At 66.2% G+C, this 55614-nt stretch carries 55 protein-coding genes and 2 tRNA genes (1 of these 57 only partly in view); 28 read left to right on the forward strand and 29 right to left on the reverse strand.

Going from position 1 to position 55614, the window contains the following annotated elements; all coding sequences use genetic code 11:
- Positions 1 to 590 precede the first annotated feature (590 nt).
- Complete coding sequence (locus AC1DYL_RS19260) at positions 591 to 1544, reverse strand: DnaJ C-terminal domain-containing protein (protein WP_477174405.1); 954 nt, start codon at positions 1542 to 1544, stop codon at positions 591 to 593.
- Between the two features lie 109 nt (positions 1545 to 1653).
- Between AC1DYL_RS19260 and pdxH the strand changes: the two genes are divergently transcribed.
- The 4 genes from pdxH (at position 1654) to AC1DYL_RS19280 (ending at position 5589) form a co-directional block, all read left to right on the forward strand.
- The gene (gene pdxH / locus AC1DYL_RS19265; protein WP_477151738.1) at positions 1654 to 2289 is read left to right on the forward strand and encodes a pyridoxamine 5'-phosphate oxidase; all 636 of its coding nucleotides are present in this window, start codon (positions 1654 to 1656) and stop codon (positions 2287 to 2289) included.
- Between the two features lie 75 nt (positions 2290 to 2364).
- Positions 2365 to 3567 carry a DUF898 family protein gene (locus AC1DYL_RS19270; RefSeq protein WP_477174406.1) on the forward strand — a complete coding sequence of 401 codons (1203 nt, stop codon included), beginning with the start codon at positions 2365 to 2367 and terminating at the stop codon, positions 3565 to 3567.
- Complete coding sequence (locus tag AC1DYL_RS19275) at positions 3567 to 4694, forward strand: M48 family metallopeptidase (protein WP_477174407.1); 1128 nt, start codon at positions 3567 to 3569, stop codon at positions 4692 to 4694. The genes AC1DYL_RS19270 and AC1DYL_RS19275 overlap by 1 nt, the downstream gene beginning before the upstream one ends.
- 79 nt (positions 4695 to 4773) lie before the next feature.
- Positions 4774 to 5589 carry a DUF1499 domain-containing protein gene (locus tag AC1DYL_RS19280; RefSeq protein ID WP_477174408.1) on the forward strand — a complete coding sequence of 272 codons (816 nt, stop codon included), beginning with the start codon at positions 4774 to 4776 and terminating at the stop codon, positions 5587 to 5589.
- Positions 5590 to 5595: 6 nt separating this feature from the next.
- On the opposite strand, the gene AC1DYL_RS19285 is transcribed toward AC1DYL_RS19280, so the two are convergent.
- Entirely contained in the window at positions 5596 to 6519 is a 924-nt protein-coding gene (locus tag AC1DYL_RS19285) for an MBL fold metallo-hydrolase (RefSeq protein ID WP_477174409.1), read from the reverse strand.
- Between the two features lie 65 nt (positions 6520 to 6584).
- On the opposite strand from AC1DYL_RS19285, the gene AC1DYL_RS19290 reads away from it, so the two are divergent.
- A complete protein-coding gene (locus AC1DYL_RS19290) occupies positions 6585 to 7223 on the forward strand; it encodes a biotin transporter BioY (RefSeq protein WP_477174410.1) in 639 nt (212 codons plus the stop codon).
- Positions 7224 to 7340: 117 nt separating this feature from the next.
- Here AC1DYL_RS19290 and AC1DYL_RS19295 read toward each other — a convergent pair whose 3' ends face one another.
- Entirely contained in the window at positions 7341 to 7883 is a 543-nt protein-coding gene (locus tag AC1DYL_RS19295) for a hypothetical protein (RefSeq protein WP_477174411.1), read from the reverse strand.
- Between the two features lie 70 nt (positions 7884 to 7953).
- Between AC1DYL_RS19295 and AC1DYL_RS19300 the strand changes: the two genes are divergently transcribed.
- The 6 genes from AC1DYL_RS19300 to AC1DYL_RS19325 all read left to right on the forward strand — a co-directional run bounded on the left by AC1DYL_RS19300 (position 7954) and on the right by AC1DYL_RS19325 (position 13479).
- Complete coding sequence (locus AC1DYL_RS19300) at positions 7954 to 8484, forward strand: PepSY domain-containing protein (RefSeq protein ID WP_477174412.1); 531 nt, start codon at positions 7954 to 7956, stop codon at positions 8482 to 8484.
- A 7-nt stretch (positions 8485 to 8491) separates the two neighbouring features.
- Complete coding sequence (locus AC1DYL_RS19305) at positions 8492 to 9157, forward strand: response regulator transcription factor (RefSeq protein WP_477151746.1); 666 nt, start codon at positions 8492 to 8494, stop codon at positions 9155 to 9157.
- Positions 9154 to 10524 (forward strand): sensor histidine kinase, encoded by a 1371-nt coding sequence (locus tag AC1DYL_RS19310; RefSeq protein ID WP_477174413.1) that lies wholly within the window; start codon positions 9154 to 9156, stop codon positions 10522 to 10524. Before AC1DYL_RS19305 ends, AC1DYL_RS19310 begins: the two co-directional genes overlap by 4 nt.
- 123 nt (positions 10525 to 10647) lie before the next feature.
- Complete coding sequence (gene cpaB / locus AC1DYL_RS19315; RefSeq protein WP_477174414.1) at positions 10648 to 11730, forward strand: Flp pilus assembly protein CpaB; 1083 nt, start codon at positions 10648 to 10650, stop codon at positions 11728 to 11730.
- A gap of 103 nt (positions 11731 to 11833) precedes the next feature.
- Positions 11834 to 13249 (forward strand): type II and III secretion system protein family protein, encoded by a 1416-nt coding sequence (locus AC1DYL_RS19320; protein ID WP_477174415.1) that lies wholly within the window; start codon positions 11834 to 11836, stop codon positions 13247 to 13249.
- 11 nt (positions 13250 to 13260) lie between these two features.
- Positions 13261 to 13479, forward strand: a complete 219-nt coding sequence (locus tag AC1DYL_RS19325; RefSeq protein WP_477157459.1) for a hypothetical protein — start codon at positions 13261 to 13263, stop codon at positions 13477 to 13479.
- A gap of 68 nt (positions 13480 to 13547) precedes the next feature.
- Here AC1DYL_RS19325 and AC1DYL_RS19330 read toward each other — a convergent pair whose 3' ends face one another.
- Positions 13548 to 14027 carry a tetratricopeptide repeat protein gene (locus AC1DYL_RS19330; protein WP_477151751.1) on the reverse strand — a complete coding sequence of 160 codons (480 nt, stop codon included), beginning with the start codon at positions 14025 to 14027 and terminating at the stop codon, positions 13548 to 13550.
- Between the two features lie 257 nt (positions 14028 to 14284).
- Here AC1DYL_RS19330 and AC1DYL_RS19335 point away from each other — a divergent pair, with 257 nt between their 5' ends.
- A complete protein-coding gene (locus AC1DYL_RS19335; protein WP_477174416.1) occupies positions 14285 to 15634 on the forward strand; it encodes an MFS transporter in 1350 nt (449 codons plus the stop codon).
- A gap of 43 nt (positions 15635 to 15677) precedes the next feature.
- Here the strand turns inward: AC1DYL_RS19335 and AC1DYL_RS19340 are convergent, their stop codons facing one another.
- From AC1DYL_RS19340 to AC1DYL_RS19355, 4 genes are all read right to left on the reverse strand, one after another.
- The gene (locus AC1DYL_RS19340) at positions 15678 to 16562 is read right to left on the reverse strand and encodes an aldo/keto reductase (protein WP_477174417.1); all 885 of its coding nucleotides are present in this window, start codon (positions 16560 to 16562) and stop codon (positions 15678 to 15680) included.
- A 134-nt stretch (positions 16563 to 16696) separates the two neighbouring features.
- Complete coding sequence (arsK, locus tag AC1DYL_RS19345) at positions 16697 to 17923, reverse strand: arsenite efflux MFS transporter ArsK (protein ID WP_477174418.1); 1227 nt, start codon at positions 17921 to 17923, stop codon at positions 16697 to 16699.
- A 5-nt stretch (positions 17924 to 17928) separates the two neighbouring features.
- On the reverse strand, positions 17929 to 19338 hold the full coding sequence (locus AC1DYL_RS19350) for an NAD(P)-binding domain-containing protein (protein ID WP_477174419.1): 1410 nt from the start codon (positions 19336 to 19338) through the stop codon (positions 17929 to 17931).
- Positions 19339 to 19386: 48 nt separating this feature from the next.
- Entirely contained in the window at positions 19387 to 19710 is a 324-nt protein-coding gene (locus AC1DYL_RS19355; protein WP_477151755.1) for an ArsR/SmtB family transcription factor, read from the reverse strand.
- Positions 19711 to 19823: 113 nt separating this feature from the next.
- Here AC1DYL_RS19355 and AC1DYL_RS19360 point away from each other — a divergent pair, with 113 nt between their 5' ends.
- From AC1DYL_RS19360 to arsC, 4 genes are read left to right on the forward strand one after another with little or no spacing between them, the layout of a single operon-like run.
- Positions 19824 to 20183, forward strand: a complete 360-nt coding sequence (locus AC1DYL_RS19360) for an ArsR/SmtB family transcription factor (RefSeq protein ID WP_477151756.1) — start codon at positions 19824 to 19826, stop codon at positions 20181 to 20183.
- Entirely contained in the window at positions 20173 to 20703 is a 531-nt protein-coding gene (locus AC1DYL_RS19365; protein WP_477174420.1) for an arsenate reductase ArsC, read from the forward strand. The genes AC1DYL_RS19360 and AC1DYL_RS19365 overlap by 11 nt, the downstream gene beginning before the upstream one ends.
- On the forward strand, positions 20700 to 21368 hold the full coding sequence (locus tag AC1DYL_RS19370; protein WP_477174421.1) for an aquaporin: 669 nt from the start codon (positions 20700 to 20702) through the stop codon (positions 21366 to 21368). The genes AC1DYL_RS19365 and AC1DYL_RS19370 overlap by 4 nt, the downstream gene beginning before the upstream one ends.
- A complete protein-coding gene (gene arsC, locus AC1DYL_RS19375; RefSeq protein ID WP_477174422.1) occupies positions 21365 to 21769 on the forward strand; it encodes an arsenate reductase (glutaredoxin) in 405 nt (134 codons plus the stop codon). The genes AC1DYL_RS19370 and arsC overlap by 4 nt, the downstream gene beginning before the upstream one ends.
- A 42-nt stretch (positions 21770 to 21811) precedes the next feature.
- Here arsC and AC1DYL_RS19380 read toward each other — a convergent pair.
- Positions 21812 to 21886: transfer RNA gene (locus AC1DYL_RS19380), tRNA-Gln, on the reverse strand.
- Positions 21887 to 22051: 165 nt separating this feature from the next.
- On the opposite strand from AC1DYL_RS19380, the gene AC1DYL_RS19385 reads away from it, so the two are divergent.
- Positions 22052 to 22128, forward strand: a tRNA-Pro gene (locus AC1DYL_RS19385).
- A gap of 51 nt (positions 22129 to 22179) precedes the next feature.
- On the opposite strand, the gene AC1DYL_RS19390 is transcribed toward AC1DYL_RS19385, so the two are convergent.
- The 6 genes from AC1DYL_RS19390 to kdpF are packed head-to-tail and all read right to left on the reverse strand — an operon-like array spanning position 22180 to position 30013.
- Entirely contained in the window at positions 22180 to 22875 is a 696-nt protein-coding gene (locus AC1DYL_RS19390; RefSeq protein WP_477174423.1) for a response regulator, read from the reverse strand.
- The gene (locus AC1DYL_RS19395) at positions 22872 to 25559 is read right to left on the reverse strand and encodes an ATP-binding protein (protein WP_477174424.1); all 2688 of its coding nucleotides are present in this window, start codon (positions 25557 to 25559) and stop codon (positions 22872 to 22874) included. Before AC1DYL_RS19395 ends, AC1DYL_RS19390 begins: the two co-directional genes overlap by 4 nt.
- On the reverse strand, positions 25559 to 26137 hold the full coding sequence (kdpC, locus tag AC1DYL_RS19400; protein WP_477174425.1) for a potassium-transporting ATPase subunit KdpC: 579 nt from the start codon (positions 26135 to 26137) through the stop codon (positions 25559 to 25561). Before kdpC ends, AC1DYL_RS19395 begins: the two co-directional genes overlap by 1 nt.
- 8 nt (positions 26138 to 26145) lie before the next feature.
- The gene (kdpB, locus tag AC1DYL_RS19405) at positions 26146 to 28194 is read right to left on the reverse strand and encodes a potassium-transporting ATPase subunit KdpB (protein ID WP_477174426.1); all 2049 of its coding nucleotides are present in this window, start codon (positions 28192 to 28194) and stop codon (positions 26146 to 26148) included.
- 10 nt (positions 28195 to 28204) lie between these two features.
- Positions 28205 to 29914 (reverse strand): potassium-transporting ATPase subunit KdpA, encoded by a 1710-nt coding sequence (gene kdpA / locus AC1DYL_RS19410; RefSeq protein WP_477174427.1) that lies wholly within the window; start codon positions 29912 to 29914, stop codon positions 28205 to 28207.
- 12 nt (positions 29915 to 29926) lie between these two features.
- A complete protein-coding gene (kdpF, locus tag AC1DYL_RS19415) occupies positions 29927 to 30013 on the reverse strand; it encodes a K(+)-transporting ATPase subunit F (protein ID WP_477151859.1) in 87 nt (28 codons plus the stop codon).
- 166 nt (positions 30014 to 30179) lie between these two features.
- Here kdpF and AC1DYL_RS19420 point away from each other — a divergent pair, with 166 nt between their 5' ends.
- A complete protein-coding gene (locus AC1DYL_RS19420) occupies positions 30180 to 30401 on the forward strand; it encodes a hypothetical protein (protein WP_477174428.1) in 222 nt (73 codons plus the stop codon).
- A gap of 70 nt (positions 30402 to 30471) precedes the next feature.
- Here the strand turns inward: AC1DYL_RS19420 and AC1DYL_RS19425 are convergent, their stop codons facing one another.
- From AC1DYL_RS19425 to AC1DYL_RS19460, 8 genes are all read right to left on the reverse strand, one after another.
- Positions 30472 to 31716: a glycoside hydrolase family 27 protein gene (locus AC1DYL_RS19425; RefSeq protein ID WP_477174429.1), complete on the reverse strand. Its 1245-nt coding sequence runs from the start codon at positions 31714 to 31716 to the stop codon at positions 30472 to 30474.
- A gap of 113 nt (positions 31717 to 31829) precedes the next feature.
- On the reverse strand, positions 31830 to 32759 hold the full coding sequence (gene rbsK / locus AC1DYL_RS19430; protein ID WP_477151767.1) for a ribokinase: 930 nt from the start codon (positions 32757 to 32759) through the stop codon (positions 31830 to 31832).
- Positions 32760 to 32787: 28 nt separating this feature from the next.
- On the reverse strand, positions 32788 to 33381 hold the full coding sequence (locus tag AC1DYL_RS19435) for an AAA family ATPase (protein WP_477151768.1): 594 nt from the start codon (positions 33379 to 33381) through the stop codon (positions 32788 to 32790).
- Positions 33378 to 34127 (reverse strand): glutamine amidotransferase, encoded by a 750-nt coding sequence (locus tag AC1DYL_RS19440; RefSeq protein WP_477151769.1) that lies wholly within the window; start codon positions 34125 to 34127, stop codon positions 33378 to 33380. Before AC1DYL_RS19440 ends, AC1DYL_RS19435 begins: the two co-directional genes overlap by 4 nt.
- Complete coding sequence (locus AC1DYL_RS19445; RefSeq protein WP_477174430.1) at positions 34124 to 35140, reverse strand: LacI family DNA-binding transcriptional regulator; 1017 nt, start codon at positions 35138 to 35140, stop codon at positions 34124 to 34126. The genes AC1DYL_RS19440 and AC1DYL_RS19445 overlap by 4 nt, the downstream gene beginning before the upstream one ends.
- 80 nt (positions 35141 to 35220) lie before the next feature.
- On the reverse strand, positions 35221 to 37086 hold the full coding sequence (locus AC1DYL_RS19450; protein WP_477174431.1) for an adenine deaminase: 1866 nt from the start codon (positions 37084 to 37086) through the stop codon (positions 35221 to 35223).
- On the reverse strand, positions 37086 to 37817 hold the full coding sequence (locus AC1DYL_RS19455; RefSeq protein WP_477174432.1) for a creatininase family protein: 732 nt from the start codon (positions 37815 to 37817) through the stop codon (positions 37086 to 37088). The genes AC1DYL_RS19450 and AC1DYL_RS19455 overlap by 1 nt, the downstream gene beginning before the upstream one ends.
- Entirely contained in the window at positions 37817 to 38773 is a 957-nt protein-coding gene (locus AC1DYL_RS19460; RefSeq protein WP_477174433.1) for a hypothetical protein, read from the reverse strand. Before AC1DYL_RS19460 ends, AC1DYL_RS19455 begins: the two co-directional genes overlap by 1 nt.
- Positions 38774 to 38907: 134 nt before the next feature.
- Between AC1DYL_RS19460 and AC1DYL_RS19465 the strand changes: the two genes are divergently transcribed.
- The 6 genes from AC1DYL_RS19465 to AC1DYL_RS19490 all read left to right on the forward strand — a co-directional run bounded on the left by AC1DYL_RS19465 (position 38908) and on the right by AC1DYL_RS19490 (position 45927).
- Entirely contained in the window at positions 38908 to 40230 is a 1323-nt protein-coding gene (locus tag AC1DYL_RS19465; protein WP_477174434.1) for an amidohydrolase family protein, read from the forward strand.
- Positions 40227 to 41180 carry a nucleoside hydrolase gene (locus tag AC1DYL_RS19470; protein ID WP_477174435.1) on the forward strand — a complete coding sequence of 318 codons (954 nt, stop codon included), beginning with the start codon at positions 40227 to 40229 and terminating at the stop codon, positions 41178 to 41180. The genes AC1DYL_RS19465 and AC1DYL_RS19470 overlap by 4 nt, the downstream gene beginning before the upstream one ends.
- A 23-nt stretch (positions 41181 to 41203) precedes the next feature.
- On the forward strand, positions 41204 to 42253 hold the full coding sequence (locus tag AC1DYL_RS19475; RefSeq protein ID WP_477157438.1) for a BMP family lipoprotein: 1050 nt from the start codon (positions 41204 to 41206) through the stop codon (positions 42251 to 42253).
- A gap of 64 nt (positions 42254 to 42317) precedes the next feature.
- Entirely contained in the window at positions 42318 to 43862 is a 1545-nt protein-coding gene (locus tag AC1DYL_RS19480) for an ABC transporter ATP-binding protein (protein ID WP_477174436.1), read from the forward strand.
- Positions 43859 to 44986 carry an ABC transporter permease gene (locus tag AC1DYL_RS19485; RefSeq protein WP_477151778.1) on the forward strand — a complete coding sequence of 376 codons (1128 nt, stop codon included), beginning with the start codon at positions 43859 to 43861 and terminating at the stop codon, positions 44984 to 44986. The genes AC1DYL_RS19480 and AC1DYL_RS19485 overlap by 4 nt, the downstream gene beginning before the upstream one ends.
- Positions 44983 to 45927 (forward strand): ABC transporter permease, encoded by a 945-nt coding sequence (locus AC1DYL_RS19490; RefSeq protein ID WP_477151779.1) that lies wholly within the window; start codon positions 44983 to 44985, stop codon positions 45925 to 45927. The genes AC1DYL_RS19485 and AC1DYL_RS19490 overlap by 4 nt, the downstream gene beginning before the upstream one ends.
- Positions 45928 to 46077: 150 nt before the next feature.
- Here AC1DYL_RS19490 and AC1DYL_RS19495 read toward each other — a convergent pair whose 3' ends face one another.
- Genes AC1DYL_RS19495 through AC1DYL_RS19505 form a run of 3 tightly spaced genes read right to left on the reverse strand, consistent with a single transcriptional unit; the run spans position 46078 to position 49894 of the window.
- Complete coding sequence (locus AC1DYL_RS19495; protein ID WP_477174437.1) at positions 46078 to 46650, reverse strand: nucleoside 2-deoxyribosyltransferase; 573 nt, start codon at positions 46648 to 46650, stop codon at positions 46078 to 46080.
- A gap of 56 nt (positions 46651 to 46706) precedes the next feature.
- Positions 46707 to 48038 (reverse strand): guanine deaminase, encoded by a 1332-nt coding sequence (guaD, locus tag AC1DYL_RS19500; protein WP_477174438.1) that lies wholly within the window; start codon positions 48036 to 48038, stop codon positions 46707 to 46709.
- A complete protein-coding gene (locus tag AC1DYL_RS19505; protein WP_477174439.1) occupies positions 48035 to 49894 on the reverse strand; it encodes an adenine deaminase in 1860 nt (619 codons plus the stop codon). Before AC1DYL_RS19505 ends, guaD begins: the two co-directional genes overlap by 4 nt.
- Positions 49895 to 50113: 219 nt before the next feature.
- On the opposite strand from AC1DYL_RS19505, the gene AC1DYL_RS19510 reads away from it, so the two are divergent.
- The 3 genes from AC1DYL_RS19510 to AC1DYL_RS19520 all read left to right on the forward strand — a co-directional run bounded on the left by AC1DYL_RS19510 (position 50114) and on the right by AC1DYL_RS19520 (position 52435).
- Positions 50114 to 51088: a ribose-phosphate diphosphokinase gene (locus tag AC1DYL_RS19510; protein ID WP_477174440.1), complete on the forward strand. Its 975-nt coding sequence runs from the start codon at positions 50114 to 50116 to the stop codon at positions 51086 to 51088.
- Positions 51089 to 51194: 106 nt separating this feature from the next.
- Entirely contained in the window at positions 51195 to 51953 is a 759-nt protein-coding gene (locus tag AC1DYL_RS19515; RefSeq protein ID WP_477174441.1) for an SDR family oxidoreductase, read from the forward strand.
- Entirely contained in the window at positions 51953 to 52435 is a 483-nt protein-coding gene (locus AC1DYL_RS19520) for an RrF2 family transcriptional regulator (protein ID WP_477174442.1), read from the forward strand. Before AC1DYL_RS19515 ends, AC1DYL_RS19520 begins: the two co-directional genes overlap by 1 nt.
- Here the strand turns inward: AC1DYL_RS19520 and hemW are convergent.
- Genes hemW through rph form a run of 3 tightly spaced genes read right to left on the reverse strand, consistent with a single transcriptional unit; the run spans position 52424 to position 54982 of the window.
- On the reverse strand, positions 52424 to 53611 hold the full coding sequence (gene hemW, locus AC1DYL_RS19525) for a radical SAM family heme chaperone HemW (RefSeq protein ID WP_477157430.1): 1188 nt from the start codon (positions 53609 to 53611) through the stop codon (positions 52424 to 52426). The genes AC1DYL_RS19520 and hemW overlap by 12 nt on opposite strands.
- Positions 53601 to 54269 carry a non-canonical purine NTP pyrophosphatase gene (locus AC1DYL_RS19530; protein ID WP_477174443.1) on the reverse strand — a complete coding sequence of 223 codons (669 nt, stop codon included), beginning with the start codon at positions 54267 to 54269 and terminating at the stop codon, positions 53601 to 53603. Before AC1DYL_RS19530 ends, hemW begins: the two co-directional genes overlap by 11 nt.
- Positions 54269 to 54982: a ribonuclease PH gene (gene rph, locus AC1DYL_RS19535; RefSeq protein ID WP_477174444.1), complete on the reverse strand. Its 714-nt coding sequence runs from the start codon at positions 54980 to 54982 to the stop codon at positions 54269 to 54271. The genes AC1DYL_RS19530 and rph overlap by 1 nt, the downstream gene beginning before the upstream one ends.
- Before the next feature lie 105 nt (positions 54983 to 55087).
- Here rph and hrcA point away from each other — a divergent pair, with 105 nt between their 5' ends.
- Positions 55088 to 55614, forward strand: partial view of a heat-inducible transcriptional repressor HrcA gene (hrcA, locus tag AC1DYL_RS19540; protein ID WP_477174445.1) — the 5' end (the start) only. 568 nt of this gene lie beyond the right edge of the window; 527 of the gene's 1095 nt are visible here — the first part of the coding sequence; the start codon lies at positions 55088 to 55090; its stop codon lies beyond the right edge, outside the window.

The following is a 55614-nucleotide window of genomic DNA, read 5'->3' on the forward strand; positions in this document are numbered from 1 at the left end:
CCCCTCTGACGGGGGGATGGATGGGGGTGAGCGGAGCCACAATCGTGAGGCCGGGCAAGGCGTTGCGAGAATCTTGCGCCGATCTATCCCCCCGCTCCCCACCCATGCGATTCTCCCCCCATCCGCTGCACCGAAGCGAGATCATGACGAGTGGTTGGTGCGGGGGAGACCGGGTGGGCTGCGGGTCGCTGCAGTTCAGGCGGAAACCATCACGGCAAGGACCGGTTCGCCGGTCAAGCCGCTATCACGCGAGGGTTGCTCGATGCGGAGCTGCCCAAGGGACGAAGCCTGGCACGCATGAGCCGGGCGGGAGCAACGAAGGCGGTGCTGGCATTCCGGCCGCCTTCAGCGTTTCCCATCGTTCTCGCGATGCGGCAGGGGATGCGCCCCGGCCCTGGTGGCATAGGCCCAAAACCCCGGCCGGCCGGCGAGGCGTGAGCCTCATTCATCTGCGGACTACCGCTACGGGGCAAACGCCTCGCCGGTCCCGCTTCGTTCTGTCCGAGAGGGCAGAGTTCTTTGAAACCTCCGAAGCCGGTGGGCTGTCGGACCTGTTGGTGTGCCCTGGATGAGCACCACGCCCTCGAGGCCTAGTTGTCCCGCACCTTGTACGGTTTCTGGTCGCGCCAGAAGCGCATCAGGCTTTCGAGGTCGGGGTCGCCCTGCTCGGGCAGGACGATCCGCAGCGTGACGTACAGGTCGCCCGCGCCGTGGAGGCCCTTGCCCTTCAGCCGCAGCGCCTTGGCGGTATTGACCGAAGCCGGCAGGTTCAGTTCGGCAGAACCGTCGAGGGTCGGGACCCGGACCTTGCCGCCGAGCACCGCCTCGTAGAGCGTGATCGGCACGTCGACGCGCAGGTCCGCGCCATCGCGGCGGAACTGCTTGTGGCGCTCGAACTTCACCGTGACGATGGCGTCGCCGGGCGGGCCGCCCAGCGGCGAGGGATGGCCCTGGCCCTTGAGCCGGATCTGCTGGCCTTCCTCGACCTTTTCGGGGAGCTTGACGTTCAGCACCTTGCCGGTCGGCATGCGCAACGGCACGCTCCCTGCGGCATTGGCCTCCTCCAGCGTCACCGTTGCGGTGGCGTTGATGTCTTCGCCGCCCATGCCGGTGGTGCGGCCGGTATTGAAGCCGCCGCTCGAGGCGCCGGTGAAGGGGTCCCAGCTCTGGCTGCCGCCGGCGCCACGGGTCGGCCCGCGCTGCTGGCCACCGAAGCCCGACATGAATTCCTTGAGGATGTCCTCGGCTGAGAACCCGCTCGCTCCAGCACCGGCGCCGGGGCGGGCACCGCCACCGGTGCGGCCAAAGCCGCCAAAGCGCGGGTTGCCGTCAGCGTCGATCTCGCCGCGGTCATAGCTGGCGCGCTTGTCCTTGTCGGACAGGAAATCATAGGCGGACGAGACCTCGGCGAATTTCGCGTGGGCCTTGGGGTCGTCCTGGTTCTGATCGGGGTGATGCGCCTTGGCGAGCTTGCGATAGGCCGCCTTGAGGTCCTTCTCGGTGACGGACTTGGGCACCCCGAGCACGGTATACGGGTCGCGCATGGGTTCTTTCAATTCGAGCGGGTCGGGGATTTGCTTTCGCGCCCCGCGCCATCCTATATGGCCATGCGCTCCGGGCTTGTCCAGACTGGCGCGCGACGAGGGTAAAGCCATGCCTGCAACGACACTTACCGAGCGCCTGTTCGACGATTCCGATACCGCGCCGATCGACCCCTGCTCGCTGTTCGAGGAGTGGTTCGCGGCGGCGCAGGAGAGCGAACCGAACGATCCGCACGCCATGGCGCTGGCCAGCGTCGACGCGGACGGCATGCCGGACGTGCGCATGGTGCTGCTCAACCAGCGGGACGCGCGGGGCTTCTGCTTCTTCACCAATTTCGAAAGCGACAAGGGCCGCGAACTGCTGGCGCATCCGAAGGCCGCGTTCGTGATGCACTGGAAGACGCTGCGCCGGCAGATCCGGGTGCGCGGGCCGGTGGAGGTGGTGGCCGACAAGGAGGCCGACGCCTATTTCGCCACCCGAGCTCGGGTGAGTCAGATCGGCGCCCACGCGTCCAAGCAGTCTCGGCCGCTGGCCAACCGCTACGCGCTGCTGGAACGGGTCGAAACGCTGAACAAGAGCTTTCGCGAGGACGAGCCGGTGAACCGGCCGGCCCATTGGTCCGGCTTCCGGGTGATCCCGCAGGTGATGGAGTTCTGGAAGGACGGCGCCAACCGGCTGCACGACCGGGTGCGCTTTACCCGCGCCCTGCCCGACGGAGCCTGGAGCCGCCAGCGGCTCTATCCGTAACAATCGTTTACCGACGGATTGCCAGTTCTGCCGCGGCCTGCAAGATATCGGCGGGGCTCGGAGGCGCGGACGGGGATGCTGACTGATGGGACACTGGGCGAGGACGCCCAGCCCAGCCACGACGCCGTGGCTTTCACCGGCACCCGCTCGGAACTGTTCGGCAGGCTGCTGCGCGGCTACCTGCTGATGCTGCCGACGCTCGGCGTCTATCGGTTTTGGGTCACCACCACGAAGCGCCGCTTCTACTGGCAGAACACCGTCGTCGCCGGTGAGCCGCTCGAATATACCGGCAATGCGCGGCAGCTGCTGATCGGCTTCCTGTTCGCCGTCGCCTTCTTCCTCCCGATCTACGTCGCCTTCTTCGTATTCTCGACCCAGTCGGGCACCTTTGCACTGGTCGGCTACGGATGCGTTGCGGCGCTGCTCTGGTTGCTCACCGGCTATGCGCAATATCGCGGCCGCGATTTCCGGCTGTCACGCACGCTGTGGCGCGGCATCCGCTTCGACCAGAAGGGCAGCGCCTGGGGCTATGCCTGGCGGCGCTTCGGTTGGTCGCTGCTGGTGCTGGTCACACTTGGGCTGACCTACCCGCTGATGGTCGGCAACCTCTGGCGCTACCGCTACAACAACACCTGGTACGGCAATCGGCAGGTCACTTTCGCAGGCAGCTGGAGGACGATAGCCGGCCCGTTCTACCGCGCCTACGGCGTAGTGGCCGTGACCGTGGCGGCGGCGATCGGGCTCAATATCGCGGCACGCGGCGGCGGCGGATGGATCGGGATCAGCCTGCTCGCCGTTTTGCTGGTCGCCGGTCTCGTCTTCCCGTACTGGCGGTCGCGCGAGGCGAGCCGCATGCTCTCGGCCATCCGGCTCGGCGACGTCGCGGTCAGCGTCCACGTGCGGGCCCGCACATTGGTCGGGCAGTATACCGTATTCGGCGTCGCGCTATTCGGCGTGCTGGTTGCGCTGATGCTGGTTGGCACGATGCTGTTCATGCAGCTTTACCTCACCCACCAGATCGATCCGGTCGGCGACTTCCGCCAGCTGGCAATGTCGGGCTGGGCCGGGGCGACGCTGGTGATCGGCGGCTATCTCGTGGGCTTTGCCAGCTTCAGCCTCCTCGCCGAGACGATCCTCGATTTCGGCTACTGGAAGGCCGTGGCATCACGCGCCACGCTCAGCAATGTCGAGAGCCTCGCCGCGATCCGCGCCATCGACGAGGACCAGGCGCTGGTCGGCGAAGGCCTCGCCGATGCGCTCAATGTGGGGTCGTTCTGATGGAGCCCGTTGCCACCTATCACGACGGCCTCGTCGCCGCGACGCGCATCGTCACCTTCGCCATAACCCGGGCGCCCGAGCCGCCCGAAATGATCATCGCCGATATCGATACGCTGGACGAGATCGACAGCTGGCCGGTCGACGACATCTTCGAAGTGCCGTCGCGCAAAGGCGAGCTGCGGCTTGGCGCCACCGGGCGGCCCTATGGCGCGCGCCTGCGCCTCACCGGCAAAGGCTGGATCGACGCGACGCGGCAATTGCTGCCGGCGCTGAAGCGGCGGCAACGCGGCGAGACCGGCGAACAGCTGAAGATCATCGGCATCGCCACCGGGGCGCTGCTGTCCGTCATCGTCGCCTATGTGGTCGGCGTGCCTTTGCTGGCGAGCCGTATCGTGCCGCTGGTGCCGCCCGCCTGGGAGGCGCAACTGGGCGAGACGGCGCTCGAGCAGATCAACTCGCTGGTGAGCGAGAACGGCTCGGTGCAGCTCTGCGATGCCGATCCGGGCAGCCTCGCCAACCGCGCTATCGACAGCTTTGCGAGGGATGTGCTGGCCGGCACCGGCTCGCCGTTCACCCCCGACATCAAGGTGGTGCGATCGGCAATCCCCAACGCCTTCGCGCTACCGGGCGGGCACAGCTACTATTTCTCGGCGCTCCTGGCGGAGACGCAAAGCCCCGACGAGTTCGCCGGGGTGATGGCGCATGAACTCGGCCATGTGCTCCACCGGCACGGCCTCGAAGGCCTGATCGCCAGTTCCGCCACCGGCCTGCTGGTCGGCTTCGTGCTCGGCGACATGACCGGGCTCTCGGTCGCCGGCGGTCTCGGCGCGGCGCTGATCGACACACGGTTCTCGCGCGACGCGGAACGGCAGGCCGATGCCTTTGCCGGGGCGACGGGCGAGCGGCTGGGGTTCGACCCGACGGCGCTGGCGACACTGCTCGAACGGGTGGCCGCCGACGACGATACCGGCCGCATGCTGAGCGTCTTCAGCTCGCACCCGCTGACGGCCGAACGGCACGCCGCGCTGGAGGCGATGCCGCAGCCGCCGGCCGGCCGGCAGGTGTTCAGCCCCGACGAATGGGCGGCGATCAAGGCGATGTGCGGGCCACCGCAGCCTGGCTCCTAACAGCTTTATTCGGCGAGGCTTTGCATGAAGCGGCCTGCCGTGCTTATCCCTTAGCTCAACTGCATTTCCGGCCGGCACGATGCGCATACTCATCCGCACCTCGAAATGGGCGATCTGGGCCCGGCGCTTCGGCAGCCTGGCGCTGCCGCTCACGATCATCCCGATACTGCTGCACCGTGAGCAGATGATCAGCAGTGCCGACTTCGCCGTCATCGAGGCGGTGGCGGCAGCGGTCGCGGCGCTGGCGGTGTTCCTCGCGCTCGGCGCATTCGGGCGGCTGTGGCTCACCGGCGACCGGGGTTGGAGCAAGGGGGGCTGGGGCCTGTTCTTCGGCATCCTCTGCCTCCTCCCCTTCGCCTATCTCGGCTACGAGGCGACGCGCTTTCCGATGGTCAACGAGGTGACCACCGATGTCACCGACCCGTTGCCGCTGGTCTCGCCGGTGCGTGTCGCGCCGACCAGCACGGCACTGCGCGAGCTGATCGCGACGACCTTCCCCAACGTGCAGACCCGCACCTACCCGATCGAAGCCACCGAGATGTTCACCATCGTCGACGACCTCGTCGAGGCGCGTGGCTGGGACGTGCGGACCCGGCGCGCGCCACCGACCGCGCTCGACATCGGCCAGATCAACGCTATCGCGGTGACGCTGTTCGGCTGGCGCGACGAGGTGGCGATCCGGGTGACCGGCACGGCGCAGGGTTCGACCATCGACATGCGCTCGGTGCCGCTCAGCGGCTTCCACGATTTCGGCGAGAACGGCAAGCGGATCGAGGAATTCCTGCTGGCGCTCGACGAGAAGATCACCCTGACGCTGCGCGATGCCCCGCAGGCTGCGACGGCGCCGGATGTCGAAGCCTCCCCGCCGCCGCCCGCCGGCGGGGAACCGGAGTAAGACCGCTCAGGTCCGCGACGGAAAGATCGTCGTGCCGAATACGCCGTAAGTCGCGCCGATCAGCCCGCGGTCGGCCAGGTATTCGACATGCGCCTTCAGCGTCATCAACGCCGCTCCGCGCAGCGGCAGCGGCAGCTTGGGATAGATCGGGGCCAGCAACTCGCTCACCTTGCGCGCTCCGCCCTCGACCGCGGCGAGCACCTGCCGGTTGCGCTCCTGCCGATGTGCCAGCAATGCCCTGGCATAGGCCGGACCGTCCTCGATCACCCCGCCATGCGCCGGCAGGTAGTGGGCGTAGCCGAGCCCGACCACCCGTTCGAGCGCGTGCAGGTAATCGGCCATCGAGCCGTCCGGCACCGAGACCAGCGTCGAGTTCCAGCCCATGACGTGATCGCCGGTCAGCAGCCACGGCGTGCCGACGAGGCCGAAAGCCAGGTGGTTGGCGCAATGGCCGGGGGTCTTGATCACCTCGAGCGCGACGCCGCCGAGATTGAGCTGGTCGCCATCCCGCAGCACCCGGTCGGGCTCCAGTGCCCAGTCGCTTTCGCGATCCACGGCGTTGATCTCGAACAGCCGCGGCGCGCGACTCAGCCGGTGCCTGCCGCCGAACCACACCGGCGCGCCGGTCGCCGCCTTGAGCTTGGGCACCAGCGCCGAATGGTCGCGATGGGTGTGCGTGAGGACGATCGCCTCGACCTTGCGCTCGCCGATCGCTCGCAACAGCGCCTCGAGATGCGCCTTGTCGTCGGGGCCGGGATCGATCACCGCGAGGCTGTCGGTACCGACGAGGAAGCCGTTGGTGCCCTTGAACGTATAGGGTCCGGCATTGGGTGCCGTGATGCGAGCGAGACCCGGAGCCACCGGCACCGCACGCCCGGTTTCCGGGTCGAACGCGGTGTTGAACTGCAGTGCGGGGGGTGGGGCGGCCATTGCGCTCTCCCAAGCGAGCGACTAGAAATCGGGCTAGAAATGCTCCTCAGGATGAAGGATTGGCAATGGCCTTGACGCTCACCACGCCGAACACCGTTCTCGGCGTGCTCTCGCCCAAGTCGCAGTCGGCCCGCCTCGCGGCAAATCTGGTCACCGTGGTGCTCGGATCGCTGGTGCTGGCGCTGTCGGCCAAGATCAGCGTGCCGGTCATGCCGATCCCGGTGACGCTCCAGACTCTCGCGGTCGCGGCGCTTGCCGCCGGCTTCGGCTGGCGCATCGGCGTTGCCACCGTGGCCCTCTACATTGTCCAGGGCCTCTCGGGCCTGCCGGTCTTTGCCACCGGCGGCGGCCTCGACTACGTCATGCGCCCGTCCTTCGGCTTCATCCTCGGCTACCTGCCGATGGCCTACATCATCGGCCGCGCGGCGGATCTCGGCGCTTCGGGCCGCATCGTGCTGCTGTTTGGCGCCATGGTCCTCGGCGACGCGGTGCTGTTCGCCTTTGGCTTCACCTGGCTGCTGGTTGTCGCCAACGTTATCGTCCAGTCCGGGGCAGCGCTGCCGACCTGGCTCGATGCGACCAACCTGATCGGCACGGCCTGGAACGGGGCCGTGGCGCCGTTCATCGTCTGGGATCTGCTGAAGATGGCCTTTGCGGCGCTCAGCGTCGTCAGCATCTGGAAGCTGCTGCCCAAGCAGGCCTGATCGCCCTGCTACGAAATGCGAAGGGCCGGTCGAAGGACCGGCCCTTTTCGTTGGTTTGGTCGCCTGCACGAATGACGCGGTCCTTTCGAACCGCGCCATTCGGGGCAGGAACAGGGTCTAGTTGGTGAACACTGCCAGCGAACCGTCGGCCGCAACGCCGATAGCGATGACGTCCTCGGCCTCGGCATTGTTGGCCTCGAGCCAGGCATCGAGCGCGACATTGCCCGAAACGGCGGCCTGCAGATCTTCTATCTCGCCGGCGTTGTCGGTCAGCGCCAGGTCGAGCGCCGCCGCGTTGTCGGCGTTGATCCAGCCGCTCACGTCATAGGCGGTAGCGTTGACGTCGGTGAGGCCGGAGAGGCTGAGATCGGTCCAGTTGCTGGTTTCGATCAGTCCGATCACCACCCTGAGCTCGTCATCGGATGTTAAGGACGCAGCCGCCGAGGCGTTGGCGGTGAGGCCCCCTGCCGTGCTATCGGTAGAATTGACGGCATTGATGCCGACATTGGCGTCGGCGCCGAGGCCGAGCGACAGGCCGGTGCCTTCGCCGGCCGAAACGTCGCCGCCGAGCGAAGCGCCTACGCTGAGATCGAGCGCCAGACTGGGCGTGGAGAGGATGCAGAGGCAGACAAGCGCTGCGGCGAGGGGTTGAGTTTTCACGATGATGGCTCCTTTGCCGTTAGTGCGAGTCGGAGTCTGGGGGATTCGGCCTGACACCCGGATGAGATCGTTGTCAGGCAACGGTCAGGGTCGCGAAGCTATTCTGTCGCCCATGCTCCCCATCCGACCGAATCATCGGCTGCTGCTGGCACTGGTATGTGCCGCCGGCCTGCTGTTCAGCCCCGCCGCCATGGCGCAGGGGCTCGGCCTCGATCTGGGCGGCCTCGGGAGTGTCGACGTGGATGTCGGCGGCGATAGCGGACTCGATGTCGATGTGGACCTGGGCGGTGAAGGCGGGCTGGGCCTCGACCTCGATCTCGGCGGTTCCGGCGAGGGTGGGCTCGATCTGTCGCTTGGATCCTCCGGCGCGACACCGCTGGGTCAGGACTCGGCGCTCGAAGCGGTGCGCAACCACCGTGCGCTGCCGCTCGAGGACATCATGCTGCGTGCGAGGCTATTGACTGATGGCGAGATCATCGACGCGCAACTGGTCTCGGTGCAGGATATCCTGCTCTATGAGATCAAGGTCCTGGGCAAGGCTGGTGACGTGAGCGAACTCTACTTCTATGCTCGCTCCGGGTTGCCCGTGGAGACGAACTGAGCATCACATGCGGGTTCTGGTCGCCGAAGACGATCGACGGATCGCCGAAGCTCTCGCCGCCGCCTTGCAGGCGGCCGGTTTCGTTGCTGAGATCGAAACCGACGGCGAAGAGATCTGGTACCGCGGCGACACCGAAGAATTCGACGCTATCGTCCTCGACCTCGGCTTGCCGACGCTCGACGGCCTCACCATCCTGAAGCGCTGGCGCAAGGCCGGCCGTACCGGACCGGTGCTGATCCTCACCGCCCGCGGCCACTGGGAAGAGCGGGTGGAAGGCATCGAGGCCGGCGCCGACGATTATGTGGTGAAACCGTTCCGCGTCGAAGAGGTGGTGGCCCGCATCCGCGCCATTGTCCGCCGCTCCGGTGGCTTTGCCTCCTCGCGCGTCGAGATCGAGGACCTGGTGCTCGATACCCGGACCATGCAGGTGACCCGGGACGGCATCCCGATCAGCCTCAGCCCGCAGGAATACCGGTTGTTCGCCTACCTGGCGCACCAGCGCGGCCGCGTGGTGTCGCAGATGGAGATCACCGAGCACCTCTACGCGCAGGATTTCGAGCGCGAATCCAACTCGATCGAAGTGCTGGTCGGCCGCGTGCGGCGACGGCTCGGCAGCGATATCATCAAGACCCGACGGGGCTTCGGCTACTATCTGGGGGCGCTTGAGGAATGAACCCCCGCTCGCTGCGCCTGAGGCTGCTCGGCGGCGCGGCATTGTGGATCGTCCTGGCGCTGGTGATCGCCGGGCTGGGCATCGGCTGGATGTTCACCGCCAATGTCGAGCGCTCGATGCGCGACGGGCTCACCGCCAGCCTCAACCGGCTGGTGGCCCAGATCGACCCGGCTGCCACGGACCCGGTGCCCCCCAATGCGCTGCCCGACCCGCGCTACGGCACGCCGTTTTCAGGCGTCTACTGGCAGGTCGAGGCGATCGCCTCGGGCGAGACATGGCGCTCGCGCTCGTTGTGGGACCACATGCTCGATACCAGCGGCGCCACCGCCCCGGGTGGCGCCGAGCGCTTCGGCACGCTGGCCGGACCGAGCGAGCAGTCGCTTTCCGGCATGGTGCGCGAGGTCAGCTTTGCGTACGATGCCGGCACCAAGCTGTTCCGGGTCACGCTGGCCGAAGACCGGGCGGTGCTCGACGAGTCGATCCGCCGCTTCGGCGGCGACCTGATGCGGGCGCTGGCGGTGCTCGGCGTGGCGCTGATCCTCGCAGCGTGGCTGCAGGTTCAGCTCGGCTTGAAGCCGCTTGAGAGTCTTCGCGAAGGCATCGGCGCGGTGCGTCGCGGCGAGACCCAGACGCTGCCGCCCCGCTACCCGGCCGAGGTGCTGCCGCTGGTCGGCGAGGTCAACGAACTGTTGGCGCAGCAGCGCAAATCGATGGAGTTCGCCCGAGCCCGCGCCGCCGATCTGGCGCATGGATTGAAGACGCCGCTGTCGGTGCTGCGCAATCTCGCCGCCGATATGCAAAGCACCGGTCACGCCGAGGCGGGGGCGCAGGTGGATGAGATCGTCGGCGAGATGGACGACCGGGTCGAGTACCAGTTGCGGCTGTCCCGGCTGAGAATGCGCACCCGGGCACACCAGCTCAGCGCCTCGCTGAACGAGGCCGTGACCCGCACCGTGGCCGTGCTTGGCCGCACGCATGAAGGCGAAGTGCTGGACTGGCAGCTCGCCCTGGCGCCGGACCTCAAGGTCGATATCGACCGCCATGACCTCCTCGAGCTGGTCGGGGTGATCCTCGAGAACGCTGCCAAGTGGGGCAAGTCGCTGGTGCGGGTCGAAACCCGGTCCGATGGCGAGTTCGCGGACCTCACGATTGCCGATGATGGGCCCGGCCTCCCCGAGGATCAGATCGCCCAACTCGGCGTGCGCGGCCAGCGCCATGACGAGAGCCGGCGCGGCTCCGGCCTCGGCCTCGCCATCGCGCTCGAAGTGGTCGCACTGAACTCCGGCACCGTGCAGTTTTCGCGCGCCGCAGAGGGCGGATTGCAGGCGACAGTACGGCTGCCGCTGGCCCAGGCGGCTCTTGGTTAGCCCAAGCTTAACCCTGTCGTTCAAAGTCGCCGGTCTTTGGAACGAAGCCGTGAGCCTTTTCGCGTAGACAACTACGGGTCGGCCGAATGCCGGCAGCTCTTCTGGCCGCACAGCGAGGAATTCGTGCTCCGGCGTACACAAACGGTCGCTCTCAAGGATGACAGCGAAGTCAAAGAGGCCCTCCGCCCTGAACTGCCGCGAACCGCGGCACTCAAGGCCGACCCACAGGTGCTGGACAAAGTGCTGGCCGAAGTTACCTGGACACCGCCGCCGACCCAGACGGAACGCCGCAACCTCGATGCGTGGCGCTCCGAGGCGCTGCAGACGGTGGTCACCAATACCGATCGCCGCAAGGGTGGTGACCGTCGCCAATCCGCCCCGCCGCCGCAGAATCTCGGCTGGCGCTGGAAGATCCCGCCCTCCCGCATTGCGCTGCTCGCCGTGGCGCTGATTGCCGGCGGGCTGGCCGCCTACCTCACCACGCAGTCGAGCCAGCCGGTGACGCAGACCGTCGTCCAGCCGGTGACCGAAGTCGTGCAGGAGCCGCGGCTGCAGGTCCTCGCCGCCAAGACCGGCATCGGCCTCGGCCAGCGGCTGACGCCGGAATCGGTCGAGTGGATCGATTGGCCCGAGGGCGCGGTCCGTACCGAGTACATCACCGCGGCGGCGATGCCCGATGCGATGACCCAGATGAACGGCGCGGTGGCCCGATTCGAGTTCTTCCCCGGCGAGCCGATCCGCGCCGACAAGCTGGCACAGCCGGGCGACGGCTACCTCTCCGCGGTGCTCGACAGCGGTACGCGCGGCGTCTCGGTGGTGATTTCCGCCTCGTCCGCCTCGGGCGGCTTCATCGTCCCCAATGACCGGGTCGACGTGGTGCTGACGCGCAGCAGCGAACTCGGCCAGGTCTCGGACACGATCCTGCGCAACGTGCGGGTGCTGGCGATCAACACCCGGCTCGGCGAGACGGGCACCACGGGTGCGCCGACGGATCCCGAGAACCCGCGCGCCGAGATCTTCGCCAACGAGGCGACCGCGACATTGCAGCTCGATAGCGCGCAGGCCGAGGTGATCATCAATGCCACCGGCGCGGGCAAGCTGTCGCTGGTGTTGCGGCCGATCGTCGATGCCGCCGAAGCGGTTCCCGCCGCCGAGCGGAGCACCAACCAGGCGATCCGCATGTCGAGCCCGTTCTGGGCCAAATGACCGGTTTGGGCGCCCCTATGAAGGTGCCAAACCGTACCGCCGTTAAATCGCCGTTGACCCGGCTTTGCTAGAACTTGCCGGGTTGCTTGAGAACGTTAGCACGATGCACGAACTGAACAGAAACCGGGACAATGGCAGAACGCTGCTGTCCCAGGGACTTAGGTGGGCGCTGCGACTGGCGATGCTGGTCGGCGCGCTGTTGGTCGGGGGTTTGGCCCCGGCGCTGGCGCAGACCGTCAACTACGATCTCAAGACCACATCGGTGATGCGGATCAAGCTGCCGGTGTCGCAGGCGGTGACCGTCACCATCTCCGATCCGGTGTTCAAGATCGTCTCGGCCGACCCACTGATCGCCGACGCACAGCCGATCACCGACAAGTCGCTCTATCTGGTCGGCAAGGGCTTTGGCACCACCACGGTGAACCTGTTCTCCGCCGAAGGCGCCCCGGTCGGGCTGCTGGCGGTGGAAGTCGGTGTCGATACCGCCGACATCGCGCGCTCGATCCACTCGGCGCTGCCGAACTCCAACGTCAAGGTCAGCAGCGTCAATGGCCGCGTGCGGCTCGGCGGCACGGTCACCGACTCGGTCACCATGCAGAAGGTGCTCGACATCGTCGCGCAGTACGGCAGCCCGGCGGTGATCAATACCATGACGCTGAGCGGCGGCCAGCAGGTCAATCTCGAGGTCCGCATCCTCGAAGCGCAGCGCGACGCCGGCCGTGAACTCGGCATCCAGTGGGGCGGCAATGTCGGGGGCGTCGACGCCACCATCGGCGGCGGCCCGGCCAACCCGGTGAGCAGTTCCTTCGCGTCCTTCGTCACCAGCATCATTGCCTCGGGCGGCATCAACCTGACGGCGACCATCAATGCGCTCGAGGGCAAGGCGCTGGTGCGCACGCTGGCAGAGCCGAACCTGACGACCCTCTCGGGCGTGAGTGCCAGCTTCCTCGCCGGCGGCCAGGTGCCGATCCGGGTGGTGGACGAGAGCGGCAATGCCGCGCTCAGCTATCGCGACTTCGGTGTGCGGCTGGTGTTCCAGCCCACGGTGCTCGATGACGACCGCATCCAGATCCACCTGACGCCTGAAGTCAGTGGCATCAACGGCTTCACCTCGTCCGGCGACCCGGTGTTCAACACCCGCAACCTCGACGCAACGGTGGAGCTGCGCGACGGCCAGAGCTTTTCGGTCGCGGGCCTGTTGCAGGCCAATACCGAACTCAACCAGAACCAGCTGCCGTGGCTGGGTGACGTGCCGATCCTCGGCTCGCTGTTCAAGTCCTCGAGCTTCCAGAAGCACGACACCGAAATGGTGGTGATCGTCACGCCGCGCCTGGTGCAGCCGACTACGCCCGGCCAGGTCGTTGCAACCCCGCTCGAGGCGACGCAGCCGGCCAACGACCTCGAGTTCTTCGCCCTCGGGAAGATGGAAGTGACGCCCAAGATGCTGAAGAACTTCCAGACCGGCGACGGCGTCGCGGGCCCCTATGGATACATCATCGACCTGGGGAGCGGCACTTGAACGGGCACGCCATGCGTACCGCCGCCGCGATTGCGCTCCTCGCCGCGCTGGGCGGCTGCACCTACGATTACATGCAGCGCACCGACCGGGTGGGCTACAGCGCCGGCGATGCGGTGAAAGCGAACCTCGCGCAGCAGACCACCAATCCCAGCAAGCGCTCGATGTACTCGACCAAGGGCCTGGGCAAGGACGGCGCGATCGTCACATCCCCCGCTGCACCGGCGGAATAGACGCCCTCCACCGCCGTTGTTCCCGCGAAAGCAGGGCACTCCGCCAGTGTTTCAAACGCTCGATCGCCTTAGGCGCGGCTCTCGGCCGCTGCCCGCGACAGGATCTGGATGTTGTTGGCAACCACCAGATTGTCCGGGTCGAGCTTCTGCGCCTTGCGGAAGTTCTTCATCGCCTCGCTGAGGTTGCCGCGCAGCATGTAGGAATAGCCCACATTGTTGAAGTACTGCGCCGTGCCGCCCGACATCTGGTAGAGCGAGGCATAGACCCGGTCGGACAGGTCGAAGCGGCCGAGCCGGTCATACGACGCGCTGAGCCCGACATAGCCCTCGGCATTGTTCGGCGTCAGCTCCACGGCCCGCTTGTAGAAGGCAGCCGAGTAGCCGAAATTGCTGTTGCGGAAATGGGCCTTGGCCTCGCGCAGCGCGCCATCGGCCGTATAGGTCTCGATATTGGAGATCTCGGCGACCGCCAGCTTGTTGCTGCCGAAGGTGCTGAGGCCGGCCGAACTGCAGCCGCTCAGCGGCAGCGCCACGAGCGCCGCGGCCAACAGCCCATACCGCAAACGCCTGCCAAAGCAGCTAACCATCCCTCAATGCCCCCATCGAGAGGCCCGCGCGCACGCGTGCCTTGACCTAAGTGACAGAACGCTAGGGCGCGCTTGGATACCGCTTGGTAAATATGCGCATGGCCAGTGCGGTTACGCTTAATGGCGGGTTACCGGCGGCCGTTACGAACCGATCGACGTTGCATCATGGGGCCCGAGGTTCCATCTCTGTCGACAGATTCACCGCTCAGGTTACGACGATGAACCCCTTCCACCAGATCCTCGGCAACAACCTCGTTGCCAACATCACCAACTTCACCGTCTGGTTCGCGCTGACCTTCTGGGTCTTTCTCGAAACCAAGTCGGTATTCGCCACCGGCATGATCGCCGGCGTCTACCTGGTGCTGACGGCGGGGTTCGGCTTCTGGTTCGGCAGCATCGTCGACCACAATCCCAAGAAGCTGGCGATGCTCGGCTCGAGCGTCGTCTCGCTGGTCTTTTATGCAGTGTCGCTGGCGCTGCTGCTGTTGGTACCGCAGGAGGCGTTCACCGACCCCTATGGCTGGCAGCTATGGGTATTCGTGGCGCTGATCATGTTGGGCGTCATCGCCGGCAATATCCGCAGTATCGCGTTGCCAACGCTGGTGACGATCCTCATCCCCGAGGACCGGCGTGACAAGGCTAACGGCCTCGTCGGCATGGTGAGCGGCATCGGCTTTCTCACCACCTCGGTAATATCAGGCTTCCTCGTCGCCTGGGGCGGCATGCTGGCGGTGCTGGTCCTGGCCCTGGCGCTCACGGTGCTGGCCTACGCCCACCTGGTCTTCGTCAGCATTGACGAAAAACGAGTGGAGCCCGTGGCCGGCGAGCCGGCCGAACCCAAGCGTGTCGATATCCGCGGCACCATCCGGCTGATCGCCGCGGTGCCAGGGCTGTTCGCGCTGATCCTGTTTGCCTGCTTCAACAATTTCCTCGCTGGCATCTTCATGGCCCTGCTCGATGCCTACGGGCTGTCGCTGGTCTCGGTCGAGACGTGGGGTCTGCTGTTCGGCGTGCTCTCCACCGCCTTCATCATCAGCGGCATCGTCATCGCGAGGACCGGTCTGGGCAAGCAGCCGCTGCGCACGCTCCTCTTGGTCAACGTCATCACCTGGGCGGCGTGCAGTGTGTTCACCCTCCAGTCCTCGATCTGGCTGCTCGGCGCCGGCATGTTCATCTGGATGCTGCTCAGCCCCTATGCCGAGGCGGCGGAGCACACGACGCTGCAGAAGGTCGTGCCGGTGGAGCGCCAGGGCCGGGTGTTCGGCTTCGCCCAGTCGGTCGAACTCGCGGCATCGCCCCTCACCGCCTTCCTGATCGGGCCGCTGACGCAGTTCTTCTTCATCCCGCTGATGACCGATGGCGCCGGCGCCGACCTGATCGGCAGCTGGTTCGGCACCGGGCCGGAACGCGGCATCGCTCTCGTCTTCACCCTCGCCGGCCTCCTCGGCGTCGTGGTGACGATCATCGCCTTCAACTCGAAATACTACCGCCAACTCTCAGCCGCATACGCCGCCGGCCCCGATGACGACGACACCGCCGGCGGCCTACCGGAAGCCGGGCCGGCCTAAAGCCGGAGGGCCGCTGTCCATCGTGGGTGCGCCTCGCTGCTGATCACGCCTCGGGAATGACCCTGCCGAACGTCTCGAGGGTGACGGCGTCAGGCTCGGGGCCACCGCGCTCGGATGTATCGAGTGCGTCGATTGCCGCGATCTGCTCGGCCGTCAGCTCGAAGTCGAAGACATCGAAGTTCTCTGCGATGCGGGCGGGCTTGACGGACTTGGGGATGACCGAGCGGCCTTCCTGGATGCCCCAGCGCAACATCACCTGCGCGGCCGACTTGCCGTGGGCCCGGCCGATCTCGAGGATGATCGGGTCCGCGAGCGTGCTTTTCGAGAAGCCGGGGCGGTAGAACGTGATGCCGCCAATCGGGGCCCAGGCCTGCGTCAGGATGCCGTGCTTCTGGTGCAACGCCTGCAGATCGCGCTGCTGGAAGTAGGGGTGGACCTCGATCTGGTTCACGGCCGGAACGACGCTCACCTCGTCCAGCAGACGCTCCAGGTGCTTGGGCATGAAATTACTGACGCCAATGGCCCGAACCTTGCCGTCCGCAAGCAGCCGCTCCAGCGCTCTGTAGGCACCCAGGGTGCGGTCGAATGCGCTGGGCAGCGCCTGGTGCAGGATCAGCAGGTCGATCTGCTCGACGCCGAGCTTCCCGGCGCTCTTGTCGAAGCTATGCAGCGTCTCGTCGTAGCCGTAGTCGCTGATCCAGATCTTGGTCTCGATGAACAGTTCCGACCGGCTGAGGCCGGAGCGCCGAACGGCGTCGCCGACGCCGCGCTCGTTGGCATAGGCGGCCGCGGTGTCGATGTGGCGGTAACCGACGCGTAGCGCCTCCTCCACGGCCACGGTGGTTTCATCAGGCGGCGTCTGGAATACGCCGAACCCGAGAGTGGGTATGGCTACGCCATTGTTCAGCTGGATTGTCGGGATTGGCATTTGGCCTCCTACGGGCGCATCAGACTGCCGCGTAGATAGGCTCCCTCGGCCTCGACGATTAGCCGTTCAATGGCCCATGCGATTGTGAAAATCATTCATGAATGGGGCTAGGGCCGCATCTGTTGACACCCGACCTAGCGGGGAGCCGCCGGCACCGGCTCCCGCTCTTCCGTCGAGGGCTCTCCGGCTGCAAGTCGCAAAGCAACGAAGACGGCGACGGCGATTACGCCTATCGCAGCCGAGAAGGCGACGCTTGCCGCGGTCGTGGCCGCGCCTGCGACGAGCGAGAACGCGAACGGCGCTGCGGCCGAGGCGAGCAGCCTCGACGAGCTGATCATGCCCAGCCGCCGCCCATAACCTTCGGAGCCGAACAGCACGAGCGGCAGGGTGCCCGAGACAATGCTGTAGAGCCCGTTGCCCAGACCGAACAGCACCGCGAAGACCGCCGCGCCGGGAACCCACGGGGTCGTCAGCAGCAGGACCGCGAGGCCCGCCGGGAGGACCAGCGCGGCGATGATCGCCAGCACCGGCTGCGACAGCCCCCGTCCGAACTGCATATTGATCAACCGGCTCAGCACCTGCGAGGGACCGAACAGCATGGTCGCAATCACCGCCGCCTCCCCGGCCCCGAGGTCCGACAGCATGGGCACCATGTGGACGGTCACCGCGGACGACACGAAGCCGACCAGCGCGAACCCCGCTAGCATCAGCACCAATGCCAGGCGCTGCTTTTCGGCCGGCACCAGCGCAGCCGTGGCGGGTGTGTCGCGTCGCTCCGTCGCGCGCAGGCGATGCCCTCGGGCAAGCCAGAAGTGAACCGGCACGCAGACCAGCAGGTTCACCGCGGCGTAGATCAGGTAGACCTCTCGCCACGAAAACACCTCATGCAGCGCCGCGGTGATCGGCCAGAAAATCGTCGAGGCAAAGCCCGCGATGAGGGTCAGGTGGGTGATGCTGCGTCGCGCCGCGGTAGGCGATGCCTGGGCGAGGGCGGCGAACGCCGTTGCATAGAGGACGAAGGCCGAGGCGACCTCCATAGCCGCCAGCCCGGCAGCGAACACGATGCCGTTGGGCGCGATGGCGCAGAGCGCAAGCGCCAGGGCGGCCGCCACGGAGCCTGATGTCATCAACTGGGCTGCCCCATACTTGTCTGCGAGGCGACCCGACAGGGGCGCCACGAGCCCGCCGACCAGCAGCGACGCCGACAGCAGGCCGAACACCCACTCCTCCGACCATCCGAATTCCGCCGCCATAGATGGGGCCAGCGTTCCGAAGCTGTAGTAGAGCGTGCCGTAGCTGATGATCTGGGTGAGCCCGAGTGCCCATACGATCGATGCCATGCGGTTGGTGGCTGCGGTCATCATGCCTACGCGAGTTCGACGAGCGCCGGTCGTGCGACCGACGAAGAACCGCACCCGCAACCGGCTTCTCCTTCGGCCTTTGCGGTCTCGTCCGCGACGCAACACGAGGTGGCGTCCAGGGCAGGCCCGCCGCAGCAGCTTGATCCGCCGGACGCTGCCGGGGCGACACTGCACACACCCGTCTCGGGCAGCACCAGGTGGACCTGCCGCGCGGCGACATGGTCCCCCGCGATCTCGGCCACCACCGAGCGAGCCTGCTCGTAGCCGGTCGCCATCAGGAAGGTCGGGGCGCGGCCGTAGGACTTGGCTCCCACGATATAGAACCCCGCTTCGGGATGGCTGAGTTCTTCCACCCCGTGCGGCGGTACCGTTCCGCACGAGTGGAAGTTCGGGTCGATCAGGGGCGACAGGGTCGGTGGCGCCTCCGTGGCTGGATCAATGCCGACACGGAGCTCTGCCAGCATCTGCAGGTCGGGCCTGAACCCTGTCGCTACGACGACGCGGTTCACCTCGAGCGTGATCGGCGCGTGTCCCAGAGTGCCGCTGACTGTGACGCCCTTGTCGGACCGCTGGAGGCTGGTCGCGGCGAACGGCGCAAGAATCTGGAGCCGTCCGGCGTCGATGGCCTTCTTGGCCGCGAGGCCGAGAGCCCCGCGCTCCGGCAACTGATCGTTCAGGCCGCCCCCCAGGAGTTTGTCGAGCCGGTTGTCGCGACGAAGCGCCCAGAGGATTTTGGTATCCGGGAACTGTTCCTGCAGGGCGAGAAGCGCGAGGGCCGCATTGATCGCCGAGTGACCGCTGCCGACGACAAGGGTCGTGCGGCCGGCGTAGGCCCCCTGGTCCGACACGGCAACGTCAGGGATGCCGTAGGAGACGAGGTCGGACAGCGCCCTCTCGCCGGGAACAGGCAGTCCATCGACGCCCATGGGGTTTGGCTTGGTCCACGTACCCGACGCATCGATCACCGCTCGCGCCAGCGTGGACCTTTCGCAGCCGTCGGCATCGATCCATCGGATCTCGAATGGCGTGGTATCGCGACGAAGGTTGGAGAGCTTGTCCAGACCCTGTCGCGTGATCGCGGTGACGGTCGCGCCCAACCGCAAGGCCGTTCCGATGGACGGCAGTTCAGATAGCGGCCGCAGGTACCTCTCCACGATCTCGCCTCCCGTCGGCAATTCGGTGGCCTCCGGCTCATCCCAATGCGTCTCCGAGAGGAGGGCTTTGGCGGCCGCGTCCATATTGTACTCCCACGGAGAAAACACCCGCACGTGAGACCACTCCAGCAGCGATGCGCCTACCGACGAGCCACGCTCGAAGATGATGGGCTTGAGGCCGCGGCTGATGATTTGCGACGCAGCTGCCAATCCGACCGGTCCGGCGCCGATGACAGCGATGGGGAGATGTGAGTTGACCATATTTCGATCCTTCCAGAAGGTTGGAACAATGGAGTAAAAAAGAGGACGTCATGCCGCTGTCTGTTCGGCGGTCGAGGCGCAGCTTGCCTCGTCGGCGCAGCACTCGTCCGACAGGTAGCCGATCAGGCCATTCATGCTCGTGTAGTTGGCCCGGCAGATCAGCGTCGTCGCCTGACGCTCCTGGCTGACCAGGTTCACTTCAACCAGCTTCTTGACGTGGTGCGAGAGCGTGGAGGCGGCGATATCGAGCTTGAGCTGGAGCTTGCCAACCGGCAACCCGTTGCCCCCGGCTCGCACCAAAGTCCGGTAGATGTTCAGCCGCGTGGCGTTGCCGAGCGCCTCAAGCTGCGATGCTGCTGTTTCGATGTTCATGGAAATAGCATATGCGGCGTGCCCGATGTGTCAAGTCTATTTCGACGATTGCCGAAATACCGTCATAAAAGGTTCACTTGCCGGGCAATCGTCATATCGATAATCCTCGATGCATGGAAAATACCCACGCCGTCGACGTCTTCGCTGCGCTCGCCCAGGCAACCCGGCTTGACGCCTTTCGCCTGATCGTTGGCCACGAGCCACACGGCCTCCCCGCCGGAGAGGTGGCGCGGCTGCTCGATGTCCCGCAGAACACAATGTCCACCCATCTCGCAGTGCTTGCCCGGGCCGGCCTTGTCTCGGCGGAACGACACAGCCGGTCGATCATCTACCGCGCTGAAATGGACCGCGTGAGGGAGGTTGCGAGCTTCCTTGTCAGTGATTGCTGCGGCGGGCGTCCCGAGCTTTGCGAACCGCTCGTCGCCGAGTTCACCCCCTGCTGCACACCCGGAGCTGGAAAGAATGCCTGCTGATCGCGTCTACAACGTCCTCTTCCTCTGCACCGGCAACTCCGCGAGGTCCGTCCTTGGCGAGGCCGTGCTCAACCACGCGGCCGGTGACCGCTTTCACGCCTACTCGGCTGGCAGCACACCCAAGGGCCAGGTCCACCCCATGACCCTTTCGGTTCTGACCGAGGCCGGCATCTCGACAGCGGGCCTTCGCTCCAAGGCCTGGGACGAGTTTGCGGTACCCGGCGCACCGAAGATGGATTTCGTGTTCACCGTCTGCGACAACGCAGCCGGCGAGGCGTGTCCCGTTTGGCCGGGCCAGCCAATGACTGCCCACTGGGGCATCGAAGACCCCGCCGATGTCGACGGGCCGGAGTTCGCCAAGCGAGGTGCTTTCGAGGACGCGCTCCGCTTCATGCGCAACCGCGTTGAGGCCTTCGTCAACCTGCCGTTGGCAAGCATCGACCGCATCGCGCTGGGAAGCAAACTCCGGGGAATTGGAGCGATGGACGGTAGCACCTCGAAGGCATCCGGGGCCGCATGACTGACCTTCCCCGGCGCTTCGCCGCCGAGACCCTGGGATCCGCGATCCTCCTCGCCACCGTAGTCGGCTCCGGCATCATGGCCGAGCGCCTGACCTACATCCCGGCCCTCGCCCTTCTCGCCAACGCGCTGGCGACAGCGGCGGCGCTGGTGGTGTTGATCAGCGTGTTGCGCCCGATCTCCGGAGCGCATTTCAATCCCGTCGTCACGCTCGCGGCGGCACTGCAGCGCGACCTCCAGCCGACCGTAGCCGCCGCCTATGTCGTCGCCCAGATCGCCGGGGCGCTGGTCGGCACTGCGCTGGCGCACCTCATGTTCGACCTCCCCGTAGCCCAGCTGTCCCAGCATGTGCGAACGGGCGGAGGCCAGTGGCTCAGCGAGGTTGTCGCCACGGCGGGGCTGCTGCTCGTCATCAGCCTGTCCGGGAAGCGACAGCCGACATCCGTGCCCGCATTGGTCGGGCTCTACATCGGTGCGGCCTACTGGTTCACCTCGTCGACGTCTTTCGCCAATCCGGCGGTGACCCTCGCGAGGGCATTCACCGACACGTTCTCCGGCATCGCCCCGGTGGACGTGCCGGCGTTCGTCGTGGCGCAACTCGCTGGCGCGGCGCTGGGTGTCGGTCTCGCCAGATGGCTTCAACCCGTACCCGAGGCAACAGCATGACCGTCACCATCTACCACAACCCCGACTGCGGGACGTCCCGGAACACTCTTCAGATGATCCGGCAGAGCGGAGAGGAGCCCGAGATCATCGAGTACCTGCGCACCCCGCCGACCCGCGAGCAGTTGATCTGGCTTATCCGCGAGGCGGGCTTGTCAGTGCGCCAGGCGCTACGGCAGAAGGACACGCCCTACGATGCCCTTGGGTTGGCTGACGCGGCGCTGGCCGACGAGCAGTTGGTGGACGCCATGATGGCGCACCCGATCCTCATCAACCGGCCGTTCGTGGTCACCCCGAAGGGCGTCCGGCTCTGCCGTCCGTCTGAGGTCGTCCTCGAAATCCTGCCAAACCCCGATATCGGGCCGTTCACCAAGGAGGATGGCGAGGTCGTTAGAGGTCGCTGAATGGGGCCCGTCGACGCGCTTGGTTTCTTGCGCACGAGGGGCTGGCTGGGGCGCTAGGATTCGAACCTAGGAATGGCGGTACCAAAAACCGCTGCCTTACCACTTGGCGACGCCCCAACGGGCGCGTTCCTACACGGTTCACAATTGGGGTGCAACCAATCGAACAAGCCCCCAGTTTAGCCGCTTGAACCCGCAAGGCACCGAGTCTATAAAGCGCCCGCAGCCGATGGCCGCCCGCCGAAACTCCCGCGTCTCGGCAGCATGGGCCCCACGGCAATCTGACGGAGTATAGCGCAGCCTGGTAGCGCACCTGCTTCGGGAGCAGGGGGTCGAGTGTTCGAATCACTCTACTCCGACCAATCAACCCCGGCCTCGCAAGAGGTCGGGGTTTTTCGTTGCGATGGCCAGCTTTAGGCAGCCGGCATTTCCGCAAAGCGATAGCCGACGCCGGGCTCGGTTCGGATCAGCCGGGGTTGCGTCGGGTCGCGCTCGATCTTGGTACGCAACTGGCCGATGAAGACGCGCAGGTAGTGCACGTCTTCCACATGCGCCGGACCCCAGACCGTGGCGAGGAGCTGCCGGTGGGTCAGGACCAGGCCGGCGTGACGGGCCATGTGGGTGAGGAGGTCGTATTCCTTGGGTGTCAGGTGCACCGTCTCGCCATCGCGCGATACCAGGCGGCGGGCGAAGTCGACGCTGAGGCCGTCGCCGTCGTAGCGGCTTGCTGCCACGGTGCCAGGCGAGCGGCGGCGGAGAGCCGTGCGGATGCGGGCGAGGAGTTCGCCGATGCTGAAGGGCTTTTCGACGTAGTCGTCAGCACCCAAATCGAGCGCCTCGATCTTTTCGGCCTCGCGGTCGCGGGCGGAGAGCACGACGATGGGGAGTTTCGACCAGCCGCGCAGCGACCGGATCACGTCCTTGCCGTCCTTGTCGGGTAGGCCCAGGTCGAGGATCATCAGGTCTGGCGCCGCGGTCGCCGTGAGCCGTTCCGCCTCGGCTGCGGTGAACGCCTCGATCGGATCATAGCCAGCGGCCGTCAACGCAGGCATGAGGAACCGGTGGATCTGCGGCTCGTCGTCGACAATGAGGATGCGGCCTTCGCTCACGCGCGCGCTCCCCGGTCGGCGGGAATCCGGATGGTGAAGCGCGTGCCGCGTTTCTTCACTGCCGGGCTCTCGGCCTTGAGCGTACCTCCCATGGCCTCGACGAAGCCGCGGGCGATCGAGAGGCCGAGGCCCGTGCCGGCGGCGCGGCCGTCGGTCTTGGTGCGCCGATAGAACTTGTCGAAGATGCGCTCGAGCTCACCCTCCGGGATGCCCTTGCCTTGATCGGTCACCGAGATCGTCACCTCGTCGCCCTCCCCCCGCGCGAACACCGCCACTGGTGCTTCTCCGCCATATTTGCAGGCATTGTCGATGAGATTGAAGAGCAGCTGGCTGAGGAGATTGGCATCGCCACGTGCCGGCGGCAGGTCGGATGCGAGGCTCAGCTCGAAATCGTGGCCGGGATGGAGTTTTCGCGCGCGATCGACCGCCGTGTTCACCGCGTCGGTGACGTCGATGCTGTCGCGCCGGGGCTTCAGCGTGCCGGCCTCGATGCGGGTCATGTCGAAGAGGTTGGCAACGAAGCGGCCGAGGCGCGAGGCCTCCTCCTCGATCGAGCCGAGCAAATCCTGCCGCGTCGCGGGATCCATCCTGTCGCCGAGCTCGCGCAGGCTGCTGGCCGCACCAGAAATCGTCGCGAGCGGGGTCTTGAGATCGTGCGACAGCGATGAGAACAGCGCCGTATTGAGTCTTTCGCTTTCCTCGAGCGCGGCGGTGCGGACGTTCTCTCGGGCGAGGCGGGCGCGATCGATGGCGACCGCCGTCTGTTCTAGCACGCCGCGCACCAACTGCTCCTCGTGGGGCAGCAGCGCTCCCTTGGCATCGGCCCGCAACAGGCCCAGCACACCGATGGCGAGGCGGCCCTGCAGGACGGGGCGGAACTGCCAGGCGAGCTGTGGGAGCGTGCCGGTCGAATGCCCGGCCGGTTCGCGCTTGTCGAAGGCCCAGCGGACCGCGGTCATGTCGGTGGGATCGAGCGCCAGGTCCGGGGGCCAGATGCTGCCGAGGGTCAGCTCGCCGTCCTCCGGCACCAGCAGCGCCGCGCCCATGCCGGTGGTGGTGTAGAGGTGCGCAGCGGTGGCTTCCAGGACCGTATCGAGCCGGGCGGAGCCGGATAGCTTGCGGCTGAAGTCGTTGAGTGCCTGCGTGGCCCGTTCCTGGCGGCGCGCCCGCTCGGTCTGTTCGCGCATCCATCCGGCAAGTTCGCCGGCGAGGATCGCGGCCGCAAGGAACACGACGAGGCCGAACAGCTCATGCGGCTGGGCGATGGTGAAGGTGTAGAGCGGCTCGATGAAGAAGAAGTTGTAGGCAAGCGAGGAGAGTACGGCGGCAGCGATGGCCGAGACGCGGCCGTTCAGCACGCCGCAGATGATCACTGCCACGAGGTAGAGGAGCGAGACGTTCTGCAGCGGAACGAAAGCGGTGAGCGATTTGCCGACCAGCGTCGCGACGATCACGGCAAGACCGGCCAACGCCAGCGTCTCGGCCCAGCGGCGGCTGGAGCGATTGCGGAACGAGAACCCGCCGAGATCGCCGGCTGCCTCGTCCTCCTCTTCGCCCGAGACGATGTGGACGTTGATGTCGCCGGAACGGCGCAACAGTTCGTCCGGCAGGGCGCGCCGCGTCAGCCGCTGGAACAGCGAGCGGCGCGGCCGGCCGACCACGATCTGGGTGATGTTCTCGCGTCGCGCGACGCGCATGATCTCGGTGACGAAATCGTCGGCCGTAACCCGCAAGAGCGTGGCGCCCAGCCGTTCGGCGAGCTGCATCGTGTCATCGAGACGCTGGGCTTGGGCAACATCGAGTGCTGCATCGGGCCTCGTCAGAGAGATCGCGCTCCAGGGCGCGTTAAGGCCGGAGGCGAGCCGGCTTGCGGTGCGGACGACACGCTCCGACAGCGCGTCGCCGCCGACCAGCACCAGCAGCCGCTCGGCGGTGGCCCATGGCCCCTCGATGGCATTCTGGCGCAGGAAATCGACCATCTGGTCGTCGACCCGGTCGGCCGTGCGGCGCAGCGCCAGCTCGCGCAGGGCGGTGAGGTTGGCCGGCCGGAAGAAACCTTCGATAGCGCGCTGGGCGTTTTCAGGCAGGTAGACCTTGCCTTCCTTCAGCCGCTCGATCAGTTCGGCCGGCGGCAAGTCGACGAGGATTACTTCGTCCGCCTTCTTCAGTGCAACGTCGGGCACGATCTCGCGCACTTCGATGCCGGTGATGCGCGTGACGAGATCGGAGAGGCTCTCGAGGTGCTGGATGTTGAGCGCTGTCCAGACGTCAATGCCGGCCTGCAGCAGCTCGGCGATATCCTGGTAGCGCTTGGGGTGGCGACTACCCTCGGCATTGGTGTGCGCCATCTCGTCGACGACGAGAATCTGCGGCTTGCGGGCGAGACCGGCATCGATGTCGAACTCTTCGAGCACGTGCCCGCGATACTCGACCTTGCGGCGGGGCAGGACTTCGAGGCCCTCGAGCAGCGCAGCCGTCTCGGCGCGGCCATGCGTCTCGACGAGGCCGATCACGATGTCGATCCCGGCGGTCTTCAGCCGCCGGGCACGATTGAGCATGGAGTAAGTCTTGCCGACACCGGGCGCGGCACCAAGGAAGACGGTCAGCTTGCCGCGCTCGCTGCCGGCCGTAAGGGCCAGCAACGCATCGGGGTTCGGACGCCGCTCGGTCTCGGGGGTGGACATCAGCTCGCCGGGGCTGCGGCCAACGCGTCGAGCGCCAGGTTGAGCTTCAGCACGTTGACCCTTTCCTCGCCCATGAAGCCGAGCATAGGGGCTTCGACCTGCTGCTCGACCAACTGGGCTACGGTGTCCACCGGGAGCGAACGCGCCGCGGCGACGCGCGCGACCTGGAGCCGAGCATAGGCGGGAGAGATATCGGGATCGAGTCCCGAACCCGAGGCAGTGCCCGCATCGCTGGGGAGTGGGCCGACGACGCCGGTGCCCTGAATCCTCGCGACAGTCTCGGTGATCCGGTCCCTAAGCTTCTGACTGGTGGGACCGAGGTTGGAGCCCGACGAGGCAAGCCCATCATAGCCGGCACCGGCAGCGGAGGGGCGTGGCCAGAAGTACTTGGCGTCGGTGAAGTTCTGGCCGACCAGCGAGGAGCCAACGACCACGCCATCGCGGGTGATGAGGCTGCCATTGGCTGCGGCCGGGAAGGCGGCTTGGCCGATGCCGGTCATCGCCAGCGGATAGGCGATGCCGCAGAGGAGCGTGAACAATACGGTCATGACGATTGCGGGACGAATGAATTGCAGCATTTTCTGCCTCACACCAGATGGAGCGCCGACACGAGAATGTCGACCAGCTTGATACCGATGAACGGCACGATCAGGCCGCCCAGGCCATAGACGAGGAGGTTCCGGCGCAGTAGCGCCGCGGCGCCGACCGGCTTGTAGGAGACGCCACGCAGCGCCAGCGGGATCAGCGCGACGATGATCAGGGCGTTGAAGATGATGGCCGAGAGGATCGCCGATTTGGGCGAGCTCAGGCCCATGATGTTGAGCGCGTTCAGCTGCGGGTAGGTCACGACGAACAGCGCCGGGATGATGGCGAAGTACTTCGCCACATCGTTGGCGATCGAGAAGGTGGTGAGGGAGCCACGCGTCATCAGGATCTGCTTGCCGATCTCGACGATCTCGATGAGCTTGGTCGGGCTGCTGTCGAGATCGACCATGTTGCCCGCTTCACGGGCCGCCTGCGTGCCGGTCTGCATGGCGACGCCGACATCGGCCTGGGCGAGCGCCGGGGCGTCGTTGGTGCCATCGCCACACATGGCGATCAGTCGGCCACCCTTCTGTTCGTTGCGGATGTAGTCGAGTTTCTGCTCGGGCGTCGCCTCGGCGAGGAAGGTGTCGACACCCGCCTCCGAGGCGATAGCCGCCGCCGTGATCGGATTGTCGCCGGTGACCATCACCGTCTTGATGCCCATGGCACGCAAGGCCGCGAAGCGATCCTTGATGCCGGGCTTCACCACGTCCTTCAGATGCACGACGCCGAGCAACTGATGACCGTTGGCGACAGCAAGAGGCGTACCGCCAGTGCGAGCGATGGCCTCGACGGCGGCGGTGAAAGCCTGTGGTGCCGAGGCGGCTGTGAGGTTGGCGAAGCGCAGGATCGCATCCACCGCGCCCTTGCGGATGGCGCGGTCGCCAAGATCGACGCCGGAGATGCGTGTCTCGGCGGTGAACCGGATCGGCGTCCCGCCCAGGGCGACGATGTCCTCGTCGGCGAGCCCGAAATCGGATTTGGCGAGCGCGACGATCGAGCGGCCCTCGGGCGTCTCGTCGGCAAGGCTGGCGAGCTGAGCCGCCTCGGCCAGCGCCTGCTCGGTGACGCCGGGCACCGGCAGGAACTCAGTGGCCATGCGGTTGCCGAAGGTGATGGTGCCGGTCTTGTCGAGCAGCAGCGTATCGACATCGCCCGCCGCCTCTACTGCACGGCCCGAGGTGGCGATGACGTTGAAGCGGATGAGCCGATCCATGCCGGCAATGCCGATGGCCGAGAGCAGGCCGCCAATGGTGGTGGGGATCAGCGTCACCAGCAGGGCCGCGAGCACGGTGATGCCGACGATGGTGCCCGAATAGGCGGCGAGGCCCGAGAGCGTCGCCACGGCGATCAGGAAGATCAGCGTCAGCCCCGAAAGCAGGATCGAGAGCGCGATCTCGTTGGGCGTTTTCTGGCGCTTGGCGCCTTCGATCAGCGCGATCATCCGGTCGACAAAGGTCTCGCCCGGCATGGTCGAGATGCGCACCTTGATCCAGTCGGATAGCACCGTGGTGCCGCCGGTCACTGCCGAACGATCGCCGCCCGACTCGCGGATCACCGGCGCGGACTCGCCGGTGATGGCGCTCTCGTTGACCGAGGCAACGCCTTCGATCACCTCGCCGTCGCCGGGGATCATGTCACCGGCCTCGACGAGAACGACGTTGCCGACGTGCAGGCCGCTTGCTGGCACCGTGTCGTAGGCCATCGAGTCGCCGGACTTGAGGCGCTTCGCCACGAGCTGCGACTTGGTGCGGCGGAGGCTGTCGGCCTGGGCCTTGCCGCGGCCCTCGGCGACGGCCTCGGCGAAGGTCGCGAACAGCACGGTGAACCACAGCCAGGCGGCGATCTGGCCGGAGAACAGGGCCTCGCCGGGCGACGCGAACAGGTCGCGGACGAACATGATAGTGACGACGAGCGCCACGATCTCGGTGACAAAAATCACCGGGTTGCGGACCAGTTGCCGCGGATCGAGCTTCCTGACCGCGCCGATGGCGGCGGGGCCGAGCAGCGCCGGATCGAGGATCGAAAGCGTTTTTGCTTTGGTGGCCATTTGAGGCGCCTCAGAAGGACTGGCCGGCGAGCATCAGGAAATGCTCGACGATGGGGCCGAGGGCGAGCGCGGGGAAGAACTGCAGCCCGCCCATGATGAGGATGATGCCGATGAGCAGCCCGACGAAGAGCGGCCTGTCGGTGGGGAATGTGCCGGAGGATGCCGGCACGCRGGCCTTAGTGACCAGCGAACCGGCAATCGCCATCACCGGCACGACGTAGGCGAAGCGGCCAAGCAGCATGGCGATGCCAAGGGTGGTGTTGAACCACGGGGTGTTGGCCGAAAGCCCGCCGAAGGCCGAGCCGTTGTTGCCGGTGGCCGAGGAGTAGGCATAGAGGATCTCGCTCAGCCCGTGCGGACCGCCGGTGCCGACCGAGGACAGAGCAAAGGGCAGGATCGCCGCAATGGCGGTGAAGCCGAGGATCGAGAGCGGCAGGATCAGTACCGCCAGCATGGCGTATTTCATCTCGCGCGCCTCGATCTTCTTGCCGAGGAACTCGGGCGTGCGCCCGACCATCAGGCCGGCGACGAACACCGCCAGCACGCAGAACACCAGCATGCCGTAGAGACCCGAGCCGACGCCGCCGGGGAGGATTTCGCCCAGCTGGATCAGGAACAGCGGCACCAGCCCGCCGAGGGCGGTGAACGAGCCGAGCATACCGTTGACGCCGCCATTGGAGATGCCGGTGGTGACAGCGGCATAGAGGGCGCTCAGCGCCTGACCGAAGCGGACTTCCTTGCCCTCCATATTGCCCATGGCGGGATCGATGCCGAGCGTCTGTAGGATCGGGTTGCCGAACGACTCGGCCCAGTAGACGAGGCCGACGCCGGCGATGAGCAGGATGGCGATGGCGGAAAGGATGGCCCAGCCCTGCCGGCGGCTCTTCACCATCTCGCCGAACGTGTAGACCAGCGCCGAGGTGACCATCAGCATGGCGAAGATGTTGATGAAGTTCGCGATGGCGTTGGGGTTCTCGAACGGGTGCGCGGCATTGGCGTTGAAGAAGCCGCCGCCATTGGTGCCGAGCTGCTTGATCGCCTCCTGGCTCGCCACCGGCCCCAGCGCGATGGTCTGCTGCGCCCCCTCGAGCGTGGTCGCGACGACGGAGCCGTCGAGCGTCTGCGGCAAGCCGAGCGCCATGAACGCGATGGTGACGAGAATGGCGATGGGGACGAGCACGTAGAGCGTCGCCCGGGTCAGATCGACCCAGAAATTGCCCACCGTCGTGGCGCCAGAGCGCATGAAGGCCCGCGTCAGTGCCATGGCAAGGGCCATGCCGGTGGCGGCGGAGACGAAGTTATGCACAGCAAGCCCAGCCATCTGGCTGAAATTGCTCATCGTCGCCTCGCCGACATAGGACTGCCAGTTGGTGTTGGTGACGAAGCTCACGGCCGTGTTGAAGGCCAAGTCCGGCGCGACGCCCGCAAAACCCTGCGGGTTGAGCGGCAACAGGTCCTGGAACCTGAGGATCAGGTAGAGCGAAACGAAGCCGGCAATCGAGAAGGCAAGCATGGCGAGCGTGTAGCCGAGCCAGCCCTGCTCCTTCTTAGGATCGACACCGGAAACGCCATAGAACAGGCGCTCCACCGGCCCGAGCACGGGCGAGAGGAAAGTCCGCTCGCCGGAAAACACACGCGCCATGTAGAGGCCCAACGGCTTCACCACCAGCGCGACCGCAGCGACCATCAAGCCGATCTGCAGCCATCCCATCAGGGTCATCACCAAACTCCGCTAGAACCGCTCAGGGGCGACGAGCGTCACGACCAGATAGATCGCGAGCCCCACGACCACGGCGAGACCGAGAACAAGCTCAAACATCGGCCGCCTCAAAGCTTGCCGATGGCGCGGGCATAAAACCCGAGAACCGCGAGGACCCCGGCGCCGAGCGCCAGGTAAACAAGGTCGAGCATGTCGAACTCCGATGGTTGAAATGGGAGTTCCGTATGGACCTTCAGCGCATCAGCGTTCGATTGCGAAGGCTGGGGTGGGGCGTAAGGATTTCGTAAGGGAGGGGTGCCGGACCCCGGCCTCGCCAGAGGTCGGGGTTTCGTTTGCGAGCGGACCTACCGTTCAGCTGGTTGCCAGCAGCCCGACAGGCGAGGCGAACAGCGCGCTGGCGGGCCTGCTCCCCACCGAGATCGACGCGGTGCTGCCGATGCCGGCGGCCGACGTGATGCTGGGATTGCTGGAGAAGCTGGGCGCCTGACGCTCTCTGGTTGCGGCGTGGCATACCCGCTTCCCGTTGTTGCCTCCGAGCCCCCGCTCGCCGGGCAGCCCTAGGCCAAGCGGTAGAGGCCGGCGCCGTGGCTCGGCAGGGTCGCGGCAAAGCTGCCCGTGTGTTGGCCGAGCTGCTTGCCCGTCCACAGGTCCGTCACGGCAGCACTCTTGATCCCCAGCGGCGCCAGCTTGAAGCCGATCTCCCGCTCCGCCTTGCCGGTGTTGAACAGCGCCAGGTAGGCATCGCCGTTCTCGGCGCGAGCGGTCCAGACGCGGGTGCCGTCCATGACGAAATGCGGCTGGTTGTCGGTGCTGTGCTGGTTCACCGCCAGTACGTCGCGGTTGGTGAGCAGCGCCAGGGTCGGGGCATCGAGGTGGCGCAGGTCGCCGCCCATGATCAGCGGCGAACGGGCGATGGCCCAGAGGGTCATCACCGTCTTCTGCTCGGCCGGGGTGAAGTTGGTGTCGCGATCACCCAGCGCCAGCCGCCCGAGCGGCAGCATGTCAGCATCCGGCCAGGCGCCCGGCCGGCGCCACGGGTTCCAGTTCTCGAGCCGGACGAACTGCGCCTCGACCATCGCCCACTCGTCCCAGAAGTCATCGCTGATCCGCCACATCTGCGCGTACTGCCGCACGTGCTCGGCGCGCAACACCGGCGTCTCGCCGGGCGACAGCGACAGCACCATCGGCCGGCCCGTTCGCGCGATGGCGTGGTGCGCCGCCTCGATCTCGGCGGCATGCGCATCGTAGGGGCGGCTCATGTCGTCCATCTTGATGAAGTCGACGCCCCAGGACGCATAGAGCGCAAATATGCTGTCATAGTAAGCCTGCGCGCCGGGCTTGGTCATATCCACCCCGTACATGTCGGGGTTCCAGCTGCAGATGCTGTCGGTATCGGCGATGTCCGCGGCGCGCACCGAGGTGCCCAGCACCGGCAGGTTCTGCTCGACCGCGAGGCGCGGGATGCCGCGCATGATGTGGATGCCGAACTTCAGCCCGAGTGCGTGCACCTGCCGCGCCAGCTCAGCGAAACCGACACCGTGCGCCGCCGAGGGGAAGCGGTTCAGCGCCGGCGTCACCCGCCCATGGCCGTCCATCGTCGGCACCGGCTTGGTGTTGTAGTTGTAGCTCCGCGCTTCCGGCTCGTACCACTGGATGTCGACGGTAAAGACGTCGTAGCCGAAGGGCAGCAGCTGTTCGGCCATGATCTTGGCCGTCTCGAGCGCCTGCGCTTCGGTGATGGTGGTGGCAAAGCTGTTCCAGCTGTTCCAGCCCATCGGCGGGGTCGGGGCGAGTAGGGTCATGATCGGCAGTCCGGTTTGCAGGAGCCCGACGCCAACTCCGCATCGGCCCCGACGTCAAGCGCCGCCGGGCTCGACCAGACGAACCCGAAAGCATTCGGCTGGATTCAGGAGCCTCAGCCGCCCTTCAGCATCGCCTCGATCTCTGCCCGCGTCGGCATCGACGGCGCCGTGCCCGGCTTCTGTACCGACAGCCCAGCCGTGGCGCAGCCGAAACGCACCGCATCTACCGGCGACATACCCTCGGCCAGCGCCACGGCGAAACCGCCGTTGAAGGCGTCGCCGGCCCCGGTGGTCTCCACTACCTTCGCCACCTTAAACGCCGGCACCATGTGCGTGCCATCAGCGCCATGCAGCAGCGCACCTTTCTCGCCCAGCGTGATGAGGGCATTCTTCGCCCCGCGACGGACGAACTCCTTGGCCGCCGCCAGCGCATCGGCCTCGGTCTCCACCTTCAGCCCGGTCAGCGTCGCCGCTTCCGTTTCGTTCGGCGTGACGTAATCGCAGAGCGCATAGATGGCGTCGTCGACCTGCACCGCTGGCGCCGGGTTGAGAATGGTGATGACGCCGTGCTTCCGCGCCAAGGTCAGCCCGGCGATCGCGGTCTCGATCGGCTGCTCGAACTGCGTCATCAGCACTTTGCTGCCCACAATCACCGGCTCCGCTGCCGCTACGTCCGCGGGCGACAGCTTCGCCGCTGCGCCGCTTTCGACGATGATGGCGTTGTTGCCGGTTTCGGTGGAGACGAAAATGAACGCCGCGCCGGTGGGCAACTCATCATCGATCGCCACCGCCGAGGTGTCGATCCCATCCGCCGCCCAGGCCTTCTGCGCCATCTCGCCAAAGGTATCGCGGCCGATGCGGGTGATCATCCGGGCGTCGCCACCGGCGCGCGCCGCGGCAATCGCCTGGTTCGAGCCCTTGCCTCCCGGACCGTCCTTGAAGCCCTGACCCAGGATGGTCTCGCCCATCAACGGCAGGCGCGGCGCCCTGAACGCTAGGTCCGCCACGAAAATCCCGAGCACTGCGACAGCCGCACGCGCCATGACATCCCCTCCCAGTAGCGCGCGCCCTTTAGCTGAGCTTGCCCGCCTTCAATGCCGCAAGGATCCAGTCCCGGTAGGTCTGGTCCTTGTTCTCGATCTCGGGGGAAACCTTGCTGGCTTCGGTCATGAAGTAAAGGTAGTCGCGGCCCATTTGTTCGCCGCGGCCGGTATGCATGTCGACGGCGAAATCCGGGATCTCCGGCATCCGCTCGCCGAAGGCCATGGCGTGCTTGGCCCAGTTGGCCATGTCGTCCGTGGTGCGGTCCTTCTTGCCTGAGGCGAGCACGCGGATGGCGTGCGCGGCGAACAGGAACCGGTCATGCGTCGGCCGGTCGAAGCGCTGGTGCGTGCGATAAAGCGTATCGACCAGCACCGGCGCATCAAGATTGCCGAAGCCGACATCCTCCACCGAGATCACGGCCAGCCGGTCCCACAGCTTCTGCTCGAGTTCGGGGCTGGTGAGATACATCTCCCAGCCGAGCAGCAGCGCGTTCTCGGTGAGCCCGCGGCGGATGGATTTCTGCAGCGCCGAGATCACCTCATCGGCCGGAAAACCGTTCTCGGTGGTGGTGCGCTGCCACGGATCGGGCGCCTGCTTGACCTTGATGCCCCCTTGCGTCATTTGCCCGACACCCAGTTCGCGATGTTGTTCCACAGCGGCGCATAGCCGGCCCAATCGACAAAGGGCGGCGGCGCCCAGTGCGGCCCGCAATCCGAAGTGAACACCGCGGAACGGCCCTTGCCGAACTCGCCCACTGCGATCAGCGGGTCGCCGCCGACCCGCACCAGCACCTCGGCATCGGGCTTCGCCACCACCTCGTTGTAGCCGAGCAACGCCGGCCATTCCCCGGTGATCCCCTTGGTGATCGGGTGCCCGGCATCGCCGACATGTGCGACGACGCCCTGCGGGTTCTCCTTGCGGTCGTCGTGGCGGTACATCGTCACGGGCAGTACGTCCTCGACCGCCGAGCCGGCGTACTGGCCCTTGGCGTCGATGCCCTGGAAGGTGAGATAGCCGCCGATCATTACGAGCCCGCCGCCGTTCAGCACGTAGTCCTTGATCGAGGTCAGCCGGTTGGGCAGCGGCACCGAGCGGACGAACGTATCGGGGTGCAGCAGCAGCGTGTTGGCGCCGATATCGGAGAGCATCACCACGTCATAGGCGGCCAGCGTCTCTGCGGTCTGCGGGAAGTCACGGGCGGCGAGGTGGTTGGGGAGGAACGTCACCTCCCAACCGCCACCTTCCAGCGCCGCCTTCAACCAGCGGACGCCCTCGTTGTATTCGGTGGTGGTGAAGCTGTCGAAGCCCTTGGTGTGGATCGAGTGGGTGACCCAGGACTCCCCGGCGATCAGTACGCGCTTGCTCACGCCATGAAGTCCTTCGTGCTTGGTGCGGCGACAGATTGGCGCCGGATGAGTTCGACCGGCAGCCGCGTCAGCATCGGCGGTGCTTCGCCGTTCAGCAGCGCCAGTAGCGTCAAAAAGCCCTGGCGGCCGAGCTGCTCCACCGGTTGGCGGATGGCGGTCAGCGGCGGCGTCAGCAGCGCGCCGAACGCCATGTCGTCGAAGCCGATCAGCGACACCTGGTCCGGCACGTTGACGCCGGCCTCCTTCAGCCCCATCACCGCGCCGATGGCGAGGTAGTCGGAGGAGGCGAAGATCGCCGTCGGCGGCATTGGCAGCTCGAGGAATTTCTGCGTCGCGGCGCGCGCCAGTTCAGGCGCAAAACTGCCGATGGCGACATATTCGGGCCGCACCGCGATCCCAGCCTCGTTCATCGCCAGCATGAAGCCTTCGCGCCGCTCGGTCACCGTCAACAGCCCGTGCGGACCGCCGAGATAGGCGATGCGGCGATGGCCGGCTTCGATCAGGTGCTTGGTCGCCGCATAGGCGCCCTCGGTGTTCTCGACGAACAGCCGGGGCACGCTGACCCCGGGGATATCCTCGTCGACGATCACCACGTTCTTGCGCTTGCCGATCAGCGCGGCGAGCGTGCCGTCATCGGCGGTGTTGGTCATCATCAGCAGGCCATCGACATGCCGGTCGTGCAGCCGCTCGAGCGAAGCGATCTCGCGCTCGCGGTCGGAGCGGGTCGAGCTCATGAACACGGTGTAGCCGTGCCGGTCCGCCTCGTCCTCGAAGGCCGAGGCCAGCTCGGCGAAGAACGGCTCGCGGATCTCCGGCGTCACCAGCCCCACCGCTTCGGTCTTGCCGGTGGAGAGGCGCTTGGCGAGCAGGTTTGGCCGATAATCGAGCTTGGCGATGGCCGCATCTATCCGGCCGGCCGTGGAAGGCGGCAGCTCGATACGGTTGTTGAGGTAGCGGGACACCGTCGTCGGCGATACCCCGGCATCCTGCGCTACATCATGGATAGTCGCCATTGCACCCCCACTCGCCCGTTTAAGCTAGATCGGCGCAAGCGCTTTAGTAAAGCGGTTTCGTAACCCGTTTTCTGCGGTTTTCACCATACAATCGGATGCACCTCTCCGGTCGAGACGTTCACGAAGCCCTCCGGCGCCAGCGGCGACGGGGCCACCAGCACCCAGGTCCACGGCGCGCAGGTCAGCGTCGCAAACATCAGCCGTTCAGGGAAGCCGGGGTTCCAGCGCGGGCGGAAGGTCGGCTCGTACATCCAGTCGACCTGTTCCGCCGCGCGGTAGAGCTTCTGCATCTCCGCATCGAGTTCCGCCGCCGGGCGCTTGCTCATAAGCCCGCCGATCTCGAACCGCACGGTCGCCGTTACCTTGCCCTTGTGCACCAGCGCCCAGCCGCCCTGCGTCTGCCTGAGCGTGTTCACCGCCAGCGCCATAGCCGCGTCGGACGAGCCGCAGGTCCAGATGTTGTGCTTGTCGTGCGCCACCGAGCAGGCAACGGCGGTGTCCGGATCGCGCGGCCCGCAGCCACGCCAGAACATCTTCGCCACCTTCCCTTCGCCCGAGAAGCGGTCGACGATGGCGAACTTGGTGAGGTTCTCGCTCTCGAGCCGCTGCACCTCGCCGTCCACCACCGGCAGTTCCATGGTGTAGAAATCCGGATGCCAGTGGAACGGCCGGATCACCGCCGACTGCATGGTCTGCCGCCCCGGCGCAGCCTTGATGGCGAAATCCCCCGCGGTGATCTCGCGCTTGATGTTGATGGTCCTGGTCGCCCACTCCGGCCAGGCGATGTCGGGCACCTTGCCGATGAACTTCGTGCCCTCGGAGATCTGCGCCCCATCGGCCCAGACCTTGGCGATCTTCAGCGCCGTCACGTCCTCGAGCAGCACGATATCGGCAAAGCGGCCGGGCGAGATCGAACCGACCCATGGCGTCAGCCGCATGTGGCGGGCCGGGTTGATCGTGGCGCACTGGATGGCGATCTCGGCCGGCAGCCCGGCGGCGATGGCCGTACGGATGTTGTGGTCGGTAGCGCCGGTCTCCAGCGTCAGCGTGGCGCTGCGATCGTCGGTGGCGAACGCCACCTGGCTCCAGTCGACCAGTCCCCTCTGCAGCAACCCGGTGACGATCTCGGTCATCGAGTGGATGCGGATTTCGATGAACAGCCCATGCCGCAGCTTGTCCCACGCCTCATCGGCCGACATCATCTCGTGGTCGGAGGCCAGCCCCGCCGCAGCGAAGGCGTTGATCTCGCCCAGCGAGCGCAGCCCGGCACCGTGCCCTTCGACCACGCCGCGCGCCGCAAAGGTCGCCTCGATCATCCCCCAGAGCCGCTCGTGCGAGGGGTTCTCCGGGTTCCACACCGCCGGCCAGTCCATCACCTCGTCGAGCCCGGTGACCATGGGGCTCGCTGCCATGAACTTTTGCTGCTCGTCATGGTCGAAATAGCCGCCGCCCCACTCGTAGGCGGTGGGCGGCACGGCGGAACCAGGCTGCGGGAAGATCTTCAGCGGCGACCCCGCTAGCCGCGCCTTGAGCCAGAATTCGAGATTGTGAGGGCCATCGACATTGGAGAATTCGTGGCTCGCCTCGCAGGTCCAGGTATTGCCGCGCGGCATCACCAGCGCCGCGTCCCATTCCGGCGTCAGGTGCGAACTCTCGATATGCTTGTGCACCTCACCGAAGCCTGGGACGGCGGCCAGTTTGGGCTCGTGGAAGCGCTCCTTGACCTGCCCCTGATACTCGCCCGCCGGCCCGACCCAGGCGATGCGCTTGCCGCGCATCACGATCTCCTGGTCGTGCATCCAGGTCCGCGAATGCACGTCGAGGAGCTTGCCTACCCGCAGAGACCGGTCGGCCGGGCGCTTCCCCAGCGCCACCAGCAGCAGATCCTGCCGGATTTTGACTTCGTCGGCGGCGGTTATGAGGAGGTCGTCTGGAAGTTCAGCCATCATATTCCACGCTGTTGGCACCAGATGCCGACAAGCCTCAGGCTCTCGGCCGCGATCCCCCCGATCAATTCCTCCCCCTTTTTCGCGGTCGCCGGCCGCGGGTCGCCGAAGACGCCCGATTTGTTGAACGCCGAGAGCTTCATCGGCTCCGAGCCGAACAGCTCCGGAAACGCCGGATACTCCGGCGCCGCCCGCTCCATCCGCACGGTCTCGGGCGCCAACGCCAGCATCATCGAGGTCTCGACCTCGTCGGCATGATAGAAGCCGGGCCCGGCCGGCTCGCTCTCCATCAGCTCGGCAGCCAACGCCTCGAGCCGCGGATAGTCGAGATGCAGCACCGGGAAACCGGCCTCGCCCAGCGTCCGCGCCGCAAGGTTGATCGGCTCGCGATTGCCGAAGTGTCCGTTGACGGTGATCAGCCCTTTGACGCCCATCCGCTGCAACCCGCGGCCAATATCAGCGACGGCGGCCCGCAGCGTTTCCGGCGACAGCGATAGCGTCCCGGCCCAATCCTCCGCCGTCCACGCATCGCCATAGGCGATGGCCGGCAGCAGCAACGCATCACAACCCTCGGCGATCCGTCGCGCCACGCCGCTCGCCAGCACCGTATCGGTCAGCAGGGGCAAATGCGCGCCATGCTGCTCCACCGCGCCGACCGGCAGCACCGCGATCAGCCCCTTGGCGATGGCGGCCGCGACGTCGTTCCAGCTGGCGCTTGTGGCATCGAGCATCAGGCCCATCCGAGAATGTTGAGCGGAGCGTGCGGCGCCAGTTTGCCGAGCAGTTCGGTGACACTGTGGCTGTATTCGACATTGCCGCCGAGGCGGGTGCCCATCGCCGCCTCGGCGATGTCGGCAGCCTCGTAGCCATGCGCGATCAGGTTGATTATCGCCGCCTGCAGCGGACCCATGGTCGGATTGAAAGCGACGCTCTCGATGGAAAAACCCGACACCATCTGTCCGTCACGCAGTGCCAGCACCACCGCACCGGGGCACTTGCTGTAGGGCGCATGGGCGCGGCGCCCCGCATCGAGCAGCCGGTCCGCGATGGTCGCGGGCGAGTCATTGGCGGCGAGATCGAGACTGCCGTCGAAGGCTCCCGCGACAGCGCCAACCTCACCCAGATAGTCCGGATCGAACGGCCACGGATAGAGCTGCGCCATCGTCAGCCGATGCCCCAGCGGATCGATCAGCCTCAGCTCACGGCTGCCCGCGAACTCCGAGATATACTGCCGGCAGTGGGCGCAAGGGTGCGCCTCGCCGATGGCAATCGTCTCGATCGTCGTGCCGCGCGAGGCGGCGCGCGTGAACACAAACCCCTCGCCGTGAATGGTGAAGCCCAGGTGCGTGGCGGGGAATTCGACATTGCCGCCGAGCACCAAGTTGCCGGTTTCGCGCTCCAGCCCGACGGCTCCGACGAAGAAATTCGAAATGGGCGGCTGGGCGATGCCGCGTGCCGGAGCCAGCGCAAGAAGCATCAGTTCCTCGACACTGCCGAGCCCGAAGCTCTCGCGCAGTGTCGCCACCTCGGAGGCGAGCAGTACCGAGCCCAGATTATCTTCAGGCCGGCGCGCCTGTGCTGCCACCAGCCGTGCGATTTCTGCGGCGACCTTATCGCCAACATCGGCGCTCTGGCGGGCAAATCGGGCGGCGATGGCGGGGTCGGCCTGGAACGGATTGAGGCTCACTTCTGGCGCATGGCTCCTCCCGCGAATGCATTTGACAAGCGGGATTTAGGTGTCGTTAGATCGTCATGTAAACCGGTTTACCGGACGGGGGTCAAATGGGTTCAACGCTTATCCACGGAGCGACAGTTCTTTCCGTGGACGCTGAAAATCGGGTGTTCGAGGGTGGCTTCGTCGCCATCCGCGACGGTCGGATCAGCGGTGTAGGGCCTCGCGACGGCACTCCCAACCCGTCCGGCTTCGACGAGGTGTTCGACCTGACCGGGCACCTCGTCATGCCGGGCCTCGTCAACGCTCATACCCACTCGGTGATGGTGCTGTTCCGCGGCCGCTCGGAAGGCCAGAGCCTCCTCACCATGGAGGGCTGGTACAATTCGATCCGCGAGCCCGAACTGTCGCTGGTGTCGTCCGATGTCGGCCCCGCCGTGGCGCTGAGCTGCGCCGAGATGGCGCTGTCGGGCACCACCACCTTCTGCGACCAGTATTTCTTCGCCGAGGAGATTGCCGACGCAGTGAAGGCCGCCGGCCTCCGCTCGGTCATCGCCTACGGCATCGTGCAACTGGGCGACAAGGCGCGCGGCGAAGCCGAACTCGCCAAGGCCACCGCCTTCCTCGAGCAGCAGCGCTCGGCCGATGGCCGGATCATCCCGTGGTTCGGCCCGCACGCGCCCTATGTCGACAACTCCGAGGACCTGCTGCTGGACGAGGTGGAAGTCGCCAACGCATATGGCGTCGGCCTCCACCTGCACATGGCCTGCGGTCCGGAGGATAACGAGGAAACCGAACGCCGCTACGGCACCACCGCCGCCGTGGCGCTCGAAAAGATCGGCTTCTTCAACGGCCGCATCCACGCTGCCCACTGCCTCGACCTCAGCCCCGAGGACATCGCGGTGTTCGCCCGCGCTCCGCATGCGTCGGTCTCCTACAATGCCTCGGCCGGCCTGCGCTCGGGCCGCAAGGGCATCTGCCCGGCGGTGGAGCTCAGGCAGGCCGGCGTCACCGTGGCGCTCGGCACCGATAACGTCGCCGCCAACAACTCCTACGACATGGTCTCCGAAATGCGCGTCGCCGGGCTCGTCGCCAGCCATCGCGAGGGCGTGGCGCAGCCGCTGTCGAGCCGCGACCTCGTGCGCATGGCAACCATCGAGGGCGCCAAGGCGCTCGGCCTCGAGCACGAAATCGGCAGCCTCGTGGTCGGCAAGGCCGCCGACATCGCGGCATTCGACCTCAGTGGAGCTGGCTACTCGGAGACGCCGGACCCGGAAACGCTGCTGGTCTATTCCGGCAGCGGCCGCGATCTGCGCCACCTCTGGGTGGCCGGTGAACAGCTGGTCAGCGACAGGAGCTTGACGCGCCGGCCCTTTGCCGACATCCGACAGACCTACTCGGCGACCTATGCCGATTTCTGGGGCCGCGTCGAAGCGGCCCGCGATAGCAAGAACAAGAAAGTAGTAGCTTGACCAAGCGTAAGTTCATTTTCGATAGCGACGGCGGCGTCGACGACGCCCAGGCGCTGATCCTGCTCGTTGCCAACGGCAAGGTGCCGGACCTGATCACCACGGTGTTCGGCAATGTCGGCCGCGACCAGGCGACTACCAATCTCCTCGCCACCTGCGCCCAGCTGGGTGTCTCGATCCCGGTGCATCGCGGCGCCGACCGGCCGCTGACCCAGCCGATCATCGATGCCAAATACGTCCACGGCGACGACGGCCTCGGCGGCGCGCCGCGTCCCGCCAAGCAGGACATCCACACCTCCGACGACGGCGTCGCCGTGCTCATCAGCACCTTCCGCGCCGCCGCGGCCAAGGGCGAGAAGGTCGATATCCTGATGATCGGGCCGTTGACCAACCTGGCGCTGGCGCTCCGCCTCGATCCGTCAATCCTTCCCGGCATCGGCACCCTCACCATCATGGGCGGCAACGTCTATGGCCGCGGCAACACCACGCCGGCCGCCGAGTTCAACATCTATGCCGACCCCGAGGGCGCGCATGTGGTGCTGACCGCCGGCATCGAGACCGTGGTGATCCCGTGGGAGCCTTGCCTCACCCACTTCATGGTGGGCGAGAAGATCGACGCGCTGTTCGCCGGCATCCCGGCCTCGCCGCTCAAGACCTTCAACGAAGCGCTGCAGAAGCACGCCCGCGAGAACGGCATCCGCCGAGGCCTGCCCGACCGCTTCCTCTACGTCGATCCGCTGGCCGCCGCCGTGGTGCTCGATCCCTCGATGGTCACCAAGTCGACCGTCGCTTCGTCGAGCGTCGCGCTCGCGCCGGGGATCACCCGCGGCATGACGCTGGTCGATCCTTCCGGGCGCCTCGGCACCCCCAAGATTACGTTCGTCGAGGAGGTCGATATCGCTAAAGTCGACGCTCTCTACGCCGTATCCGCCGCCTATTCCCCCAAGAATTAGAACAAACGCAAACAGGAGTGCGCATGTCTCTGATCTCGACTCTCGGTAAAGCCGCAGCAGGTATCCTGCTTTCGGCCTCGATGATGGCGTCGACGGCAATGCCCGTCGCCGCCGCAGAATACACCAAGGACAACCCGCTCAAGGTCGCGCTCGTCTTGCACGGCACGCTCGGCGACAAGAGCTTCTTCGATGACGCCGCCGAAGGCATGAAGCAGGCCGAGGCCGAGCTGCCGGTGACGGTGAAGATCATCGAGCTGGGCTATGACCGCTCGAAATGGCAGGCCGGTCTGGCCGATGCCGCTGACTCGGGCTACGACGTCATCATCGCCGGCACCTTCGACATGACCGGCTACATCGCCGAGCTGTCGCCGGAATATCCGGACGTGAAGTTCATCGATTTCGACGACTCGCCGGATTACACCAAGTGCGAGTGCAAGAACGTCCTCGGCGTGCAGTACACCACTGCCGCCGCCGGCTATCTCGCCGGTTACGCCGCCGCCAAGCTCTCGAAGTCCGCGATCCTGGGCACCATCATCGGCATGGAATTCCCGACCGTCACCGACTTCAAGACCGGTTTCGACCAGGGCGCCAAGGCCGCCAACCCGTCGATCAACATCCTCAATGCCGTGGCCGGTGCGTTCAACGACCCTGCCAAGGGCAAGGAAATCGCGCTCGCCCAGATCAACCAGGGCGCCGACGTGGTGTTCCCGATCGCTGGCGGTACCGGCATCGGCTCGCTGCAGGCGGTCAAGGACTCGGGCAAGCTCGCCGTCGGCGTCGACAGCGACCAGGCGACGATCTTCTCGACCTCCGATCCGGCTCAGGCCGATGTGATCTTCACCTCGGTCCTCAAGAAGGTCGGCCACTCGCTGTTCCTGGCGCTGCAGGGCACGCTCGACGGCACTGCGCCGTACGGCTCGCGTGAGCTGCTCGGCATCAAGGACGGTGCCGTGGGGATCGCCAAGAACGCCTGGTACGAGAAGCTCGTGCCGGCCGACGTGCGCGCCGAAGTCGATGCGCTCGAGGCCAAGATCGTCGCCGGCGAGATCGAAGTCGCCACCGACATGAAGTGATGCAACGGGCCCCGCGGCAACGCGGGGCCCAACTCTTTGAATATCTGGCGCAAAGCGGGGCAGCATGGCGCTTCTGGAAGCAATCGGGATCGGCAAGACCTATCCCGGCGGTGTAGTAGCCAATGACGGGGTGAACCTCGTTATCGAGCCGGGCGAAGTTCATGCCGTGGTCGGCGAGAACGGCGCGGGCAAATCCACCCTCATGAAAATCCTGTTCGGCATCGAACAGCCCAATGCCGGCACGCTCCTGCTCGACCACAAGCAGGTGCATTTCGCCAACCCGCGCGAGGCGATCGATGCGGGCATCGGCATGGTGTTCCAGCATTTCTCGCTGGTCCCGAGTTTTTCCGTCTACGAGAACGTGGTGCTCGGTTCCGAGCCCAAGGCCGGCATCCGGCTCGATCGCCAGAAGGCGATCGCCGAGGTGCAGGCGCTCAGCGACAAATTCCGTCTCAAGGTCGATCCGCTGCCTTCCGTCGGGTCGCTCCCCGTCGGCCAGCAGCAGCGTGTCGAGATCCTCAAGGCGCTCTACCGCAACGCCCGCATCCTGATCCTCGACGAGCCGACCGCCGTGCTGGCGCCGCAGGAAGTGCAGGAGCTGTTCGTCGCCATCCGCTCGCTGGTGGCGCAGGGCAAGACGGTGATCTTCATCGCCCACAAGCTGCCCGAAGTGCTGGAGATCTCGAACTCCATCACGGTGATGCGGCAGGGCAAGACCGTCGGCCAGGTTAAGACCAAGGAAGTCACCGAGAAGAGCCTCGCCGCCCTGATGGTGGGCCGCGAAGTGAGCCTCCGGGTCGATCGCAAGCCCACCGACCAGACCGAACGCGTCGCCTCGGTCAGTGGCCTCCGCGTCGTCAACGCGCGCGGCACCAAAGTGGTGGCCGGGCTCGATCTCAACGTCTATGCCGGCGAGATCGTCGGGCTGGTCGGCGTCGAAGGCAACGGGCAGGCCGAAACGCTGGAGGCGATTTCCGGGCTCCGCCACGTGGCGGCCGGCGACATCGTCGTCGCCAACCAGAATGCCAACCCGCTGACCGTGCTCGAACGGCGCGGCCTCGGCCTCGCCTCGATCCCCGAAGACCGCATCGCCGAAGGCCTCGCCACCGGATCGACGGTGGCGGAGAACCTCGTCGCGACGCGGCTCAACGATAAGCGCTATGTGCGCAACGGCCTGCTCGACCTCAAGGCGATCAAGGCCAACGCGCAGCGGCTGATCGAGCAGTTCTCGATCCGCGTGGGCGGGCCCGGCTATGCCGTCGGCACGCTGTCGGGCGGCAACATGCAGAAGGTGGTGGTGGCGCGCGAACTCAGCGAGCAGCCGAAACTCCTCTTGGTCAACCAGCCCACCCGCGGCGTCGATCTCGGCGCTACACAGTTCATCTGGCGCACCATTACCGACGCCCGCGACAAGGGCGCTGCGGTGCTGTTGAGTTCGGCCGATCTCTCCGAGTTGCTGGCGCTCAGCGACCGGCTGGTGGTGCTGTATCGGGGCAAGATCGTTGCGGCCTTCCTCAACACGCCCGACCTGACCCCGGAAACGCTCGGCACATACATGCTCGGGCTCTCGACCCAGACCGCAGACGAAATGAAGGCGGCCCTCAAATGAGCAATATCCCCGCCGTCGATCGCCGGTCGCGCTGGAAGACGATACGACGCGAAGTCGGTCGCGCCGTCGGCGCGCTGGTCATCGCGCTCGTCGTCACCTTCATCGTCGTGCTACTCACCTCCAAGGCGCCGATCGACGCGATCACCCAGTTGCTCACCGCCCCGGCATCGAAGCCCCGCACTATCGGGCTGTGGCTGGACGATGTCGCCAAGCTCACCGTCACCGGCCTTGCGTTCAGCCTGGTGTTCCAGGCCCGGCAGTTTGCCATGGGCGTGCAGGGCCAGGTCTATATCGGGGCGCTCGCCGCCAGCTATGTGGCGCTGTCGCCGCTCGGCGCCAGCTGGGCCGGCATCCCGCTCGGCATCGCCGCCGCCATGCTGGCCGGCGCGATCTACGGGTTCCTCCCCGGTATTGCCAAGGCCAAGCTTGGCGCCAACGAGATCGTCTCGTCGTTGATGCTCAACTACATCGCGGTCGAGCTCTGCAACTTCCTCGTCCGTGTCAGCCTGCCCAAGCCGCAGCCGGGCGTCCTCACCACCAACGATTTCCCCGACAGCGCGGTGTTCCCGCAGCTGATCAAGTTCGACGGGCTCAACGTCACCCGGCTCGACCTCGGGCTGGTCTTCGCGCTCGTCGCAGTGTTCGTGGTGTGGTTCGCGCTCTACCGCACCAGCTGGGGCCTGAAGCTGCGGCTCGTCGGGCACAACGCCCGCTTCGCCGAGTATTCCGGCATCAAGGCGACCTTCATCATGGTCTCGGCGATGACCGCCTCCGGCGCGCTGGGTGGCCTGCTCGGCTCGATGTTCGTCCAGGGGCAGGGCTACGGCAAGCTGACCGTGCTGTTCGAGGGCGGCCTCGCCTTCGAGGGCATCCTCGTCGCCATCGTCGCCCGCAGCCGGCCGCTGGCCGTGCCGATCGTGGCACTGTTCTACGGCTATCTGAGACAAGGCGCGCAGCTGATGAACATCCGCACGGACGTGCCGGCCGAGGTGATCGGCGTCGTCACCGCGATCATCATCCTGCTCGTCAGCTCGTCCTTCTCGCTCAACTTCATCACGCGGCTGTTCAAGCGCAGTCCGTCGCCATCAGTTGCGCCTGCCGCTGCCGGAGGTGCCGCCAAATGATGGAACTCATCATCACGGTCTTTTCGGCCACCTTCTTCGTCACCGTCATCCGCACCACCACGCCGCTGCTGCTGGCGACGCTAGGCGGGCTGATCGCCGATCTCTCGGGCGCGCTCAACGTGGCGCTCGAGGGCATGATGCTGATCGGCTGCCTAACCGCGGTGATCGTCTCCGTCTATGCCCCGTGGTACGTGGCGGTCGCCGCCGGCCTCGGCGCTGGCGCCGTGCTCGGGCTGGTCATGGCGTTCTTCGCCTACCGGCTGAAGGCCGACATCATCCTCGTCGGCTTTGCCATCAACATCCTCGCGGCGGGCGGCACGGTGTTCGCCCTCGCCATCGCCACGGGCGGCGACAAGGGCACCTCGATCAACCTCCAGAGCAAGGCCGTCCCGGCGGTCGATCTCAGCTTCCTCAGCGCCATTCCCGGCATCGGTCCGATCCTCAAATCGTTCCTCTCCGGCCACTCGGTGCTGAGCTGGCTCGCGGCGTTCCTCGTCTTTGCGGTCTGGTACTTCCTCTACCGCACGCCCTGGGGCCTGTGGCTGCGCGGCGTCGGTGAATACCCGGCCGCGCCAGAGGCCGCCGGTATCCCGGTCAACAAAGTGCGCACCCTGAGTCTCGTCGTCTCCGGCGCTCTCGCCGGCATCGGCGGCGCCCAGCTCGCCATGTTCAACTATGTCGGCTTCACCCGCGACATGACCGCCGGCCGCGGCTTCATCGCGCTGGGCGCCGTGCTGCTCGGCGCCCGCCACCCGGTTGGGGCGCTACTCGCTGCCCTGCTGTTCGGCGCCTTCGAGGCGCTAGCGGTGGTGATGCCGGGCTTGTTCAACGACATCCCGGCCGAACTGATCCGCATGATCCCGTTCGTCGTGACGATCGCAGCCCTGGTGCTGTTCTCGGTGCGGGCGCAACGGGCACTGGCGTTGCGGGGGTTGAAATAGGCCGTCGCAACTCTTGCTCCATCCGGTCTTGCACGGCAAGGTCGGCTAGATATCAGGGTGTTGATCGGCCGGAGCACTGGGCCCCGGATTTCGCCGGGATGACGACCGGCGGAGGGGAGGGTTCTGTATCCGATACCCCAGTCGGTGAACTCAGCGGCCCAGCTTCTCCGCCGCAATAGCCAACACCCGCCTGAACGCCGCCATATCCGTCAGCTCTGCCCCCACCGGCGCATCCCCAACTACCACCGCCCCACCGCGGCTAACCACCCCGCCATGCAGCATCAGATTGTCAACGAACCCCAAGTCCTCGATCAGGATGTGATCCGGCCCACGCGGCTTGCCGTCAGCGTCGGCATACCACTCGCCGTTGAAGTGCGCCCGCGTCCGCTCGCCGTGGTCCGCCTTGACGTTGGTATAAGCAAACGCCGGCTTCCCCTGCGCGCACATGAAGCCCAGCTCGAAGCACGTCCCGGTATCAGCAGCGATCCCCCGGAACGGCGTCAGGTTGGCAATGATCGCATCGGCCGAGTGCATCAGCTTCTCGTCGATCGCGCTGATCGCCAGCCCGAGCTCCCACTTGCTGTTGGTCGGCGGGAATTCGAGATCGCCGGGTGACACCGGAACCAGTCCCGCCTCGCGGGTCAGCGCGATCTTCAGGTCGAGAATCTCCCGCGCATTCGGCAGGAACACTTCAGGGCCGGCGAGATAGACGGATTTCGGCATGATTTCTCGTTCAGGTTTGGTGCAACTACCGTTCAGGTCTGGGCAAACCAGCGGCACTATATGTCAGCGCCGCTGACCAGATCGCCGCCGACAAAGGTCGCGGCGATGTTCGGCCGGCTCGCGGTGTAGAGAATTTGCTCAACCCGCTCAACAGGTTCGGCGCCAAACAGCCGAATAGTCCCCGCCTCCGCCGCCGGGTCCATAATCAGCGCGTCGAAGTGATAACCGGGGCGGAAAATACCAATGGGCAAATCCAGCGCAACACCGCCACCGGCGGTGGCGAGGTGGAAGGCGGTGAGCATGTCGACCCGCGAGTTCGGCACGCCACGCGTTTCACGTGAATCCTTCGCGTCCACCCCATCCTCGAGCATCCGCGATGCCTGCGCCGTGGCGCGACACGCTTCCAGCATCGAGCCGGACGGGCCGCCCGAAATGTCGGTGCCCAGCCCCACATGCAGGCCCCTCTCCAGCGCCCGGCGCAGCGGGAACACGGCGTTGCCGAAATACATGTTGGACAGCGCGCAATGCGCCACCCCTGCCCCGGCGGCGCGCACCGCCTCCATGTCCATGTCGGTCAGGAACACTGAATGGGCGAGCACGGTCTTGCGGGTCAGCAGGCCGAAGTGGGAGAGTGCGTCGGTGTCGGTTCTGCCATAGCGCTCAAGCGCATAGTTGTGGGCCCAGTCGCTCTCCGAGCAATGGGTCTGGACGTGGCAATCGCATTCCGTCGCCAACGCGCCCAGCCCAGCCAGCGCCGCGTCCGTGCATGAGGGGATAAAGCGCGGCGTCACCACCGGCAGCACCCGATCGTTGTCGGGCATCGCCCGTATGTGGTTGATAACGCTACGTGTTTCATCAATGGCCTGCTCGGCCGAGGCATCGCGATAGTAGTCCGGGCAGCTCGCCGGATCGTCCATCACCACCTTGCCGACCAGCGCCCGCTGGCCCCGGGTCAGGCAGATTTCCGCAAGCAGTTCAGTGGCTTGCCGGTGCACCGTGGCAAAGTACAGCGCCGTGGTGGTGCCGCTCGCAAGTAGGTCGGCGACCAGCGTCTCATACCGCTCGCGGGCGAAATCGAGGTCCGCGTACTTCGCCTCCAGCGGAAACGTGTACTTGCCCAGCCACACCTCAAGCGGCTCATCCAGCGCCAGCCCGAGCTGCGGATATTGCGGCGCGTGGATGTGGAGATCGACGAAGCCGGGGAGGATCAACTGCCCCTCCGGCACCTCGATCGTGCCCTCCGGAACGCCGTCCTCGGCACTCGCGATGGCAACGATCTTCCCATCCGCTCCGATCGAAATCACCGAATCCTCGAGCACTTCCAGTTGCCCGCGGACCGGCGCGTGAACAAAGGTGCCGCGGATCGAGCGGCCGCGCAGCCCCGTCACCAGACCACCTTGTGCTGCTCGCCGTTCTGCACGTTCACAAACCCCTCCGGCGCCAGCTCGCTCGGCGCCACCAGCACCCAGCGCCAGGGCGAGCAGGTGAGCGTCGCGAACTTCAAAAACTCCGGAAAACCGGGCTTCCAGAGGTTCAGAGCCGATGGCTTATACATCCACTCGACCGTCTCGGCCGCCCGGTAGAAGGCCTGCATGTCGATATCGAATGCCTCGGCCGAACGCGCCGTCATCAGCCCGCCGATCTCGAAGCGCATCTCGGCGACGATCTCACCCTTGTGCACCAGCACCCAGCCGCCATCGATCTCCTGCAGCCGGTTCACCGCCTTGGCCATCGCCTCGTCGGACGAGCCGATGCACCAGACGTTGTGGCTGTCATGCGCCACCGACGAGGCCAGCGCCGTATCCGGGTCGGCCGGTCCGCAGCCGGTCCAGAACATCTTCGCCACCGCACCATCGCCGCGATAGCGGTCGACCAGCGCCCATTTGGTGATCATCCGATCGGTGTCGCGCTGCACCAAGCCATCGACCACCGGCAGGGTCTCGACCAGATAATCCTCGTTCCAGTGGAACGGCCGGAGGATCGCCGCCTGCATGGTGTGCCGGCCAGCTTCGGCCTTGATGGCGAAGTCATGCGCATGCAGCGTACGGCCCACATTCATGGTCTTCCGCGCCCAGTCGGGCCAGTCGATGGCGGTCTCAGAGCCCAGGAATTTCTTCCCCTCGGACACCAGCCGGCCATCGGCGTAGACGTGCTTGATCGACAGCGTCTGCACGTCGTCGAGCAATACTATGTCGGCATAGCGCCCCGGCGAGATCGAGCCGACCCATTGGTCGATCCGCATATGCCGCGCCGGATTGATGGTGGCGCACTGAATGGCGATCTCTGGCGCAAGGCCATACGAAATGGCGTGCCGGACATTGTAGTCGGCGGCGCCGAGCTCGAGCGTCTCGGACGCGGAGCGGTCGTCGGTGGTGAAGGCGATGTTCGACCAGTCCTCCAGCCGCTCGATCAGGCCGGGCAATATGACGTCATAGGAGAACGGGCGGAGCTCGGTGAAGATGCCGTGGCTCAGCCGCTCCCACGCCTCCTCCAGCGCCCAGACCTCATGGTCGGACGAGATGCCGGCAGCGGCGAAAGCCGAGAGATCGTGCGGGTCGATCAGCCCGGAACCGTGCCCCTCGACCACGCCGCGCATCTCCATGGTGGCGCCGATCATCCCCCACATGCGGATATAGCCGGGGTTCTCGGGGTTCCACACCGAGGGCCAGTCCATCACCTCGTCGAGGCTGACCGTGCCCATGTCGTGGGCGAGGAATTCGCGCTGCTCCTCGTAGCCGTAGTAGCCGCCCGACTCTTCCCAGGCACTGGGCGGCACGGCCGAGCCGGGCTGGATGAAGATCTTCAGCGGCGAGCCGGCAACGCGGGATTTCTGCCAGAACTCCTGGTTCTTCGGGCCGTTGACGTTAGCGAACTCGTGGCTCGCCTCGCAGGTCCAGGTATTGCCGCGCGGCAGCACCAGCGCCGCCTCGAACTCCGGAGTGATGTGGGTCGATTCGATATGCTTGTGCACCTCGCCGAAGCCGGGCACGGCGCTGAGGTTCGGATAGCTCACCCGCGCCGCCACCTCGCCCTTGTAGCTGCCGCGCGGCCCGATGAAGGCGATGCGTCGACCGGACACCACGATTTCCTGATCCGTCAGCCACTGGCGCGAGTGCACCGAGAGCAGCCGGCCAACCTCGATCACCAGGTCCGCCGGCCTCTTGGCCAGCGCCACGAGGGTCAAATGCTGGCGAATGGCGACTTCGTCCTCGGCATTGAGGATCAGGTCATCAGGCTGGCGCATCGATGGGTCATCCGGGGGTGCCGCACTTTAGTAAAGCGGTTTACGAAGTCGGGCGCAATGTGCCGAAATGAGGGCGATGCGGCAAGCCCGCGGGTGCTTAATGCTTCCTGAACGGCCTGGCCGCTTGCCGAAGAAGGCCCGACCATCATCGCTTGCCGCTGGCACGCCGTTTTGCCATAAGCTGCCGGCCTCGATCCCCACCCTGCGAGGAGTGCCGCGATGAGCCAGATTGCCATTTTCAGTGGTAGTTCTCATCCCGAACTTGCGGCCGAGATTTGCGCGCAACTCGGCGTGCCACTGCTGCCGACCCAGGTGAAGCGGTTCTCGAACGACTGCATCGAAGTGCAACTGCAAGCCAATTGCCGCGAGCAGGACGTGTTCCTGATCCAGACGCTGAGCGCCCCGGTGCAGGACCATCTGGTCGAACTGCTGCTGATGCTCGATGCCGCCCGCGGCGCCTCGGCCGCCCGCATCACGGCCGTGATCCCGCACTACGCCTATGCCCGCTCCGACAAGAAGGATGCGCCGCGCATTTCGATCGGCGGCCGGCTGGTCGCCGACCTGCTGCAGACCGCCGGCGCCAATCGGGTACTGACGATGACGCTGCATTCCCCGCAGGTGCACGGCTTCTTCAGCGTGCCGGTCGATCACCTGCATGCGCGGAGCGAGCTCGCCGAGTATTTCCAGCGCTACGACATCAGCAACGCGGTGGTGGTATCGCCCGATCTCGGCAACGCCAAGAACGCCGCCGCCTTCGCCAAACGCCTCGGCGTTCCGGTAGCGGCAGGCGCCAAGGAGCGGATCAGCGACACCGAGGTGTGGATCACCGCGCTGATCGGGGACGTCGCGGGCCGCGACGTGATCGTCCTCGACGACGAGATCGCCAATGGCGGCTCGATGATCGAGCTGCTCAAGCACCTCAGGGCGCACGGCGCTCGCTCGGTGCGCATCGCCTGCACGCACGGCATTTTTGCCGGCTCGGCGATCGCGCGGCTGGCGGCGGAGCCGGATGTGCTGGAGATTGTCTGCACCGACACGCTACCGATCGCCGAAGCGCGGCGGGTGCCCAAGCTCACCGTGCTGTCGATTGCCCCGGCGCTGGCCGAGGCGATGCGGCGGATCAACAGCGGCGAATCGGTGAGCACGCTGTTCCATGCGGAACAGCCCGCGCCGGTGACCCGCCTCAGGGCTTAGCAAGACCAGACTGACACCGGCCGCAGGATCATGGGTTTACAGCGTCTCATATTACGGATATCTATTGTCCTTAAGGATGCGTAATGTCCTCAATTAGGAGATGGCGATGAAGGTTGTGGTGATCGGCGGAACCGGGCTTATCGGCTCACGGGTGGTGAGCGGGCTGGCTGCCAAGGGGCACGAGGCGATCGCCGCTTCGCCGGCGTCGGGGGTGAACACGCTGACCGGCGAGGGCCTGGCCGAGGTGCTCAAGGGTGCCGACGTGCTGGTTGATCTCTCCAACTCGCCCTCGTTCGAGGACCAGGCGGTGCTGGATTTCTTCACCACCTCCGGCCGCAACCTGGTCGCCGCCGAACTGGCCGCCGGCGTGAAGCATCACGTGGCGCTGTCGATCGTCGGCACCGACCTGCTGCCGGACAGCGGCTACATGCGCGCCAAGGTGGCGCAGGAAGCGGTGATCAAGGCCGGCGGGGTTCCGTACACAATCCTCCGCTCGACGCAGTTCTTCGAGTTCCTCAAGGGAATTGCCAACTCGGCCGGCGAGGGCGACAGCATCACACTCTCCTCGGCTCTGGTGCAGCCGGTGGCGGCAATCGACCTGTCGGCCGCAGTGGCCGAGATCGCGCTCAAGGCGCCGCTCAACGGCACCAGCGAGATCGGCGGGCCGGAGGCATTTCCGCTGAGCACGCTGGTGCAGCGCTACCTCATAGCGGCCGGCGACAAGCGCACTGTGGTTGGCGACCCGCACGCCAAGTACTTCGGCACCGAACTCAGCGAGAAGTCGCTGGTGCCACAGGGTGCCTACCAGAAGACGCCGACCGGGTTCGAAACCTGGTTGAAGACAGCTTTCGCGCCGCGAACCTGATGCAGCTCAAGAGCCAGGTAGAGTGGGCGCTCCATTGTTGCGCCATCCTCGCCGGTCTTCCGGCGAACCGGTACCTTGCGACCAAGGTGCTGGCGGAGTTCCACGGCGTGCCGAAGGAGTATCTCTCGAAGGCCCTGCAGGCGATGTCCAATGCCGGCATCGTCGAGAGCACGCTGGGGCCCTCAGGTGGATATCGGCTGGCGAAAGCGCCGGCCGATATCACTTTCCTCGAGGTAGTCGAAGCGGTGGAGGGACCGGGCTCCACCTTCGTCTGCACTCAGATCCGCCAGAACAACCCGTGCCGGCCTGAGGGCTATTGCGACTCGAAACCCTGCGCCGTCTCGCGGGTGATGTGGGAGGCCGACCGGGCATGGCGGGACACGTTGCGCGGCGTGCCGATCGCGAAGCTGGTGAAAACGCTGGAAGCCGACATCCCGCCCGATCTTTGGGCAAAGAGCTTCGAGTGGGTGCTAGGCCGCTAGATCCGCGACCACCGCGTCGAGCACCGGCCAGCCCTTGTCGGTGACGCGGATGAAGCCGTTGGGCAGCGTCTCGACGAAGCCGATCGACTTCAACTCGTTGATCTGGCGTTCGGAAATGGCGCGGCCGGAGATTTTCTGGAAGCGGCGCGGGTCGATGCCTTCGCGCAGCCGAAGGCCCATCACCAGGAGCTCGTCGCCTTCTTCTTCCCAGGTCAGGATGTCGTCAGTGACCATGCCGTGGCCGCGTGATTGCACGCGCTTCTGCCAGTCGAACGGCATCTTTTCGGTCGCCGTGGCATGGCGCTGGTTGTTGATCAACAGCCGGCCATGGGCGCCGGGGCCGACGCCGACATACTCGCCATAGCGCCAGTAGATCAGGTTGTGGCGGCTCTCCTGGCCGGGGCGCGCATGGTTCGAGATTTCATAGGCTGGCAGGCCCGCATTGTGGGTCAATTCCTGCGTCATCTCGTAGAAATCTGCGCTCAGGTCCTCGCTCGGCATCTTGAGCTTGCCGGCGCGGAACAGGTCGTAGTAGCGCGTGCCCATCTCGATGGTGAGCTGGTAGAGCGACAGGTGCCCCTGCGCCAGCCACAGCGCCTCGGTCAGCTCATCCTGCCACTCGTCGAGCGTCTGGCGCGGGCGGGAATAGATCAGGTCGAAGCTGGTACGCGGGAAGATCGATTGCGCCAGTCGCACCGCGGCGATGGCTTCATCGACGGTGTGGCGGCGGCCCAGTTCGGCCAGCGGCCCCTCGCGCAGCGACTGCACCCCGAGCGAGACGCGGTTGACGCCGGCGGAGCGATAGCCACGGAAGCGATCGGCCTCGACCGAGGTCGGGTTGGCTTCAAGCGTGATCTCGGCGCGCGGGTCGATGACCCAATGCTTCGAGATGGCGTTCAGGATGCCCTCGACCGAGCGCGGGTCCATCAGCGACGGCGTACCGCCGCCGAAAAAGATCGACTGCACTGTCCGGCCCGGCGTCTGCTTGGCGAAATGCGCCAGCTCGGCCGCGTAGGACTCGACATAGGTCTGTTCATCGAACTCGCCGCGGTGCACGTGCGAGTTGAAATCGCAGTACGGGCACTTGGCGGCGCAGAAGGGCCAGTGGACGTAGACGCCGAACAGGCCGTTGGAGCGCGGATCGACGGAGTTGTGGCCGAACGTTTCAGTGCTCAACGCCGCCTCCCAGTGCATCATCGACGAACTTGGCGAAGGCGCGGGCACGATGGCTGAGGCCAACCTTGCCTGGCGACCAGGAGTGCTTGGCCTCGGACGGCATCTCACCGAAGGTGATGTCGTAGCCGTCGGGCATGAAGACGGGATCGAACCCAAAGCCCTTGTCGCCGCGCGGCGGCCAGACCAGCGTGCCCTCTGCCTTGCCCTCGTAGATTACCTCGCGCCCGTCGGGGTGGGCGAGGCAGAGCGTAGCGTTGAAACTGCCGCGGCGCTCGCCCGGCGTGCTGGCGCCGACGCCTTGCAGCGCGTCCTCGACGCGGCGCATGCCGACCATGTAGTCGCGGCCGCCATGGGCGCTGGAGCCGGCCCAGTTGGCCGTATAGACGCCGGGCTGGCCGCCGATGGCATTGACCGAGAGGCCGGAATCGTCGGCGAGGGCGATGTTGTTGGCAGCGGCCGCGGCGGCATGCGCCTTGATGCGGGCGTTCTCGATGAAGGTGGTGCCTGTCTCTTCCGGTTCCGGCAGGCCGAGTTCACCGGCCGACATGAGGTCGAGCCCGAACGGCGCCAGCAGTTCCTTGAACTCGGCGAGCTTGCCCGCATTGTGGGTCGCCAGCACCAGCCGGTCGCCGCGCCGCAATGTGAGCTTGTCCGCCATCAGACGAGTGCCGCCTTCTGCAGGGCGGTGAGTTCGCCAATGCCCTGCTCGGCCAGCGCCATCAGGCTGTTGAGCTCATCGCGGCTGAACGGCACCTGCTCGGCAGTGCCCTGGATCTCGACGAACTTGCCGGTCCCCGTCATGACGAAATTGGCGTCGGTGTGCGCCTCCACATCCTCGAGATAATCAAGGTCGAGCACCGGGGCGCCGCGATAGATGCCGCAGGAGATGGCGGCGACCGAATCGCGCAGCACGGGACCCTTGGTGAGGCCGCGAGCCTCGAGCCACTTGATGGCATCGGCCAGCGCGATGTAGGCGCCGGTGATCGAGGCGGTGCGGGTGCCGCCATCGGCCTCCAGCACGTCGCAATCGAGGGTGATCTGGTTCTCGCCCAGCGCCTGCATGTCGACCACGGCGCGGAGGCTGCGGCCGATCAGCCGCTGAATTTCCTGCGTACGTCCGCTCTGCTTGCCCTGAGCAGCCTCGCGCTTGGTGCGCGAGCCGGTGGCACGCGGCAGCATGCCGTACTCGGCGGTGACCCAGCCCATGCCGGAACTGCGGCGCCAGGAGGGGAGCGTGGTCTCGACGCTGGCGGTGACGAACACCTTGGTCGAACCGAAGCTGACGAGGCAGCTGCCTTCGGCCTTGGGAGCGACATTGCGTTCGAGCGTTACGGCCCGCATCTGGTCTGGCTGGCGTCCGGAAGGGCGCATATGGTCAAATCACTCGTTCTTGGAAATGCTGTTAACCGCCTCTTAACCCTGACCGTCCCCCCGAACAAGCAGCGGTCGCTTGGCGACACAGGCCTTTCCGCCTAAATGGTGAACATGGCAGATCGCGCAAAAGCTCCCGAAGACGTGCTCGCAGTGCTCAACGCCCGCAGCCAGGACATCTTCCGCAAGTTGGTGGAGCGCTATCTCGACACCGGCACGCCGGTGGCGTCGCGCGACCTGGCGCGGATGCTGAGCGTCGGGTTGAGCCCGGCTTCCGTGCGCAACGTGATGGCCGATCTCGAGGATTTGGGGCTGATCGCCTCACCGCACACCTCGGCCGGCCGGCTGCCGACGCAGCAGGGATTGCGGTTCTTCGTCGATGCGATGCTGGAAGTCGGCGCGGTCAACGAAGACGAGAAGGCGGCGATCGCCAAGCAGTTCCAGGGGCCGGCGGTTCACGGGCAGGTCGAGGACCTGCTCACCGAGGCGAGCCAGCTGCTAAGCGGGCTGAGCCATGGCGCCGGCGTGGTGATCGCGCAGAAATCCGACCTGGTGCTGAAGCATATCGAGTTCATCCGACTCGATGCCGAACGCGCCATGGTGGTGCTGGTGGGCGAGGACGGCTCGGTGGA

Source organism: Devosia sp. P1_H9, from assembly GCF_056405135.1.

Coding starts and splice junctions, on each gene's coding strand:
- AC1DYL_RS19475 (WP_477157438.1), top strand. CDS start 41,204: ATGTCTCTGATCTCGACTCTCGGTAAAGCCGCAGCAGGTATCCTGCTT.
- AC1DYL_RS19530 (WP_477174443.1), bottom strand. CDS start 54,269: ATGGCGGACAAGCTCACATTGCGGCGCGGCGACCGGCTGGTGCTGGCG.
- AC1DYL_RS19335 (WP_477174416.1), top strand. CDS start 14,285: ATGAACCCCTTCCACCAGATCCTCGGCAACAACCTCGTTGCCAACATC.
- AC1DYL_RS19515 (WP_477174441.1), top strand. CDS start 51,195: ATGAAGGTTGTGGTGATCGGCGGAACCGGGCTTATCGGCTCACGGGTG.
- AC1DYL_RS19480 (WP_477174436.1), top strand. CDS start 42,318: ATGGCGCTTCTGGAAGCAATCGGGATCGGCAAGACCTATCCCGGCGGT.
- AC1DYL_RS19290 (WP_477174410.1), top strand. CDS start 6,585: ATGGCCTTGACGCTCACCACGCCGAACACCGTTCTCGGCGTGCTCTCG.
- kdpF (WP_477151859.1), bottom strand. CDS start 30,013: ATGTTTGAGCTTGTTCTCGGTCTCGCCGTGGTCGTGGGGCTCGCGATC.
- kdpC (WP_477174425.1), bottom strand. CDS start 26,137: ATGCTGCAATTCATTCGTCCCGCAATCGTCATGACCGTATTGTTCACG.
- AC1DYL_RS19355 (WP_477151755.1), bottom strand. CDS start 19,710: ATGAACATCGAAACAGCAGCATCGCAGCTTGAGGCGCTCGGCAACGCC.
- AC1DYL_RS19505 (WP_477174439.1), bottom strand. CDS start 49,894: ATGCGCCAGCCTGATGACCTGATCCTCAATGCCGAGGACGAAGTCGCC.
- AC1DYL_RS19310 (WP_477174413.1), top strand. CDS start 9,154: ATGAACCCCCGCTCGCTGCGCCTGAGGCTGCTCGGCGGCGCGGCATTG.
- AC1DYL_RS19365 (WP_477174420.1), top strand. CDS start 20,173: ATGCCTGCTGATCGCGTCTACAACGTCCTCTTCCTCTGCACCGGCAAC.
- AC1DYL_RS19270 (WP_477174406.1), top strand. CDS start 2,365: ATGCTGACTGATGGGACACTGGGCGAGGACGCCCAGCCCAGCCACGAC.
- AC1DYL_RS19485 (WP_477151778.1), top strand. CDS start 43,859: ATGAGCAATATCCCCGCCGTCGATCGCCGGTCGCGCTGGAAGACGATA.
- AC1DYL_RS19280 (WP_477174408.1), top strand. CDS start 4,774: ATGCGCATACTCATCCGCACCTCGAAATGGGCGATCTGGGCCCGGCGC.
- AC1DYL_RS19340 (WP_477174417.1), bottom strand. CDS start 16,562: ATGCCAATCCCGACAATCCAGCTGAACAATGGCGTAGCCATACCCACT.
- AC1DYL_RS19305 (WP_477151746.1), top strand. CDS start 8,492: ATGCGGGTTCTGGTCGCCGAAGACGATCGACGGATCGCCGAAGCTCTC.
- AC1DYL_RS19320 (WP_477174415.1), top strand. CDS start 11,834: ATGCACGAACTGAACAGAAACCGGGACAATGGCAGAACGCTGCTGTCC.
- rph (WP_477174444.1), bottom strand. CDS start 54,982: ATGCGCCCTTCCGGACGCCAGCCAGACCAGATGCGGGCCGTAACGCTC.
- AC1DYL_RS19260 (WP_477174405.1), bottom strand. CDS start 1,544: ATGCGCGACCCGTATACCGTGCTCGGGGTGCCCAAGTCCGTCACCGAG.
- kdpB (WP_477174426.1), bottom strand. CDS start 28,194: ATGGCCACCAAAGCAAAAACGCTTTCGATCCTCGATCCGGCGCTGCTC.
- AC1DYL_RS19350 (WP_477174419.1), bottom strand. CDS start 19,338: ATGGTCAACTCACATCTCCCCATCGCTGTCATCGGCGCCGGACCGGTC.
- rbsK (WP_477151767.1), bottom strand. CDS start 32,759: ATGGCGCGTGCGGCTGTCGCAGTGCTCGGGATTTTCGTGGCGGACCTA.
- AC1DYL_RS19495 (WP_477174437.1), bottom strand. CDS start 46,650: ATGCCGAAATCCGTCTATCTCGCCGGCCCTGAAGTGTTCCTGCCGAAT.
- AC1DYL_RS19435 (WP_477151768.1), bottom strand. CDS start 33,381: ATGACGCAAGGGGGCATCAAGGTCAAGCAGGCGCCCGATCCGTGGCAG.
- AC1DYL_RS19395 (WP_477174424.1), bottom strand. CDS start 25,559: ATGTCCACCCCCGAGACCGAGCGGCGTCCGAACCCCGATGCGTTGCTG.
- AC1DYL_RS19510 (WP_477174440.1), top strand. CDS start 50,114: ATGAGCCAGATTGCCATTTTCAGTGGTAGTTCTCATCCCGAACTTGCG.
- AC1DYL_RS19450 (WP_477174431.1), bottom strand. CDS start 37,086: ATGGCTGAACTTCCAGACGACCTCCTCATAACCGCCGCCGACGAAGTC.
- AC1DYL_RS19520 (WP_477174442.1), top strand. CDS start 51,953: ATGCAGCTCAAGAGCCAGGTAGAGTGGGCGCTCCATTGTTGCGCCATC.
- AC1DYL_RS19360 (WP_477151756.1), top strand. CDS start 19,824: ATGGAAAATACCCACGCCGTCGACGTCTTCGCTGCGCTCGCCCAGGCA.
- AC1DYL_RS19325 (WP_477157459.1), top strand. CDS start 13,261: ATGCGTACCGCCGCCGCGATTGCGCTCCTCGCCGCGCTGGGCGGCTGC.
- AC1DYL_RS19275 (WP_477174407.1), top strand. CDS start 3,567: ATGGAGCCCGTTGCCACCTATCACGACGGCCTCGTCGCCGCGACGCGC.
- arsC (WP_477174422.1), top strand. CDS start 21,365: ATGACCGTCACCATCTACCACAACCCCGACTGCGGGACGTCCCGGAAC.
- AC1DYL_RS19370 (WP_477174421.1), top strand. CDS start 20,700: ATGACTGACCTTCCCCGGCGCTTCGCCGCCGAGACCCTGGGATCCGCG.
- AC1DYL_RS19285 (WP_477174409.1), bottom strand. CDS start 6,519: ATGGCCGCCCCACCCCCCGCACTGCAGTTCAACACCGCGTTCGACCCG.
- AC1DYL_RS19455 (WP_477174432.1), bottom strand. CDS start 37,817: ATGCTCGATGCCACAAGCGCCAGCTGGAACGACGTCGCGGCCGCCATC.
- AC1DYL_RS19490 (WP_477151779.1), top strand. CDS start 44,983: ATGATGGAACTCATCATCACGGTCTTTTCGGCCACCTTCTTCGTCACC.
- arsK (WP_477174418.1), bottom strand. CDS start 17,923: ATGACCGCAGCCACCAACCGCATGGCATCGATCGTATGGGCACTCGGG.
- AC1DYL_RS19445 (WP_477174430.1), bottom strand. CDS start 35,140: ATGGCGACTATCCATGATGTAGCGCAGGATGCCGGGGTATCGCCGACG.
- pdxH (WP_477151738.1), top strand. CDS start 1,654: ATGCCTGCAACGACACTTACCGAGCGCCTGTTCGACGATTCCGATACC.
- AC1DYL_RS19425 (WP_477174429.1), bottom strand. CDS start 31,716: ATGACCCTACTCGCCCCGACCCCGCCGATGGGCTGGAACAGCTGGAAC.